We start from the raw sequence: 46,776 nt of genomic DNA, 5'->3' as shown, positions 1-46,776 counted from the left end.
CTCGAGAACGTCTCGCACCGCATAATCGTTCCCTCCAAGTTCTTTTTTACATTAAAAAAAGGAAGATCCAAGTAAATACATCACTTAGTTCTTCCTTTTACCCTCTATAAACTACCTCGACCTTATTAAAATGGTAGTTCTTCATCTGTAATCTCCGGTAACTCATCCATACCAGCAAATATATCATCCGGCTCTTGGGATGGCTTTCTTGTTTCCTGCTCTTTTGGATTATCTAATTCTGTCCAAGTGTTATCTTTTTTCATTTACATTTCCCTCTATCTCTCTTATTTTTCAGGTTCGTATACAACTTCTTCGTAATCAAAAAAATAATCTTTCAATTTACGTAGGATTGAACGAATCTTCGGTTCAGCTACGATCTTTGTACCATGGTAAAAACTTTGTTGCCCGACAAAGCGCCATAAGATTACATAGCCTTCTTTTGCTTCTTGTATGCCTTCAATATATAAAGCGATTTCTTGAATAGCAACCTTTTCATTAAGAGTATCTGGTTTAAAGTATTGAAATTTCCCATCTGGTAATATAATTTCAGCTTCAAAACATCCTCTCATTTGATTCACTCTTGCTCTTGATTCAGATGACATTGCTGGTGCAGCATATGATTTCTGATTTTTTTCCATTCGTGCTTTATGTTCCTCTACTGTTGGTACTGGTTGTAAGTGACTACAATCTTTTTTCATTTTATTATCTCCTCTACTGTTTAATTTGTTATTTTATGAATCATAAATAACCCCGCCTGCAAACTTGAAAACAACACAAAAAGGGCTTCTTCAAGTCGATTAAAAATGTGCATAGCAAAATAAGCTATATATACACTAATCGGCTCAAAGAAGCCCTTTCATAAATGAAACAAGACGCAACTTGCTTCTACAACTCAACCACAACACAAAAAAAAGGTGTGGGAATAAACGGAATCAAATAAACTAACAATATACCTATATATTACACAATTAGGATTATAGTAGCAAGGTGTTTTACAAGTTTTAATAACTTAAGTAAGTTATTAGTAATTTAAAGAAATAATAATTTATATTCAAAGTTAAAAATAACTTACTCATCAAATCTCTCCTTTTGTATAATTTGATTACCATCTAGCATAATGCTAATCTATGAAATAAGCAGTCTTTCACGGATAAACTTAGAAAAATCCGCTCTAAAAATTAAAACAGATTCTTCTAAGTTATAGACTTTTGCTTAGATTATTCTGAAATGAACTCTAAAAATCTTTTTCCAACCTCTGTAGTACCTGATTGCCACAATCCTGTTTCACTCATTGTATTATGAAGTGTGTCATAGGCAATTAAATCTCTATTTTTCAAATCTCTGACGATTTGGTCATAAAAGTCACGTCTGTCTCCTAATTCGGGGAATGCTGAAACTAAAATTGTAGATTTTCCTCCCGAGAAAAGGCTAGGTCTTGTTTCAGCTGTAAAATAAGATTCTGGAGAATTTAGGAATGATAATATTTTCAAATGCCATTCATTAAATTGGTCTATATAATTTAAAAACATTAACTTTTCATTTTCTTCTATCCCCAATTTAGGCGTATTGGAAATTGAATTCATTAATGCTACTCTTTTATCCTTTTGATGTGTTTTTAAAGCTATTGAATATGCTTGCATAGCAACTGTTAAGAACTCTTGATTATCAGCTAGTTCACTTATATTAAAACCTTTTTGCTCAAGAGCATGTAACCTACGATCCATTTCTTCCAAAATTTCAGTTCTTCTCTTACTTGCAGGATCTGCAAATGCAACTCCAAATAGTTCTGAAAGCATCGGTCCTGCTACCGGTACAGTACCTGCAGCCCCCTTAGCCATTGCATAAATAGTCTCTTTTGTTTTTTCATTCATTTTAATTACTCCCTACTTTAAATTTCCCCTTCTAGAGGTAAACCTTGCGTTATTGCAGATGATATATCATCATATTTTGAATTATATTTTATATTGGAATTTATATCCACTCGTATATACCTTCATAAAAAAGAATCTGATATCTTAATAGATACCAGATTCCTTTTTATACTAAGGGCTATATATTCTGTCTTAAATTATTAATATCTTTTCAATAATTGTTATATAGAAGTCTTTCTTTTCTTTTTATGACCTGGAATAATCAACTCTCTAATTCGCTCATTTATTTCATCTTGTAATATATTAAAGATTTTAATAAGTTCTGTACGCTCATTCTCCATCACTATATGTTTAGGGTTATTGTTAATAACTCGCATTATTTGTTTTTCTATATTGTCGATATCAAATTGTGGGAGTTCATTATTAGGATCTAACCCTATATTCATATATTTTTCAAAAGCTTTTTCAATAGGCAGTAAACACTCTGAGCGTTTAACAGGTATTTCACCAGCCTCTGGATCATATTCAATATGTTCAACCAAAATCTCACAATAAATTTCAGGTTTTACATGAGAACGTACTAGTAGATAATACAAATTATTGCTCATTAATACATCGTAAAGTTTTGAACCATTCATCTTAAATTCTATATTTCCTACTTCTTCCTCGTAATCAGTTTTTTCTATATATTTATTAATGACTTCACATATAGCATTAGATGCTATTCCATCTAAACTTTTTTTTATTTTATTTATATTATTTTCTTTTTCTAATATTTTATTTATTTTCTGTTTCCAATCTTCCTCAAGTGCATCAAATATATATCCATTTTTAACTGCCTTTATCCCACTAAAATCCAAAGGTTGAGAAGAAAATGGTTTTAGATTACGATAATTATTGATATCATTAATTATCGGTTTATAGCTCTCATTAACAATAAGTGACCTTTGACTATGTTCTAGTGCACCTTTAGCAAACTTTATTGATTTAACACCAATAAAAATCGCTACCACAATTGAGACTAAACCAATCCAATTGCTAACTCCTATATCCTTTATACTTTCTAGCATTTTCTTTGCACCTTTTATCCCTTCCCATTTATAGGCTTTTTATAATAAGTTCATTACCTCTTGTCTCTCTATCCACTTATCCAGTTTATTTTTCGTGTCATCATTTAATCGTTTTCTTTTACCTGATAGCATCCTTGAAAGCGTTGAATACGAAATATCAATTTCTTTCGCTAGCTCACGAATACTTTTATTATTCTTCTCTTTATACGTGTTCATTTTTTCAATATAGAACTCAATACTATTAGGTATTTCTTGATTTGGTATACTTATTGGCTTCTCTTCAATTACAGGTGGCTTTTCTTCAATCTCGATAATTAATGGTGACTGCTGCTTACTTTTCTTAGTAATCAACTCTTGTTGTAATTTAACAAGTTCATTTGTCGGAGAAATAATTACTTTTAATTTTAGCCAGTAATTCTCAAACCAGTTTTTCCCCTTGCATTTCTCTTCATCAATTTCAGGAGAGTACTTCCATTCCTTAATAACTTGGTCCCTCATAAGATCATCTAACGTCTTTTCAAAAACTTGTCTTGTAAGGCTTGGTTTTCTATTCATACTGATTTCCATTACTTGTAATAACCCTTTAGGACCACCAATACTATATGAATGTGTTAGATGTTGATATGATTGTTGAATACGCCAACGCCAACTTAGATATCTGGTTAATCGTTTGTGATATCTTTGTTGCTTGCTGTTATACTCCAATGCTTTCTTAGATAATAAACCTGTTAGTTTTTCAGAACCATATAGATATTTCGATAAAAAACTACCTGGTGTAACGTTCATACTCTCTATTCCCAATGTTTTATCCGTATCAATATCTTTTGCAATGATAATTTCATCCATTACAAATAACCTTCTAATTCTTTGCTTTTTATAAGCCAAGGTTTCATTTGGATCCTCTTCATTTAATATCACGATCTCATTATCTTCATTTACATAAATAAAAATACTAGCAAGAGCAGCTAAACGCTCCATAATCTTTAATCTGTCTTCTTTTCGATAATAAGCCTTACCATTTTTGATTTGTTTCATATTACACATATCTAATATTTGTTCATAATGTACAGGCGCAATAGTCTTATCATTTTCCGCACTCTTTACCCACAGTTCTGTTACAATATCAAGGCAATCTGCCGTCAAATCATCCATTACTCGTGTTAAAAAAGTAGAGTCAATCAAGGTATTCCATCTTTTTAACTCTTCCCTTTGTAACTTCATATCACCATCGTCATGTGACGATACTACGACTAGACTATTTTGTTTATCCTGCAATTGAGCAATACGTACATTCTTATCTTGGTCATCTGTAAACTTATTCTTAGCAATAGTGTCTGATAAATGGTACATAAACCCTGCATTACTTCGCTCTATGTAATCACTCTTAGCCTCTGTATCTAAAGGTAATTCTTTTGCGACAACAGGCAATTTAATCCCAAATTCCATATATAAATCATCTTTTAGACATTCAAAAATTTCTCCCTTATAATTATCTAATTTTGGAAGAATGTCTATCGCCGATAATCCTAAAGCTTCCTTTTTAGAAACCCATTTCACTAGTCTTTCGAAAGTCTGTGACGAATAAGTTGAGTTGTATATCCTCTGTAGATCTCTTTCTACATCTTGATAGAATTGTTGCCATTTATTTAACACTCTTTCACTTCCCTCAACTCCAGTTAGTAGAGGGTATGCTATATATAAGGTGTTTTGAAATAGTACTTTTAACTTTTCCACTAATAATCCTCCTAATTGCTTCTAATACAATTATATCAATTGCTACTTATCATTCATACCATTCTAATTAGAGTTTCGATAGGATATATTATTATTGAGCATTCCAATGAATATTCCTATTGTTTAGCTAACGAAAATATGATGAACAATTAATATCTTTTTGTAAACTGAAGTGCCCATGAGAAAGGTATCTATCCAGAAGCAGGAAACTTTTATGAACACTTATTAAAGAAAATTAAAATGCAATTGATTATGAGTAGTGGGAATAATATTTAACAAACCTTTTTATAAAGGTTTGCTTTGAGGGTTCAGTAGATTTGAAATAAATTCATTATTTAAGGTGGAATAAAAGTAAACAAATAAATATAAGTTCACATAAAAAAGAAGCATAGAAAAACATTCTATGCCTCTTTTTTTATAAACAACTCAATTCCCATTAATTATTAACTTAAAATCCATTACTAATAGTATAAAGTATTCTTTAAAACATTTATAACTGTGATGCTATAACAGCAATAGAGTTATGTAGTGAGTGAATCAAAACAACAATCCAAAAAGCAGATAATGTAACTTCTACTTTTTCATTCTTTTTTTGATATACCCAATAAGCATAGTTATATAATACTCCAATTATTGCTGTAGCGACTATATAAGTAATACCATCTGAATGAATTAATCCGAATATAATCGATGCTATTAAAATGATAAGAAAATCACGATCTTTAATAAGAGAAATACAACTTAATACCCAAAATAAAAACACCTGAAAAATTACTGTTTCATATACAGGTGCCGCAAATACTCCTACTAAAATCTGTATAATAGCGGGTTCTTCCTTTATTGGATGTTGTTTTATTGCCGGTAAAAATAAATCTAATGGCATCACAAGTAAAAATGATCCCAATACCATAAGTAATACAAACCAAATTATAGGTAAATCAAACATAAATCTATTCAATTTTTCCAGCATATATCTTTCTCCTATCACCTTTTTATATTCATAAAATTATATATTATATTTTCATTAATACAATAAGGTAATAGAATTAAATTAGTATAAATAGTACAAAATAATAAATTCTCTATCTTCTTCCCTTTCGTATTTGTAATAGCAACAATACATTTAATTTTTATAAGTTTACAAAATTCGTTTTACACTAATTATAAGTTAAACATGCGACATCTTTCTCAACTTGCGTACCTTTCCTGTAAAACATGCAACATCTTTCCCATCTTGCGTACTTTTAATATAAAATGAGCAACGCTTTTCCAATGTTACGTACTCTTTTACTAAAACAAGCAACATTCTTCCCATGTTGCGTACTTATTTTTCGCAACAAGCAACACCTAATATTTAAATTATTTAATTTCACATTAAAAATAAGCAACATTTTTCCCAAGTCGCGTACCTATACTACTAATAAAACCAGCTACAAATGCTGTTATATCAGGTGATTTAAAACATTTAATCTAAAACAAACTATATATTTCACAGAAATCCTTTCCCAAGTCGCGTACCCATTTTCGCGAAAAAGAAGCAACATCTTTCCCAAGTTGCGTACCAAAAATCAATTGGAATATCTATAGAGTATTGATATTAAAGGATTTCTCCTATTCTCAATAAATAGCATCATACAAGAAAAAAGCAACACTCCTTCCCAAGTTGCGTACCAAAAAAAAAATCAAACTTTTTTTCTATCCCTTGTGGCTCTAAGGCTCGTAAGGTGTTGCCTTTTTTAAAATTCTCTCTTAAAGGGCACATTTTTACAAAATTCGTTTTGCTATAATCAAAATTGGTATATTTTATAGTCTTTTGGCATATATTTCTGAATTTGTAGAACGGAGGTGAAAAAGATGGGGAAATCATTTGTAATACGAAATCAACGTAGCTTAAATGGGAAAACAACCAATGCCGTGTTAGTAACACTAAAGTCTTGGCAAAAACTTGTAGAAGCATTTGAAGATAAGTACTACAGCTATAAAGATACATATTTAGAAGATATTCTGCAGCACATGACATACGAAGAACGTATTGCTGACGAAGAAGGTTTTGTCGAAAAAGCCAAGCCATCTTTTTCACGTCGCGCATTGTCTGCACTTGCTGAAAAAACAGGAAGAAAACATAAATTATACGGCATTACGAATGCTGATCTTGAAGTTTTCTTATATCTACATAAGAAATGCTTTACTAATGGTGTCATTCCAAATGTAACAATAAATATGATGTGGGAAGATTACAAGCAATATAAAGAAGAATTTGCTTATATCCAACATTCTCAATTCTATATTGCATTAAAGAAATTAAACTTACATAACATTATCTCCATTGAAAACGGAGTAGATGGCCGATATACAATCAAGCTGACTCATTTTATGAATGAGGAAACAGAAAAAGCAAATCCATACGTATATATTAGTCCTGTTGTATTTACTAAGGCTTTCTTTAAGCTATCTGTAGCGGCTAAGAAACTATTCTTAGACATTGCCATGCAACAACATACAGAAACAACATTAAAGCGTTCATTGGACAAGCAGGATGAAAGAGGAAACAAAACTCACTTCGGTGGGATGTATCGTTTCTTACATAAAAAATATCCGCATCAAATCCGTTCCGTTATCGATGAATTAACAACGGCATTACCATGTACGGGGAATCCCCTATTCAAAATTTGCAAAATGCAAAAAGGGGTAAAGCATACAAAACGATATACAACCTTATATCTATCTATTCATTCAGACTTTTTATGTACAAAAGAATCTGGAGAAGAGCAACACAGGGATCCATTTACACCAAAAACCACCTATGCTCGCAAGGCAAAGTTTATAGAAGCAGTTCTACAGGAGATGAATATCGGTGAACTGTCTGCAGACATGAATAAGTTCATTCATGTATTAAAGCATACTTGTCATCGTCAAATCCGCAGTGTAATTCGCGGACTCCGTGACATGATTGATCGAAAAGAAGGATATCCAACGAAAATTGTATATACATTGAAAAAACTATTGCATCAAACATCTCAATATCAAATCCTTGATGCTGCAGCGAAAGAAGGTATCTACCCTCTTATTGCGCAACATATACCAAAAGAGAGAAATAGTGACCGTGAGCAAGCTGTCTTTAATTTCGGTTTACATTATTCTATGTACTCTCTTCACAACATTAAGAAGATGTTTAAGAATGTGCATACACTACTGAAGCAGAAATTTGCGGTACCTGTGACGGAAGAATCTTATCACCGTAATTATTTAAAATATCAGGAAGAAACGTTATTTAGAAAATATGCATATGATCAAGGTGTGAATCTCCATGCATATATTGCTTTAGAAATTGAAATGCGCGAAAAATTAAAAGTACGCGGCCATAAAGAACGCACAATTCCAAGTGATGTACGTGAATGGTTTATTGAAGAAATTGATAAGCTACCGCAAGAGCAGCTGCGTGTGATTGAGCTACCAAAACAGTTTAATTTACTAGAGTTTATGCGTACCTTTGAACGTTTAGTACGTGCTGGTGTAACAATAACCACTCCTGATCAGGTGCTAACCGCAATGAAAATAAAATAATAGCAACTAGCTCTCTATTTTTGAAAAAAACAAAAGTAGAGGGCTATTCGTGTTTATTTGAGTAGTAACACCTTCCTACTACTCTATTTATAAATACTAAATCGAAAGAACTTCATGTAAAATGGAGTCTTTTTTTATGCACTTCTATACAATTTTGATTCTATCAATGCATAACTCTCCACATAATACTAGAGTGTATTCCTCTACTGTATTAAAACCTATCCCATAATACCTACAAAAAATCAAAAGGAAAATTATAAAAATAGTGGATATGAGGACAAATATGATCCAATGTGGATATAATCCTTCTAAAATCATTGTTATTACTAATGTTGTTGTATTTATCTAATAAAAATCATCAACAAAAATGTGAGTTATGTGTAAATAGTGAGTTATGTTCAAAAATAGCAGCCTAATCTGAATAAAATGTGGATAATTAGACGGTTAGAATTAACCTGATTACTAAAATAAGTAAAAAAGTTCTTATTTACGGGGTTGAATATATATAATGCGATTAGTATCAAATTCTTTCTGATTTCATGTAGAAATATAGTAATTCCTTTCTGTTTTTTTGTAGAATTAAACGTCTAATAATCATTGAATTTACGAATACATTTTCTGCTATTTATGATTTTTTAGGTTCTAACATGAAATTTTCCCTTGTGGGAGTAGATATTTCCCCTGTTTTTGATAACCTATAATAGTTTTATCTTTATTTCTTTTTTTATATAAGGTATATATTTATAATAGATTTTTAATATAGCTAGTATAATTGTTAATAAGATGTCCGACCTAATTGAAAATATTTGTAAATTGCGTTATAATAATGGTAATTAAACAGATCATTACCCTCATACAAAAGGACAAACCTACGTATCCCTACCAGGACTAGGTTTGTCCTTTTTTCATTTTAATAAACAATTTATATTGGAGGATTACACATGGCTACACTAAAAGAAACAACTTACATAGAAATGAATACCTATAACGAGATTGGATTTTTTAAAGGGATTGTTTGGGGATTAGTTTTTGTAGTGCCTTTTTGGAGTATTATGATAACTCTATTTATCTGGCTTTATAACTAATAAACAACATATCCAAAAAGCAAAGGGTTGTTTGTCCGTTTGCTTTTTGGATATGCCAGCAACCGTGCGTAGCAAAGGGCGGTAGCAGGTCTTTCACTTGTTTTCTGTTATAATATATCCAAAGAAATTAGGTGATTATATTGAACAAGACAATTAGCTTAGAGAAAACTTTAGAAGATTTCTCTACATATTTAAGTAAAAAAGGCCGAAAACATTCTACAATCCAACGCTATGCATACGATATTAAAGATTTTTATAGATGGTTGAATGAAAATGAGTTACTTTTACATATCAAATCATGGAATGAAATATCCGTAGATGATTATCAAGCGTATTTCTCAGTGTTAGAAAATAAACGAGAATATTCGCTTAAAACAAGGCACAGGATATGGGTGGTTTTAAAGAAATTACACATGTTTTTAGGTATAGTTAGTCCATTAGATGATATTCATCTCTCTTTAATTCCGGATCAATCACTAAATGACAATGATTTTATTACCGAATCGGAAGAAGTACTTTTAAAACAAACCGTTCTATCAACTAAGGGATTAACAGAGAGACAAGCTAAATACCGTCCTCTAATCATGGATAGAAACGCTTGTATAATTAATTTAATAGTAAACTATGGTTTGTCTTTACAAGAGCTTGTATCGCTTAATATGAACCATATACAGTTTGCTAGGAACACTTTAATTGTTCCAGGAGAAAACGGAGTTACTAGATCCATCTTCTTAACAGCTGAAGATACACAACAGCTTTACAAATATTATTCGACTATCCCTGAACCTGTAAGACCTCGACAGCACACAGATAATCCCCTATTTGTGGCATTTGATTTTAATCGAGGTACATATCGATGGGTTTACGAAAATGATGCACCAAAGGCTTTGTCTGAGGTTGCTATACAAAAGATGATTCGACTGGAAGTGAAACGAGCAGAATTAGGTAGACGTATTTCTGCACAACAGATGAGGAATACGTTTATTCTTCGTCTAATTAAGCAAGGAATAAATGAAGATGAATTGGTAAATAAAATAGGTTTTAAAACAAAAATATCTTTAAAAAGATACTATCAATACTTGACGTTATCTAAAAAAACTCGATGAAAAAAACGTAACTCCTATTTCACCGAAAAAGACTTTTGAACTGTACAAAGTTCATCATTTGTTAATTGTTTCTTATTTTCGTTAGATGAATAAATTTGATAATGTACGTCATTTTCATTCCAGTATATATAATGTGATTCATTTTTTTGATGATTAAATGCTTGACGAGTTTTATCAAATGCATTGATCTTTTGTAAAGATTTTTGTGGGAAAACATCCTTTCCTCTTGTTATTTCAACAATTAAGTTTTGATTGTCTTTACTTGAATAAACAACGGTAACATGTTCTGCATTCTCATTTGTAACTGTTATTGAATCTACTTCGAAAGGTAATTTAGTAGGATAGGATATTGGAAATGGGAGTTCTTTTGGTGTAGTGGCCATGACCTCTTGTGATATCGGGTACCAATTTACATCTTTTACAGAACAACCTGTAAGCATGGTGATAAAAAACAAAATGACAAACCAAAGTCTTTTCATTCCGTTCCCTCCTTTTTTATAACGTATGTAGCTTTTTTACATACATTCTGAAAAAGAATGGAAGAAAACTCAAAAAAATGCCCAAGATAACTTCAGTCGAAATTACCAAGAGCATTCACTACATATTTAGTTGAATTGAGCGGTCAAATATTTCAACTTTAAATAGAATTATGTTTTTCACTTCTTGTTTTTGACCGTAGTAAGTCTTTAATATTCATGGTTCCTGAGATTAACAAACCACCAATTACTAAAATTGCACCAAACAGATGGTATATTGTAATACTTTCTTTAAGTATTAACCATGCTAGTAAATAACCAAAAATCGGTGTTAAGAATAGATAGTTGTTTGCTTTTATTGGATCTTTTTTTAATAAATAAAACCATAGTAACATGGATACTATCGAAGTCATAACAACCTGCCAAAATAGACCAATAGCAAAATTCATGTCTAAATTAATATATGGATTTGTATCTAATAAGAAACTTAAAGGAACTGCAAATAAACTACCAAAGATGATTTGCCAAGTATTAATGACTAGACGATCAATCTTCATATCGTATTTTGTGAAACATACACTCCCAATTCCCATAGACAACATGCCAATTGCAAGAATAATGATGCCTGATACAGTGGCTTGCGTATCCTTTAAATACGGATATACGGCAATAAATAAGCCAAATGCGGCAATACACATACCAGCCCATTCTTGTTTTGTTACTTTTCTACTTAAGAACATAGAAGATAACAAAGCAACAACAAATGGGTTTACTGTGATAAATAAGTTAAATAAACTAGATGATACCAACTTTAGTGACAAGAAACAGCAACCTACATACAAAGTGGTATTCAATATACCTAGTACAACTAACTGTTTCCACTCTACTCCTTTAGGCCATCTGTTAGATTTGATAAAATATGTAAAGATAAACATGATAAGACCGGCACTAATTAACCTTGTTGTTGCAAACATTAAAGGGGATGAAGATAAAAGACCAATTTTTGTGGCGATAGCACCTGATGCCCATAAAATACTAAACAATATACCGATTAAAATCTCCATATGAACCATTTTCCTTTCCTACATTACAAATAGTAAAACAACCGATTTTATTAAAATAAAATCGGTTGTTTATGTAAAGAACTTACTTTACTTGTTCTAAAATCAAACAGTAACTTCTTCTTTCCAGTTATCCATACTGAAGCGCTCACCTAAATTACGATGTTCAATAATATACTCACGTAAATGTTTTGCTTTCTGAATAATTGCCTGATCACCGCTTCTTTCTGCAATTTGATCTAGCCAATCATAGCATTTTGCAACAGGGATATCTTTTTCAAAATGAATTTTCGATAAGAAGAATACAACATCTCTAAAATTAATTCTTGAAATTACTTTAGATAGTGAAGTAATTAACTCTTCTTCAAATGTTTCATCTAATTTATCGCGTTTGACAATAAATCTTTCTAAATCACGATTATATGTCTTTTTATCTTTGAAGATATCAGATGGATCAAAATCACTATCAAATACATAGTCCAGGCAAAGGAAAACGCGGCTATCCTTAGAGAAATTAGCAGCTGCATGTCCAATTGCTGCATCTAAGAACCAAATTTCTCCTTTTCTGATACGGAATACTGCTTCCTCATCTGAATGGAAAGCCATTTTATTATCTTCTAAAGCTAAGAAGACACGGAAACGTTGCTTTGTACTATGAGAGAATTCAACGAAATCTCTATGTGGGATAACCATTGCATCCACTAAATTACGTGTACGAACCATTTTTAAATTATCAAAAGTGAAGTATTCTTCAAGAAGTGAGTTAATGTAAGGTAACTGCTTACCATACTCTGTTTGTTGTGCTGCATGATCAAAATCACGATACATTGTATCATTTTTATCATTTGAAGCATTCCATAAAGAGTTGTTCATCCAATAACCTGAACTAAATTCATCATACTCTTCTGGAATAACTGGAAAACTCGCGATTGTAGCTAAATCTTTCTTTAATAATTCCTCGTTTAAGTTTAATTTACCAATGATATAAGATGCCATATTCACTATTCTCCCCTTTAATTATAATGTGAACATTACTAAATCGCAATACAAGTGACCGAATCATCTGATTATGTATTATTTTCAGAATAAAAATCGGAAGATTATTTACATAGACCAATAATATATAGATTATTGGCAACTGATTATTCTTAATCTTTTTGAGATATTCCTGAAATCAAATATATACAATTCATATTGAGAAGCATGGTCACAATACCTACATTTTATATTTTTGTCTGTTTCACAAATATGCGGTACATTTAGATTTTGAATCACTTTTAATACATGTTCTTTGCAAACAAACAAAAGATCACCTTATTTCCATAAAATGATAATTGATTTTTGTAGTTTTTATTTTACCTAGTAAAAGATATTTTAAAACAATTCCTGGTTCGCGCGAATTTACAGAAAATTGAATATTGAAACTACAGATTGATTATAGGGAAAAAATAACAACAGGTCTATACGCGTTTTGCCGAAAATTCCGAATATAAAGAATTGAATTAACATTAAACTTCTATAGAATGCTATAGTGATGCGGTTTCGTAAGAAAAAACTGAAAATTTTGTAAAAAAATGAGAAATATTTATATTATTTATATAACTAATTATTTGGTGTAATACTCTAATTTTGTATCTTAGAAGTGGTATTCTGCCTTCCTTTCTACAAGTTCGAATTATAGTTTCAATTTATTACAGAAAAATAAAAGCCCAATTATTGATATTATCCCCTTTAGGTAGACAGTGTGAAAAAGACCATGTATACACATGGATGTTACACTATTACGTGGAGGGGATTTTTCATGGCGAAAAAAGGTACAACATTTAATACATACTCAAATGAGATAAAGTTATCAGCTGTTCAAAGTTATTTAAACGGTGAGGGAAGCTACGATATGGTAAGCCCGAACTATAAAAAATAAGCATACCTTAACCGTACGCATCATAAATCACCGTATATCATGATTTTTTTAATCAGATATACGGTGATTTCATTTTATCTGCCACATTCTGCTTGGATCATTTTTGACCAAGGCATATATTGATTTAAAATTTCCGAATGTGGATAGATATCAAGATTCGGAAAATCCGTCAGTAACTTCAAGAGATAACGATAGAAATCCACTCCGTTTGCTTTTGCCGTTTCTGCGATACTTAAACAGATGGCGTTGGCTTTTGCACCAGCTTCACTGACGGAAAAGAGCCAGTTTTTTCTTTTATGTGTTTAAGTCCTAAAAGGAAAAACTGGATTTTTGCAAACACTCCGAAAGGAGCGAAGGCTAGTGCTGTGACTTATAGTATTGTAGAAACAGCCAAAGAAAATGGGCTTAATCCTTATCAATACTTGATGTACATTTTCGAGAAGCTTCCCAATGTAGATGCGAGTAATGAGAACGCCATTGATCGGATTTTTAAAGCCTGATTTTCTACTTCTGTCAAAAATGTCTCGTCATATTCAAATTCCTGTACCTCCGATAAATATCTTATATTTTTTGCTGCTTCAATTCCTCGCCTACGCAAGGCTTTCGATTTTACCAAATCACAATAATAAATGGTATTCGCTGTAGTTGGTACTGAGCCAGCTAATTGAGTAAGATAGGTTACGCCGCCCACATCCTCCAGTATCCCTTTTTGATTTAGTTGTTCGGAAACAGTGACCACATCAATATCTTTATAGCCACCCTTTATACTCTTTAATTCTGGTTTTAATTCTTCCTCTGGAATAAGTAATGATAAGGTTTTGAATAGTTTGTCATCACCTTTGTTGCTTAACTCTGCTGCTAATTTATTTACATACCAATTAGGTGCTCCTGTCGCAATTAATCATATCGGCACATGTTTCAACAGATTTTTCAAAGCGATAAATAAATACAACTTCAATATATCTTTGTCCATCTTTCGAGTGCGGCTTAATGACTTCTAATTTTTGAAATAGGCCCGAGATTTACTGGTGTTCCATACAATTATAAATTGTTATACACAACTTCCAGTAGCTTGATAATATTGTCTTGACGTTGAAACAGTTCGTCCTGACGTTGAAATAGTTTGTCAAGAGTTTTCGTTATACTTTGAATGGCATTACCTGTGCCATAAAGTTTATTCTTGAACTCTACAAGCCCTTGCTTTATCTTTTCAATTTTATTGTCAATTACATCGGCGTATGCGAGCCATAGTATAAATTCGTACATAAAAGGATTAGATTAGTCATTCCTAGGTCCAGTTTAAAAAATTGGGTATTGCTAGGCCTAGTTTCGTATTGCAAAAAATGTGCTATTGCCGTTTATTATTTTCAGGATAGTATTTAACAACAAGAGTCAAATTGAACAGTTGTTTTTCAGTCTTTTTTCATATCGAGAAACATATACTCAGTAAGAATGACTTTAGAATAGGAGGATCTAAATGACAAACAACAACCTGTTAAGCTTTTATGATCCATATGTTTATCAGACATTAACAACCATTGTTGGTAAAATTGTTGCTGTTCAAACCATAAGAGGTAGCGTTCGTGGCTCCTTGAAAAATGTATTGCCAGATCACATTGTTGTCGAATCTAACGGAACTCCCTTTTTTATTCGTACCCAGCAAATTATTTGGGTTTTTCCTGGTTAACAAAAAGGAAGTGGAGGGGAAATAATGTTTAAAAGAATAAATAAATTGGCAATTGAACTTCCTATACCCGCACACGGCGATATGAATGCTGCAGCAGCAGTACAAGAACTCTTGGGTGGCAAGTTTGGGGAGATGTCTACCTTAAATAACTATATGTTTCAGTCTTTTAACTTCAGAAATAAAAAAAAGCTAAAACCATTCTATGAGTTAGTGGCAAGCATTACAGCAGAAGAATTTGGTCATGTAGAACTTGTTTCTAATACGATTAATTTGTTATCGGTAGGTAATACTTTTCCAGGGAATCCGGATATCACTCCACTTCAAAATGGGAAGGATGCGAGAAACACCCACCATTTTATTTCTACAGCTCAAACGGCTATACCAGGTGATTCAATGGGAAGACCTTGGACTGGTGATAATGTTTTTAATAGTGGAAATCTGGTTTTAGATTTAACACATAACTTTTTTCTAGAGATTGGTGCACGTACACATAAAATGAGAGTTTATGAGATGACTGATAACCCAGTTGCTAGAACCATGATTGGGTATTTACTTGTTCGTGGAGGAACACATATCCTCGCCTATGCGAAAGCAATCGAAATTGCTACAGGGGTAGACTTGACGAAAATGCTTCCAGTTCCAAATCTTGATAACTCAAAATTTGATTATGCCAGACCGTTCATAGAAAAAGGCTTAAGCAATGTGCTATTCACATGGAGCGAAACAGAATACAGGGATATCGGAATGATTTGGAAAGGAACAAATCCGGAAAATGGGCAACCGCTTGAAGTGAAAATTGGTACTCCTGAAGGCGGACCAATTCCAAACTTAGAGGAGTTACCTGAAGAATTTGCTCCTGGTATTACTAGGGACGATTATGAATTAATCAAAAAACGTCTAATGGAAAATTTATAATAGATTTTTTGTAGGAAAGTTTTTCAACGACCTGGAGGATTTGAAGCAACTATAAGAGGATATTTTTACCAAGCAGCTAGAGAAACAGAAATTAGGTTAGCAAGGAGACTAATTAAAGGAGAACGATTTCATCCATTACTTCCTTTGAGGTAATGCTTTTCTTTTGTAAGCCCGAACTATAAAAAATAAGCATACCTTAACCGTACGCATCATAAATCACCGTATATCATGATTTTTTTAATCAGATATACGGTGATTTCATTTTATCTGCCACATTCTGCTTGGATCATTTTTGACCAAGGCATATATTGATTTAAAATTTCCGAATGTTGATAGATATCAAGATTCGGAAAATCCGTCAGTAACTTCAAGAGATAACGATAGAAATCCACTCCGTTTGCTTTTGCCGTTTCTGCGATACTTAAACAGATGGCGTTGGCTTTTGCACCAGCTTCACTGACGGAAAAGAGCCAGTTTTTTCGACCCATCACATTTGGACGAATGGCATTTTCGGCTGGATTATTATCAATTTCGATACGGCCATCCTTCAAGAATGCTTTTAGTCCATTCGCTCTGTTCAGAGTATATTCAGCTGCTTTTGCAAGCGCATTTTTGCCGTAGAATGGTGATTTTTCAACCCAGTCAAGGAATTTCTTAACGATTGGCAACGCAAACTTTTGACGTTTCTTTCTTCGCTTACTGGGAGACAGATGCTTGAATTTCCTTTCAAGTCGATACAAAGCATCACAATAGCTGACACCGATTTGTCCGTTCTTGCTGTTCGCTTTCATCCAATAACGGCGAACATGCGCCCAACAATTTGCGAAGGTGACGCCTTCTATTTTGTCATAGGCCGAATAACCATCACAGACAATCGTTCCGGAATAATCTTCAATGAAGCTTTCGAGAACAGACCGAGCACGTGATAATGAACTTTGAAACAGGACAATCGTTGGACCTTGACTGGGCACACTTCGATAGACCCAATTGTAGGCGTTAGACTGACCAGATTTGCCATCGGAACGGTTGATAATTTGTGAATACGTTTCATCGACATGTAGAATGGTTTTAGCCATCATCAAAGACTTCATTCGTTCGTAAATAGGCAATAGCCAATCGTGTGAGGCACGAATGACCCAATTGGAAAGGTTCTTATCATTCGTGTTCAGGCCATAACGCTCCCATTCCTTTACCTGACGGTAAAGAGGTAAGTATTGTGAAAATTTATCATACATCACTTTGGCAAGTACGCTAGGACTTGCGATGCTACGTTGAATGGGAGGTTGTGGCGCTTTACCACGTTTAATCTGCCCTTTTTGTAATGAATCGCTTTTGCATTTTTTACATTCATAAGCGTGTTCAATATGTTGAACTTTCATCATTTTCGCAGGAATAAATTTCGCCTCTTCACGCACGATTGTACTGCCCATTTCTATCATTTGATCATGGCAACCGTCACAGATTGTATTTGCTGGATGATGGTGAATAGCTTCTATTTCAATATCTTCACGCAAGGAATCATTTCGTTTTTTTGGTTGAATTTTTCGTACAACAGTATAAGAAATGGTCTGTTGGCTTTGTTCTTCTGTGTGCTCAGGATCAGTAAAAGACGGGTCATCCTCAAATAAGGACACTTGCCCGTCGGGCGTATTGTATTTGGATTTTTCTGTTTTAGAGCCATATAAGAGCTTGGTTAAGTGTTGAAGTTGTTGCGTTAACGATTCAATCTGTTTCAACGATTGATCCAACTTTTTCGATAACTCTTTATTTTGTTGATTCGAATGAGCTAATTGATCTTCAAGCAATCGAATTAATTTCTCAGATTGATTTTCATTCGTAGAAGAAACGTTCGTCACATCATTCACCACTTTCGTTCAGTTTCGTTCAGTTTCGTTCCTCCTATTATAATCAGTTCGAACAGTGAAAATAAAGATAAAAATAACGACTTGAACGAATTTAGAACGCACCTTTTGGCGATGGTTGAATGGCTTTTGGCTGCTGAATGGATAACCCTTCAAGGAGCCAGCGAAGCTCCTGTTGTGAAAGATGGCGTACTTCATTTTCATCTTTTGGCCATTGAAGTTTTCCACTATCCAAACGCTTATACAGCATGGCGAAGCCATCACCATCAAAATACAGACATTTATAGCGGTCTTTACTCCACCCTGAAAATAAGAAAATGGAATCGCCATATGGATCAAGTTCGAAAGAATCTTGAATCAGTGTGGCAAGCCCATCAATTCCTTTTCTCATATCTGTCTTACCGCAAATGATATAAATGTTTTTAACACTTGTATAGTCGTGTTTCACCCATTTTTCAACTCCCTCATGACCGCTTGGATGATATGCTCATCTACACCGTTAAAGAAGGAAATTTCAGCGTTTGCTGTTTTAATCGTGCAAGTAGGATTGGAGGAAAGCACTGTTGGCTTTGTTGCAGAATTATTTTCGTTTTCGGTATGTAATGTAACGGGAACAATGGTTAGTTTTTGTTGTGGCATAGGAAAAGCACCTCCTTTTATTGATACATGTATCGTACCAGGAGGTGCTGCGTGTTTATATGCGTTGTTTGAATGGGGGCTTACACGATATGATAGCGAAAAAATATCAGATTAGAAGCTCTACACAACTTAAAAATTGGGTGAAAAAATATAAAGAACGTGGTGAAATTACAGATACTCGCGGGGAAAATAATAAAACGAAAGGTATACCGAACCCTTTAAAAGGCAAACGGATCCATTTTAAAACTGTTGAAGAAGAGCGTGATTACTATAAGGCTCAGGTTGAATATTTAAAAAAGCAGTATCCAAATCTGTAAATGGGGGCGTACTAAAATATAAAGAACGATATCATATCATTGAATTACTAAAGAGAAAATATCCTGTTATATGGCTTACTAAATTTGCGGGTGTACATCGCTCAAGTTACTATAAGTGGGTTCATACAAAAAGTATGAACAACATGCGACTAGAATCCGATAAACGATTAAAAAAGGTAATTCAATCTATTCACGTAAAGCACAAAGAATATGGATATCCACGTATGAAAATCGCTTTAGAAGAAGAGGGATATTTTATAAATCACAAAAAGGTATATCGATTAATGAGTGAGCTTAACATTCAGTCTATTATTCGAAAGAAGCGTCGCTTCTTTAAAGGGAATTATTCTAATACTTTTCCAAATGTTTTAAACCGTGAATTCAAAGATCGCCAACAAAATGAAGCGCTTGTTACAGACATTACCTACCTACGATTTCAAGAGGGCTTCCGCTATCTTTCTGTTGTACAAGATATTTATAATAACGAAGTTGTTTCTTGGAAAATTTCCAAGCGTAATGATAATGAACTTGTATTAGATACAATTGAAATGTTGGCACAAAAAAGAGATGTGCGTGGAACCATTCTCCATTCAGATCAGGGGTTCCAGTACACATCTCATGCCTACAACAAACGACTTTTAGATTTAGGTATCATTGGCAGCCACTCTCGCAAAGGAAACTGCCATGATAATGCCTGTATCGAGTCATTTTTCTCCCATTTTAAATCGGAGATGTTGTATTTGAATCATTTTAAAACAGAAGCGGATTTAATACAAGCAATTGAAGAATATATTTACTTTTATAACTATAAACGTTTCCAAAAACGACTCAACCATCGAGCTCCGATAGAATATCGAATCTCGATGGCTGCTTAGTCTTTTTAATGCTGTCTACTTGACAGGGATAAGACCATTATATATAAAATATAATTGGGCTTTTAAAAGGTACTAAAAAATATATGATTTCTTTACAATGAATTAATGACTACTTTTACGATATCTATAAATTGTCCTGACCCTAATATAAAGCCAATTGCAAGTAACCCGCAAAGTGTCTTTAGGGAGAACTCGACAGCATCTACATTAGGCTTAGTTAAATTAATAAGTCCGCCTATTCCCATAAACAGTGTAATCAACCCAAGTATAAACTTTGTAATAGGATTTACTCCAGGTATTTCATTTCCTACAAATAGCTGAAAGCAGTAGTACATGCTCCAAATAAAAAATACTATTGTTGGAATTGTGGCTAGAATTTGAATACATCTGTCTTTTAAACTAATTTCAGTCATAAGTATCCTCCTTGAATCCTATATTTATACGTTTCTAATAGTTCTTCGGTAAATATCATAACTATTTTTAAAAATCTGCTTTCTTCTCATTTTTTTTATCGATTTCTTTAATTGCGTTTTCATTTTCTTTAATTAATTCATCAAAGTGTTCTTCCTTATTCTCTTCTATATACTTCATAAGTTTTTTAAATTCCATTAAAATCTCCTCTTGCCTTTGTAATATAGAAAGCACCTATTGAATAGGTACTCTCTAAATATATCTATTATTTATATATCACGCTATAAGAAATGTTTCGTTAGCCATTTCTTTAAGTATTTTTGCAAAGAGGTGATTAGTCTCCTCGGATAGCAACTCCTCTGTTTCTAGCAATCGAGAGAGCCTACTTATAAACTCTGTAGTATATAGGATCTTCGTATTTTCTAATTCATCCGGATTAAATAATTGTTCATTCTTCATAGAATGAATGAACAGCTGTACAAGCATCTTTTTATGTTGTGCTTCTGCCTTTTCATGGTACATCGTCATACCTAACCATTGACGTATAATGCGTTCAGCATCTCTTGCTTCTGTTATATCAAATCTAGATACAACAAAGGTTAGTTTGTTCCATGTAAGCTTTGTAGAATCATTAGAATAATTTGAAGGGAAAAAGAAAAAACTCTGCTGCGTAACTTTCTGTCGTTCCTTCATCCAACGAAATATCTCCTGCTTCCCTAAATGAACATCAATTTCCACGAAAAACACAGGGAATGGAGACGTCGTTTTTTCTTCATTTATTGTACAATCAGGTTTGAACACCAATTCACCAAGACATGCGTGATGTATTGGCTCCAATTCATCTCGATATACGCGAATACCATCTGTGTCATACCAGCCTTGTAGTACTGCCTCAATTTCTTCTTCAGATATAAGACTCGTATTCATTTCTTGTTGAATATAAAGTAGATACTCTAAAAGCATTCTTCTACCTTCTACTGTTAGTCCTCCTGGTGCATAGTCTCCCTTTTCTGTACGATCAAACATAATATAATCATATTCAACATGATTACATATGGAAAACAAGTCTGAATCCCTTTTATTTTCGTTTCTAAGGAGCGTTTGCAGGCTTCGTCTATTCATTACATTCCGATACCGAATATCGTTTCTAATCGAACGTAAGAAGCTTTTCCAGGATTGTAGATAAGCATAGTCCGTATACCCCTCACTTATTAGCTGGGTCAACATTTTATCCTCACCATTCATCATTAGGCAAGTCCAACATCCACTACGTGAGTTTGCAGCTCCACAAGCATTTCCCTGCTGCTTCCCACCTGTTTTTATGCCACATTCAAACATAGCTTGTCCATACTGTATGCTCATTTCTTCCACATCCACACCAAAAGGCAGTATCCCTCTATCTAAAAGTAACATCCATACTTCATCACCGGTTAAAAATTTAACTGGATTAAAGCAGAGGATATTCTTCATATCATTATGACGTGAAAATAAGGAATCATTACTTATCTCATGCTTTTGAATACTATGTCTTCTTCGAGCGCTCTCTTCATTACGAACGGCCAGCATAAGTACACCATCATATTCATCAAAGCATTCTACTGCAGTAGTAGTTTGAGAAGCTATTAAGATTTCTTTCATCTTTCGCTGCATCGGTTTGACCTTGAGAGAGTCAGTACACCATCTCAATCTACTGTTTCCGCTCGGTGGTAAAACGCCTCTGCCTATTACCTTATACCAATATGATTCTTTCATAAGTGGTTTCACACCATGAACGACAAATGGTAGGTTTTGCTCATTTGCATTCTCCTGGATCTTTTGTAATGTCCTTGAGATATAAGCCGTCATAGCAGGTGTTTCTACTCCAACTTCGGAAGTTAAGATATGAATTGGATTTGTACGTTGCTCTAGTGGTAGCTCAGCAATTGCATCCCATAGTAACGTCAACATGGCAGAACTATCTTTCCCCCCACTGTAACCTACAAAACAACAATCGCGAGATAAATAGACTTTTTTCATTTCCTCTTTAATTTCTTTATATATATCCATCATTATATTGTTATCCCCATAGCAAAGTATCATTTCATACTACTATGGAGCATGCCTCCTCTGTTTTTAGATAGAAAAAGAGAGTCCCTATTTAATAGGCACTCTCTTTTGTGTATATCCTCTATTTTTAATCAACTGTGATTTCATGTATATTCAACTTGTTTAACTTTTCCATATAAAAGCTCATTACTTTTTGAGCATGTTGTATAGCGATTAATCCATCTTGAACAGTAAGTGCTTCAAAATACGGATAACGAATGTCTGTAGCATAACCATTTAGCTGCACGCACTGTTCTAAAATCAATGAGAACTCCTCATCTAATTTCCGACACAATTTGTGCAGCATTAAAAGGTTATGAGTTTTAGGGACTGGTCTACCGTTTAGTGCAAGAAACCCTTTTAGAAGTTTTTCCACACATTGTTGACTATGATAACAAATAATTGCAGTAGGGAAAGGTTTCATGTGAGTTAAGTAACCAGCAGAATCTAAATCAGATTTTGCAATAAATACCCACTCTTTTAGATCCTCAGTATTTATTGTCGATAGGTAAGTCTTTGAAGCTATCTCCAACTTTTCCCCCGATCCGCACGGTACGTGCCACTTTCACGGCATACCGCGGTCCATCTATATTGTAGTTTTCTTTTCATCAAAATAATGATAAGTTCTAAGCGAACAACGCTAGTTATTCATGTTTCATTTCCACTTCATTTTGTGATTAAATACAGATTTCCTCGTTTTTGACTAATTTTCGCAATTTATTGAGTTTGCCTAACTGTTCCTCATTGAATTTGTGTTCATTGAGTAGTTGGTTTATGGTTTCTATCTTGGTTGCGTGTATTAGTCTATGGACACTTGGTTTGATGATGGTAAGGTTCTTGTAGCTGTCGTCCTTTGTTTCACTCCATAATCGCTTATGGTGACAATGAATGTCCCAAGGTAAGAGTTTCTCACCTGTTACACTGCATTTGCCTTTTTGTGCGACATAAAGAGAAATTCGGTTGTCATTGTATTCTACGGTTGCCCGTTCATTTATAACTGGATTTTCTCTTAACCATTTCAGTTCCGCTTCGGTTATGTCTGCCAAGTTTTTATGTATCAGGGCTCGTCCTTCTGCGGTGTACTTGTTAATGACTTGCTTTTTCATCATCGGGTTTTTGTGTTGAATATAGGAGATTGGTAGGATGGGACGTTTCATGAGAAATCTCATCATTTTTGACTTTAGATATGGTTTAATACCTTTGTCTTTTCCTTTATATTCTCCTATATTCGTGTATCCATTTGTATTGCTTTTACCTCCAGTTGTTGACTTAGGGAATCTGTTATACATTATGTGGTCAAGATTATGGTTCATTTTACTGAAATCCTGGGAGGCATGCGTAGCTATTTTATAATAGTTGTGCTTACCAATGACCATGCTGTTGTATATGCTGATTCTCTTAATTGTTTCATTAGAGTTTGGGGTTTTCTGTATTCTTCTCACTTGTTTTGCTAAATCTTGTTTTGTTTTTTCCAGTGCTTTTGGGGAAACGTGTGTTACTGCAATGTATCGTGTGTCACCGTTCTTCTTTTTACCTTTCTTTACAGCTTTGAGGGTGAAACCTAAGAATTCACTTTGTTGCTTTTTCAGATTGGTTACTTTAGACTTTTCGGCTGAGATAGGCAGTTTTAGACGTTCTTCTAACCACATTTGAGTCGCTTTGAAAATTTTCTCCGCATTACTACGTGTGTTTGTGAAGATTTTAAAGTCATCTGCGTACCTTACGATGTACATTGGTTTCATCTTGGAAGTTTTGGTGAGTTGTGTCGTTACAACGTCATTGCACCAAATTCCCCTCATGCATCTCGGTTTTACCTTTTTAGCTTTGAATGTCTCCCATTGTCTACTTATCCACCAGTCGAATTCATTAAGATTGACGTTGGCAAGTATAGGACTAAGAATCCCGCCTTGTGGGGTGCCCTTGGTCGGGAACATTGTTGTGCCATCAGGCATTTGCACTGGGGCTTTCAGTATTTTTCGGATAATGACCAGAAGTTGTTTGTCACGGATACCCAATGTCCATAATAGACGCATGAGCTTGACGTGATTTACCTCGTCAAAAAAACCTTTAATGTCTACGTCTACTACATATGTAAGGTTTTGTTTATTTACTCGCACTGATGCATCTGCTAGGGCATGTTCAGCACTTCTGTTTGGGCGAAAACCATAACTTCGGTTACTGAAGTGCGCTTCGCAGATTGGCTCCATGACTTGTAAGATGCACTGTTGGATTATCCTATCCCACATAGCCGGTATTCCCAGGGGTCTGGTTTGTCCGTTGGGCTTCGAAATTTCTTTACGTCTTACTTTCTGCGGTTGGTAGTTTTGAAAGCGTCTTTTAACTTCATTCAAGAAATAGCTTTGTTCCATTCCCTCAATATTCTTTATATTTACATTATCACAAGCTGCAGTTCTACTTCCTTTATTCCCCTTAATATTGCGGTAGGCGAGAAGTATATTTTCGTCTGATATAATGATAGACATTAGGTTTTTGAAAGAATTTCCCTTTGTTGCTTTTTGGTATAGGTTATCTAGGACAGGTTGAATACCGTAGTATTCGTTGTGTCTTAGTTTATTCCCCTTTGGCGCGGACTTAGAATTGCCATTCATGGTCTATCACCTACTCTCAAATTGATTTTTGGTGACCTTTTGAGTCTTACCAGAATCCATGCAAGATTAGATGAAATTTCAGTTCCTACTATATAGACTTGTGGCTGTTCCTCCAGTTCCATTACAGAACCTTCAACGGTCGTGCCACTACTCTCACCACTATTAAGAATACTTCCCTTGGTTGTCCATTTCGTATTCAACTGTATCCGCCGATAGAGATTACTCTCAACGTTGGTGGCTTTCGACGTTCCATTCAGACTATCATTGTTTTAAAGGTCATTTTGACCTCCGATTTAGGTGCTTGCTATACCCCGTGTCTAGCTCCGTTGCCTATAACAACGTTAGGATTGTTAATTATGAGATATCCCCAATCCATTAGACAAGTCTTGTTTTCAGACTCCGAATCATTTCTGATCCGTGTCCTTTTCGAGGCGTACATTCGCAAGTTCGTCAATGGTTTACCACATTCTCACCATGTCGGTTGACAGCATACGGTACTTGGTTAGTTCCAACCGGTTTATTACTCCTGTTGGCTTTCGGTTATACAGTTGTGCACTACGAACCGTGACCGTATATTTTACCCTGCTCTCCACATCACGCTATGCCTAGTGTATGCAGTTGGGAATCTCACTGGGGTAGTTTCGGGGCGTTACTCCTTCATTCCTACCACTTATCTGAACAGTTATCCTGTTCTTTATTGCTTTGATTGTTTTTCCAATTAAGAACAGTCCTCGTTGTCGCTTATACTTCCGTATTGCTTACTCGAGAACGTCTCGCACCTCATATAGGACCTTCCCTTCTAGTGCAATTTTGTGCTCCATGGTTACATTGCGATTAGCACGTTCTTGAAACTCTTCTGGTCCATACACTAAAATATCAACTGGTGTTTCCATTATATCGTAAATACCCCAATTAATACGGTTAATGACTTCCCTTTTTCTTGCTCCTACACCATCCACAACAATACAAAGATCAAAATCGCTATCTTCATTTGGTGTGCCATAAGCATGAGAGCCAAAAAGGATTATTTTTTGGACAGAAGACACGGTTTCACAAATTTTTTGTACTAATAGGTTTAATTCCCTTTGTACTTCTTCGTTAATCCGAATCACCTCTTGGATAATTGAATTATATTGACGTTTGATTATATTATACATACATTTCACTTCTCCCTGCTATTACATATTTATTTTTATATTTTTCTCTTGTTTCCCAACGTTCTGCAATGATTGATAACATTCGTATATCTGCTTGAAATCTTGTAAAAATCCATCGTCAGAGATACTATGAAATCCTTTAAAGTTCTTTCTACACCAATATAAAATGCTAGATTCATCCTTCGCTAAAAAAGAATCCGGATTGAAATGAATCAAAGCCTCTGCTAAACAAGCCAGAAGCAATGGTATCATTTCGGAATCTTGCTTTGATAAATCAAGTACAGATACAACGGTATACTGTTTATATTGGTAGTATTGTAGAACACCATTACACATGTTTGTTGGTGTTAAACTGTGTTGCAATTGAGTGGAATCTAATTGATACACTCTCATCTTGTCCCCTCCTATATCATTACCCCTCAATTGGTGCAGCTTTCATAAAAGCCTTTTGAGCCTGGAAAATGATATAGTGATTCGATACAGTACCTTCATCAAAGAGTTCGTTGACGAATTGAGCAACAGTCATGGCAGCGAACTTATTAGTAATAACGCGCTGTGGTTCTGAAGCAGCTAATTCGGAACAACTTAATTGACTTGGAGCCGTTTCTTTTTTCGTAAAAGCATCCGCAAATAAATCACCAAGCGGTGAAAGAATGACCTCGCCATTCAATTTAACTCCACATACTGCTTGTCCGTTATAACCACTGTTTTTATAATCAGCTATTTGTTGAGGTGTCCAATGTCTTTTATTTACTTCTCTCCAATTATCAGGAACGGTTACAGCTGTATTCCCTACATCGATGTAAAGAAGATTATCCGATTGATGGAAGAATTGATGAAAGACTTCACGAGAAAACATATTATCTACTGCCCCAATTACAATTGGCAGATACAAGTAGTCGTCTTTATGTTGTTTTTTTAATAAATCATATTTATTACCAAACAACTGCTGCATTGTTTCTATGTCTTCTATGTACTGTGACGTAAAGGAAGAGATAGGAACGTTATAGCCAGCTTTATATCGACGAGCGAGTACTTCTGCTTTGTATTTACCAACATCAGGTCGAATAAAGAGTTGATTTCCAAGGTTGTAGAGTAGGAAGCGAGCGCCTTGTCATATTGCTATGATAGGTTTCTCAAAACCCCTCACCGAACCGTACGTACTCCTCTCAGAGTATACGGCTCTCCATCAATTGCTTGTCAAAGTTATTTTTTTCTGTTTTTCGCTATAAGTTCTACTCTCATATCATAGTGAATTTCATTATGGCAATCCTCACATACGGCTAATGTTTTGCGTCTACGGGCAATCATTAATTTTTGCCATTTGGCTTTGCCTTTCTCAACATCTTTCATTTTTCGGACATGGTGCATTACTAAGTTAGAATCGGTTTTACCACAATGTTCACATTTGTTGGCTGACAACCTATCCATAAGACTAGTTGTTGACATATGAACTCTTGAGGCTAACAAGTTGTCGATGTTATTTTCTTGTGTTTTCATCTTAGTTATATCAACCGTTCTAAATCCTTCCCTGTAGAAAGAATGAGAGTGTTGTTTGCCTTTTTTATCTTTGTAATTGACTATGAATACACCGTTTTTGCAATATTTCCCCTTAATTTTTCCGATTGAGCTTTTATATTTATTGGCGAATGTTTTATACATGCTGTATTCTAGAACGTAACTGAATTTTTGGAGTACCGTTGAATTAACTGCATATTTGTAGTAGTTGTACATCCCTCTGATCTGTAATACATAATTATGTAGTATTTCCAAATCATCTAGGTGTGCCATTTCCGGTCTATGCTTTGGTTTCCAAGTTTCTTTCCCATTCACATACTTCATTTCTAAAACATTCAGGGCAAGTAATTTATTTCGCCATGCTTCATGGGGGATTTCAAGTCTTACTTTTAGATTGTGATGTCTTCTTTTTGCACCTTTCACCGAGTATTTGGTAAATAACTCGTTTCTAGTGATATTGACGTTGTATCCAAGAAATGTTGCTTTCTTGCTAGAGTGGGTGATAAGTGTTTTTTCTTCTGATAAAGTTAATTTTAATTCTTCATTGAGAAATTGAGCTATATCAGATTTAATGGCTTTGGCATCATCTTTACTGCCGATTATCATTACAATAAAGTCATCAGCATATCTAACATATTTTAGTGACTTAAATTTATCCGACATTGGATTGTAGTAGGGACGTTGTCCCCTTTCCTTAACCCATTCGTTGACTTGCTCGATTAATTCCTGAGCTTCATTGTGTTTACCTTGTTCTCTTAGTAAGTCTGCTTTCTTACGCCCTCTTTTTATTTTGAGGTGTAAGTATTGATATCTTTTATCAACTTCTCTGTCTTTTGGTTGACCTTTTCCGAACTTTTCAGCGTATTTTTCCATGTATATATCTAGTTCGTTTAGATATATGTTGGCAAGAAGAGGACTGAGAATCCCTCCTTGTGGTGTTCCACTGAATGTTTTGTGGAATTGCCAATCCTCCATGTACCCAGCTCTTAGGAACTTCCATATTAATCCGATGAGTGTTTCGTCATTGATACGTTTTCTTAGTAGGTCAATTAGGATATGGTGGTCGATATTGTCAAAGAAACCTTGAATATCACCTTCAATAAACCATTTAGTTCCATTACCACTCTTTTTAATTTGTTTCAAAGCTGTATGACAACCCCTATTTTTCCTGAATCCATGTGAGTTCTCAGAGAAGTTTGGTTCATAAATTGCTTCTAAGATATACTTTATTACTAATTGGACAAGTTTATCGTCAAATGTCGGTACCCCAAGAGGACGTTTTTTCTTACTCCCTTTTTTATCAATATATACTCGCTTAACAGGAGTAGGTTTATAGTTACCATTTTTAATGTTGTTGATGATTTTAGATACTCTATTTTTTGAGAAGCCATCAACAGTGTTATTTATGGTTCCTCTGGTCATATTACCTGGATTGGCATATATTTCTTGATAACCTTTATAGTAGAATTCTGGATTATAAAGATTTCTATATAATCTTTTGAACTTATAGTTTTCTTTAATAGTATTCTTCGACAAGGTGTTCAATACATAAACTGGATTTCTCATCAGCATCTCGCTTCCTTCCTGTTTATTATCATCATGAACTAATTGACTACCTTCCTTCGCCATCCTGATTTCACAACCATGACCTAACGTAATTTGTCATACGTTAGTGTGATAGGCTTTCCCTATCTCTGACTACTACGAAGGCTCCGTTACCATATGGAATATTCAAGAGCCACATTTCTTGGTTTTTACCTTGAAATCATCCTCTATAGCCATAAATGGCGCTTCCACTTAGGTAATCCCCATTTAGTACCTTGTAAATAGTTTGTAGTAATGTCGGTTGGGACTTTCAATCTTTACTAATGTACTTTAGTTGGTTCTCTAGTGTGAAACACACCTCTCTCCACAAAAAATAGATGAGCTGAACTAGAGACATATCGTTTCAATGTCTATTTCGATATGGTCGTCGATAAGACCCCTTGATTTATCCTTCACGCAGTTTAGCATTCAACCTTGTTTACCACGGTACACCTAGAAATTCAGTCGCACTCATGACATTAGAGTGACTTATCCCGTTGCAGCCATGCTACACTCCCCGTTCACTTTCGATTACGGATAAGGCTACCGGTGTCGGGTTGTTATCTTGTTTCACTTCACCCGCTGATTTACTAAATCAGAGTTTACAAGGCCCTTATGGGCGCACTTTTTCTTCAACCGTGTCTGGATCTGCAACTACAATTTCACCATCCAATTGAAAAATACTCATCATTTGAGCAATATGTTGTAAAATTAATCCTCCGTTTCCTCCAGCACCTACTAATACAATATGTGGTACAATCTTCTTTCCTTCTGCAATATCAATAACAATACTCATTTTTATAGCCCCCTATTTTTCTTTTGATAGTGTATTCTCTAAATTTCGTAGAAATGGAATCGATAAATTTGTAAGCCTATGCACGGTATACAAGTCAAATGAATGCATCACTAGTATCGATGCAGCATAAATGACTCCTACCTCTTGCACAATGCCTACAACATATTGAAGTAAATTCAACTGCACAACAAGCGTGTCTACATATTCTTGATGTGTGTCTAAATCAATATGAGTATTCTTCCTCTGTCCTTCTAATGCTTCATATATGTGATTCATCTCTAACTTGCACATAAATTGAAATAGCTTATAGTCATCATGCGATTCCTCTATTGCTTGTTTATTCTTTGTAAGAACTAACATGTATTGCTTTATCTTTGTAAACATTGAAACGTGAATTGTTTTTAATGTTGTCATAATAAAGAAAGAGACATAAAAATATGTCTCTTTTACGCCCCCTTGTGTATTTATTTTAAAAGTGTGATCCTACTTAAATCGTAATCTTGGCTTATCCCTTTTGTTGCATATTCTCCTGCAAATATAAAGTTAGGATTAATAGAATGAAATTTTCCATCTATACAAGTGCGTACTCGTAGTTCAGGGAAAACATCCTCTATTCTGCCAACAATTGCATAAAGAATAGGAGCCCGTTCACTTTGATCATCTAAATCACTTGGTTCAGCAGAGAAACGATGATGACTGTGTATCTCCATAACTTTCATAGCGATAGACTGCATCTCTATATTCGTTTCTGGGATTACAATTTCAGTTGCTATCTGCTGGCGTGGAAAGTCCATAAAATAACCACGCTCTTTATTGAAATAGACATCGGCATGCACTTCGCAATCACATTTACGAGAAATGGCCTGTGCAATAATAATAAAGTCCATTAATAAAGTTCTTGGAATAAAATCCCCAGGTAAAAAGTGATTCAGCCAAGTACTAAGAAAAGAAAAAGGACAATCTGAAATGGATTGTCCTTCTACAATACTTGCTCCTTTTGCGCCGACAGTTAAAATCGGAAGTAGTGCATTTGTATCCTCATCAAATTTAATGACAGTTAAGCCTTTTACAAATGAGGGATAGCGTTGCTCTAATTTTACGCGAATGTCCTCTGCTTCTATTTTTCTTACATCTGTGGAATCTCCATTTTGAACAGCAATTCCATGTGTAATTTCTTCTTCTGTAAACCAATCTACTAACGGTATATCTCCAAATACTACATGACGAACAACCGTTGTTGTATTGATTTTATCTAGACAATCTGTAGATTTTGAACCAGTAGCTTTCTTACTAGCCTTTGTCTTATTCTTTGCTTTTTCCTTTTTTTCTTCTTTTTTAGCAGCAGCTTGCTCTGAAGCAGCTTTTTTCACTGGTACTGTTGTTTCCTCTACTTGTGTTTCCATATCAAAAAAATCGAATAAGTTTGTCATAATAAAAAATCCTCCTAGTATCTTTGCTTATATATAGTTCTGCTATTTTCAGAAATTCGATGTACTCAATTACTGTCTGCCAGTAACTTATTTTCCATTAAAGTTAATGGCCAAAGTGGTAAATCATTGACTCTTTTGCCATCTGAATTTTGTGTAATACCCTTCTCGTTTAAAAACTTAATAATTCGTTGTCTTTCTCTCTCAATTCTCATTCGTGTTTCATAATCTAAATACACCGTATTTCCTCCTAAGCATGTTGGATCCAATGTTTATAATCTAAACTCCAACAAAATTATTATTCTTAATAAATACTCCCCTGCTTCTAATAAACAATCACTCTAAAGAGCGTGTATTAAAAAGTCATTTCCGATTCCATTAAAATAGAATCATCAAAACTTTGGTTTTCAAATCGTTTAAATAGCTCTCCAACTGGTTCCGTATGAGTATGTGTAAGGTCGTGATTAAAAGAACTTGCAAAAAATAAAACATGAAATGTTTCTAAATCTTTTAAAGTCCGGAATTCAGGTATCACAACTCTACCTGTACATACAGATCCACTAGGATGAACATTAGAATATGGAAATTGATATAATTTCATTCCTTCTTCTAACTCCATATCTTCTTTTACAGCAAAGACAGAGATATTCGTAACTCGTTTTTGGTACACCGTATAACGAAATAATAGACGTGGAAATCCTACTTGTTGAAACGGTCGTTCAAAAAAATGAATATCCCACTGAGCCTTTGGTACTTCAATCCAAACAGCTTGTTTATCTCCACTCTTAGATAACACCTCGTGTTTTATACAACCTTTTGGGAGTACGCCACTAGAGTAATGAGTATTATCTTGTGTACCCTGCTCCATAACTTCTTTTAAAGCTAAATAAAAGTCCTTAAAAGTAACGGCAGTTTCTCCACGTGATAATTCGTTGTTAAATTGCTGAATGGTTACAATTCCTTTTGGCTCTAAAGCATCAAATATTGCTACTGTCTTCATTTGTTATGTCCCCCTGCGTATAGATTGTTTCCACTAAATCTAGTAACATCTCAAATTTATATGGTCCGTATAATGGTTCCTGGCCATAATAGAGATACAGAGATTCTTCATCAATTTGATAAGAATGCTGCACTGGATAACAATCTAGTAATTTAGAAATTTTTTCTTTATGCTTCGGTGATATGCCGTCTATTGTTTCAGCTATAGCACCCCATGTGTCCTCTGCTGCTTCCTTTATTTCCTTTAATGGTATGTCGAATAGTGTAGAGAGCTTTTCATACTCTTCTTCATCAATTGGAAAAGCTTCTAAGCCCATATCTTCGATCATGTCCGTACCCAATTCTATAAATCCTTCTTCATGGTCTAATTCATAGATATTCTCTCGGTCTAAATACGAGGGAGAATACTGTGTTACATCAATCGAAAGCTCATGCATGCTTTTAAAGTAACGTAAGATATGAAATTGACATGAATAAAATTTAGATAGATTTATGTTTAATAGGTTCATGGAAAGTAAGAAGATGACAATCGTATCTGTTGATTCTATGTCCTCCCACCTTATTGTTTGGTTTTCATCTAGAAAGTCCACACAAGTTTGGATTTTACTAATTGTTCCATGAGAGATTTTGTTGAAATCTATTTCTATATCTTTAGAAAGGCTTTCTAATATATATATTTCCTCTTGATATCTTTGTTTAATTTGTTCCCAACTAACGATGCTATAAGTTTTGTTTAACTTAAGTGATAGTAAGTAGTTTGACATCGCTACATTAGATGAATAGCTAAATAATTTCTTCATTTTTTGGCCCTCTGTACTAATTTGCTATATTTTTTGTTAACTGTATCTCTTCAAAGATACGAAGTAACATCTCAATTCGTTTAATTGCTGGAAAATATGTATCATCATCATAGAAAAGGTAAAGTTTTTCCTCATCAGCTTGGTAAAGCATACGTATATCAAACTGATTCTGGATTGACTGAAAGAAACTTTGATTCTCTATCTTGATATTAGAGAGCATTTCACCAATTGGACTCCATGCATTCTCAACAATAAGGTTTATCTCATCCATAGATATATGAAATAAATTCGAATATTGGATTAAGGTATCTTTATCGTCGCTATCTACCTCTTCGTGATGTAATTTCATATCTTGAAGTAAGTCATCACCCCAGCTTTTAAATGAATCCTCACAATCGTATTCTTCGAAATTATCTTGTTCTAAATAAGTTGGGTAATAATCTTTTACAGGAATCCCCAATTTATACATACGTATAAATATCTCCATAAGATAGAATTGCGATGTATAGAAGCAGGAAAGATCAGTATCTAAAGATGTTTCCGCAATCATAATTATTTCAAGTAAGGTTTTCGAATCAATTAAACCAATTGGGAAATTCGAGTCTTCCTCTAAATAAGAAACAGTAGCCATTACTTGTTGAATGGATCGTTCTGAAATCTTACTGAAGTCTATTTCTCTTGAGTGCTCTAAACAATCTAATATATAGATTTCTTCTTCATGCTTCTTATCTGCAAGTAATTCATGCAGTAAGTGAGCATTCTTTTGCATTTTTAACGAAAGTAGATACTTTCTTACTTTCTGGTGATTGTATGTAAATAATAATTTCATACCTGGTTCCCCTTCGTCTTTTCTCGAATCATTGCCGCAAGACGGATTATAATTTCATAATAAGAAAGTACCCATTCATCAAATGAGTACTGTTCATAACCATCCTCTAGAAATTCAATCAAAATATGACTGGGATACGCTTCACTTTGATAGGTGTTAAACGAAAATTCATGTAACACGAATTGAAAATCAGATTGTGTTATATGTTCCGAGCCTATACATAAATAGTAACCAGCTGTATCGAAGTAACATCCTTCCGCAGCCATAGAACTAATATCCGAAGCGAAATTCGAATACATGTCTTCTGAGCTAAATAACGTCCCATCTAACAGGTCTTCTTCAGTTCCAAAGGCAAAGTGACAAAATATACTTGTTTGCTCGTTAAAACGCGCAAACGACTCGAATAATAGTTCACTTGTGATATGCAACTTGTCCCTGTGAAAATCATTGATATTGATTAAGAATGGGATGTTATATTTACGAATTAATTTTTGTATGCGTAGTATCCGTATGTATACTTTCATCTCATTTCCTTGATTAAATAAATATCTCATCTTCTAGCCCCTGCTTTTCCACATCTTCTAGTTGTTCAGTGAAAAGATGTAAATGTAGCATTTCTTTTAATTCACAATCTGGACCATTTATACGAAATGAATTATCACTATAAAACGTGACATAATGTCGTAGCTGCTCAAATTGCTTTTCAAATTCATCTATATGTTCTAATGGTATGTTTTCTAAATCAGGCATTTCGTTCGCAATAAATCCATTTATAATCAATTCAAAGGATTGACGAAGTTCTTGATTATTAGGAAGGACTTCTTTTGACTGTAAAAAGTCAAAGAAGTCACTGTGATTCATACTCATTTGGATGCCCCCTTACACGCGAACCGGTAGAATTAACTGCAGATTAGAGTGAGTTGTATCCTCTGCTCCCACTACCACGATAGGTCTCTGATTACTAATCATTTTTATCGCGATTGTTTCAGAAGTTATCGTTTGTAGTGCTTGTAGCAGATATTCCACATTACAAGCCAATGTAAATGCTTCTACTTGATTACATGGAATTTCTACACTTGCAGTACCTACTTGAGAATTTTGTGGTTTAAGATGGATGCTTTCTTTTCCTTCTGACGTAAGTACGATTAAGGAAGAAAATGCTGAAAGCTGCTCCAACGTATTTTTAAATTCTTCACGTGATAGTTGTATTTCACTTTTAAATTCGTCGGGTACCATACGTGCCGTATCGGGATATGTACCAGCTAGTAATCTAGACTGATAGATAATACTTTCGCCACGGATCAACAGCTGTGTATCACTAATGAGCTTTAATTGTAAATTTGTTTCACGATTAAAGAGCTTAAGAGCTGTTTTAAGAGACTTAATTGGTAACACGACTTCACCATCTTTTGCGATAGTGATCTTTGTACAATCAAAATGTAAACGGGCTAAACGGTGAGCATCAGTTGCTATACTAAAGAACTTATCATCAACTGATTTTAAGTTCACACCTGTTAGAATCTTACGTGTATCCATTGCAGGAATAGCATGTAACGTTCCGTTGGCCATTGATACAAATTGTTCTTGTGAAAGTGAAATCCAATCTTCCCCTGCTTCGATTTTAATTTCAGGATATTCTTCGTGATCCATGGTACAAAAGCTAAATTGTTTCTTCTTACTTTCTACAATCTTTAGCTCATTGTTTTTATGTTCAAGACCGATGAATTCACTTTTGAATTTCTTAATCGTTTTAAGTACCGGAGCAGCTGCAAAAAGCACCTTCCCCGGTTCAGTACAATCCCCACTGTTTACATTAAAGCGAGTTACTAATGTTACTGTTTCTGTACCGTCTGAACCCATTAGAATCATTCCCTTTGAATTACAATCCAATAAAACACCTTGTAATGCCGGCATTGGGTTTTTAACGTCTACAGTAGCACTTGCTTTCTCTAATTTTTCAATAAATAATGTACGGTTAATAGTAAATTTCATAATAAATCCCTCCAAAAAGTAATAAAAAAAGAACAGACCTCATATCCTGTTCATTCGTTTTCCTGCTATAAAACAAAGCTTTACGCGCTTTGTTGTTTTTTTAACTGTTGTATGAGTTGATGAATGGCTTCTGTATGATCATGAAGTAACCATTCTCTAAAGGATGTAACATCACCAGGAATAAGAGCTGATAACCACCGGTTAAGCTGTTTCTCATTTCCAGGACGGATATTCTTCGCTTCGTGAATCAACTGTAAACTAGTTAGAATTCCTTCTAAACCACCAATCGTCGTATCCTCAAATGTTCTTGCTTGCGCATTATAATTGTGATTATAGGCAAGTAGAATTTCCTTGGATGTAATACTTAATGGTTTTGCAAGCTCTTGTATGTTTTGAATTAGTACACCTAGACTTACTTGGCCATTCGATGGTTCCTTCTTTGAACTTCCTTGTTTATGTTTTTGCTGTAACATAGTAGGTGGTATAAAATAATATCCTTTCTTTTGATAAGAAATATAGATACTATTTGGGCCATTACTACATGTAGAAAGTTCTACTTTAGTAGGTTTTACATTATAATACCGATAGGTAAGCCAATTCTTCAGCATTACCTGTTAAGAGTGGCTTTTCCCCCGGTCCACACCGTACGTGAGACTTTCACCTCATACGGCGCTCCATCTAATAATCAAATAGCATGAATTTTGTTCCTGAATCGTTTCAGTTTATTAATTTCCTTATTATTCAAGATGCTGCTCATATCAACTTCATTGTGTATTGCCTTGTGAATTTCCTTATCTACACAGGCTAGATTTGGCAGCTTATTGACTTCTTCTAACGGGAGATTAGGATTAATGTGATGAACATGCAGGTTGTGCTTCCCAAGTGGGACTCCTGTAATTCTACATTTTCCTCTATCTCTGTTGAACGCATATCCTCTATTCATAAAGTACTCAAAATTGTATCGGGGTGAATTCACAAGTTTTTTCCTGACTTTCTCAAGGAGAGAGAGGCTTGTAATTTCATCTAGTCTGACACTGAACTCCTTTGTTCCCTTTCTTCGCTCGATTAATTTACGTCCCGAAGGAGAGTATGGAGTTTCATTTTGAACCTTTTGTTTATATAGGTTTTCGTTCATCTTGGTTAGGTTTAAATGCATAATGCCAATGTAGCCAACTTCGGTTTTAATAGCTAAAGTCTTTTGTGTCCGTTTAGGGTATTTGTCCGCAAGGTTAATACACTTGTTGATAGGATGTAAGACCCCACCACGCCTAGATAGAAGATTAAAAGTCTTTTTTCTTAACTTATAACCTTCTCTATCCATTATGGGAGATTCGGTGGCATATGAATAATAATTTATTAATCCTCTAACCTTTGAGTTATAGGCTAAGATTAGCTGTGCATTACTCAGTTTATCGTGGCTTAATCTTTTGCCGAGAGAAGTGAGTGTGGCTCTGAGTTCTTTTACTTTTCTTTTAATCTTCTTATCAGAAGGAGTTATTTGGCTGATATATCTTGTCTTTTTATCCTTCTTCTTTTTTCCTTTTACACCTTTTAAGACTACCTTGTATTTGAAGCCAAGAAATTCTATTGGCTTATGCCTGATGTTGGTTATTCTTGTTTTCTCTTCGGATAGTTCAAGTTTAAGTTCTTTCTGAAGAAAATTCTTGATAACAGTCTTCCATCTATAAGCATGGGATTTGTTATTAGTGACTAGAACCCAGTCATCAGCATATCTGATTAGATAGCCTGGCTTAAGGTTAGAAGATTTTAAACCTCGTAATTTATGATCGTGTTTCGAATACTCATGTCTGGTTGTAAATTCTTCAAATTGCTTGGCAACCCATTTGTCGAAGGAATGTAAGTATACATTTGCTAAGAGGGGGCTTAATATGCCACCTTGGGGTGTACCATTGTCATTTCTAATGATATTTTTGAAGATTCCAGCTTTGAGGAATTCCGTTATTAGGCACAATATTCGTCTATCTTTGATTCCCATGCTCCATAGTTTTTTTATAAGAATCCTATGGTTTACTTTGTCGAAGAATTGACGAATATCACCTTCTACGATCCAGTGATACCCAGTGTTATGAACAAGGACTTTTACTCTTTCCAACGCATGATAGGTAGTTCTTTCTGGTCGAAACCCAAAGCTGTATTTGAAGAATTGTGCTTCGAGTACAGGCTCTAAGACTTGCTTCATCATTTGTTGAATTATCCGGTCTTCTATGGTTGGAATACCGAGAGGTCGTTGTCCGCCATTAGCCTTTGGAATAAACACACGTTTTATTAGGTGCGCCTTGAAATTTGTGAGTCTACCACGAATTAACTCGATAAGTTTTTCTTCGGATAGTCTGAGGTAGTCTTGGATTGTTTTTCCGTCTACCCCTGGAGTCATGGAGCCTTTATTGCTTTTTAGCGAGTGTATCGCAGTGACAATATTAGGTTTTGACATCGCAATTTCAAGGAGAGATGTGTGTTTGATTCTCGTCTTTTTTTCCATATGCTCTTTTGTTTTTGAGTACAGCTTGTCTAATGTTCTCTTTAATTCTGTTTCTGATTCAAGAGTATTTTCTAGTTTTCGCACCAAATTGCATCACCTCTTTTGCTGAGATTTTGCTCTAAGGTTTAGTCGGTTACTGTTACACATTCCTAGAATAATTTTGCCTTTGCATGATTATTAGACTTGGGCCCTTCCCTCTAGTTATATTACATAACCTTCTTTGGTACTATGACCCTACTGCCATTGGTGTTAAGGAACTTCAGTATTGTATGTGTAATACCTTATATCCACGAACCGATAATTAACCATCGTATGACGTTCTCACCAACTTCAACTGTTCCACATGTTTTAGCCTTACATATAGCCTTAGGACTCACCTTTATGCCGTCAGTTACTAATGAACTAATCGTAATTTGATTCATTAGATGAATAGGGTATAGTCCCTATCCGCAGATTTGATATACCTTATTATCATTTCCACAACTGAAAAGGTATGGTTTTACCTCCTCCATATTTCTAAGGAACGGATAGTATCGACACGTACATTCAGTGATTCGCCAGAATCTATGATTCATTCTATCCATAGCTATTTTATGGCGTCCCGATTACTTTTCTTACCATGTTCCCTGAGGAATTTAGGTTCGATTTTCACCGCCTTCAACGGGCTCATAACAATGATAGGGTTCTCTATTATTGCTATCCGTAGTATTAGACCTTTTCAAGAGTTTACGATGTTCTTGCAAGACTTACTTCCGAGTCTTGATAGTCAAACATGCAGTTAGAACATTTTATAGTTCCCTCGCTTTTATATAGTGTGTTTCCACAACTTTTTGTGCGAGAACAGTTCACACAAGGTATCTTCCTACGCCCCAAAGCACAGCAGCTCTTTTTAAACTATTTGAAAAGCCACCTTTTACAGAACTATAGTCAGATTCTTCACTTCCATCCTCTTTTGATATCCAACGTTCATTCAAAAACACTGATATGGTACATTTCGTTGCTTTCTCACCCCATTTTTCATACGACACCTGCCAGTTATCAATACCAAAGACTTCATCAAATCGGTCCTGAATGGCGCGTGCGTCAACAAATGGAGCTACAAACGCAAAAAAACGACCTTGGCTTTCAAATGTATTTATAATTTTCCATCCTAATTGTTCGACAGGAAATTCAGCTTGTAAACTTTCCATTATATTTGTCATAATAATCCTCCTGTATTACTTGTTATTTCGAATCTGGGTGTTTCCACTCTTTCTTTCGAAATTCATCAATCATTTCACATATAATTCCTCTGTTTTCATGAAGCAGCCAATCCTCATGGGAAGTAATATCTTTCCCTGATTGAATGGATAGACGCTTATTCAAATCCTCTATACTTTTACAACTGATATTCCTTGCTGCATAAATGAGACTTAAACTTACTTTTAAATCTCTTAAATAAGAAATGGTAATATCCTTAAATGTCGTAGCTTTCGTATTGAAGTTTTGATTGTGCGCTTGCAACATTGATACAGAACTGATCCATAAAGGATTAGCTAGTTCTTTAATTTCTTTAATAATGTCATGTAAATGAGCATCATTTTGTAATTTCCTTTGTGATTTTTCCATGACTAAATTCATGATGTTTCCCCCTAATTAATAAAATAATTGCCTAAAGTGCTGGCTATACAATAACTCCAAACTTGAAGACAACACAAAAAGGGCTTCTTCAAGTCGATTAAAAATGTGTATAGCAAAATAAGCTATATATACACTAATCGGCTCAAAGAAGCCCTTTCATAAATGAAACAAGACGCAACTTGCTTCTACAACTCAACCACAACACAAAAAAAGGTGTGGGAATAAACGGAATCAATTAAACAATAAATATATCTGTATATTAAACTATCTTTATTTTTAATGCAAGTAAAAAAGAGTGAAACAACCGTATCACTCTTTCATCCATAGTATATTATTTGCTCCAAAATTCATTATAATACCAAGCTCGATAAGAAATATGTTCTGATACATCCATTATTTTCATACGTCTTCTATGATTTTAGGGTGAACAGGTATACTATATATCTTCGCATCGTCTGGTTTCATCATATCTTCTACTTCAATTTTTACAACTTTTAGATGGTACGGCATACGACCATTACTAAAAATATCCCCTACACAAATTGTCCAAAGACTTGTTTCTATTTCAGTTACATTATTCATTTTATATTCTCCTCTATAAATTAATAAAAAAGACATTGAACAAATACGTCCAATGTCTTTTTCCCTCTTATATACTAGTTAACTCAAAGTATAATTTTTCTGGTTTTCCATACATGCTAATTTCATTTTGATATACGACAGCTAATGGCTGAGGCATCTCAATGCTTTCCATATAGGATAATGAAGCAGCTGCTTCTATTTTTTCTTTAATCTCATTAGGAATGGCTGAATAAGATAAGCTATTCATTTTACTTCCTAATTTAGTATCTGTAGCAGCTTCATAATAAATTTCGGTAATTATGACCTCATTATCATCTGGATCATACATATATCCTCGGTTAACTGTAATCATATTGTAGTGCTCCTCTCAGGTTTACATTTTCTAATTCCTTGTGCTTTTAGCATTGCAACAAGTACCTTACTTATATATAAATCCCATATTTTCTATAGTTGCATTCCATTCTATAACTACTGTACTATGTCTCTTTTATAAATTGTTCTTAAAAACGGAGAGTTCAGAAATTCTTAACAAAAGTAGGATATGATAAAGCCCTGGATTTGGTTATAATTTCTTACCGCTTTTAATATTTGAGATTCTTTAAATTTGCTTTTTTACAGTGTAATTGCATAGACCCAGGAGCCTTTTTCAAGCCTGAATGTATCAAGATCTTTATCTATACGATAGAAAACATTCAGTTCATACTCTGAAACTACTGCAAAATACATATAAACTGTCCCTTTACCTAAATATTCAATTCTCTCAATTGACAAAGAGAACATATCCCTCATAAGTTGTTTACAATGTAAAATCTCTTTTAATTCTTTTTCAACATTCATATATATACACCTACTTTATTAAATTTTTGGTAGTAAATTTGCTATAACACATGGTAAATCTACAATCTTTTGACGATGATAAATTTCTTCTACTGTGTCATAGATTGCTATATGCCCATAATCTACCTTTACTCGCTCACGCAAACCTAATCGATTAATATTAACGTACTCCACTTCTCCATAATCACTCTGCGCTTCCATTAAATAAAACCCTACTGCCTCATATGGACTATTGGCTGCAATAATTTTTATAGCAAGTTCTTCTCCATAACTAACCTTATAAAATTTCATTTGTACTTCCCCCTTGAAATAGAAAAAAGCACCTTAAAATTGTGCTTTAATCACTTTTATTATTCGTTTAGCCTAAATGGTCTAATACATGTATTTCCTAACTTAAAGACAACACAAAAAGGGCTTCTTTAAGTCGATTAAAAATGTGTATAGCAAAATAAGCTATATATACACTAATCGGCTCAAAGAAGCCCTTTCACAAATGAAACAAGACGCAACTTGCTTCTACAACTCAACCACAACACAAAAAAGGTGTGGGAATAAACGGAATCAATTAAACAATAAATATAGTTATATATTAATCTATTTTTATATCATATTCAATTGTTTTAAGGAAACAAAAATAAGAAGGGAATTTATATATAGTTGTTTTATGTACCATATAATAATGCCCCTGTTTCAACGTTTATAAATCCCCTCTTATTTCAGTTCTTGTTGTTACACCATGTACTGCATTTCAAAATAAAGTTTTTCTGGTTTTTGATTTTGGTCTAAATGACATAGTATTTCTGGAATGGTTTGTTCTTCTACTTCCATACTTTCCATATAAGACATACTTTCGTTTTCTTGAACTTTTTTAAAAATGGAAGTAGGTAGTTTGTCTGCAGAAAACACACCCATTTTGCTTCCTAACTTTTGTTCGGATGCAGCGTTGTAGAAAATTTCGTTCACAATGACCTCATTATCATCTGGATCATACATGTACCCTCGTTGTATACGTAGCAATTTGTTACTCCTTTCAAATATATTCCTTTACACGAATGTTTATATTTGTATATATTGTTTTTCTGTATAAAGGTGTCAAAGAATATTATTTCGTAAAATCCGTAATTTGTATAGAGGGAGATACAGGATAATTCGTTTTCTTAAATTTTTTTTAAATATTCCACGCTTTTTTATATAACAAACAAGCCACCCTTTAAAATGAATCAATAGCTTGTAAGGGCGGCTTAGTTTGTTGCGAATAGCTTTGTATTTAATTGTTTAATCTCTCCTTCTGCAAGGGGCTGGTAAAATGCATGTTGTAATCCTTGTATATGCAAGGTTTCTCCTATACATAACAATACTTTACCAGGGAGCAGGTCGAGTAATAGTTCATTATTAATTTGCTTTGCTTGGTTTTCAGTAGAAACATAGATAACTAACACTGTAGGATTGTTTCCTAAATCTTGCATAATAACATCTTTTCCTGATTCTACGAAATCTTTCCATCGAGCAATAATTCGTTTTAAACGATCCTTTTTATCTGTTAGTAGAGTGGAGTATACAACGAAATTAAATATGTGATTTACTCCGCCTTGCACTGCAAAACTTAAAGGAGGGGTAAAAACCCCTTTACTAATAGATGGATGCATAATATGACCTAAAAACGATGGAGCATAACGCAGGTGGCAGATTAATTCTATATCGTGCCAATAACGTAAGTGAACATATTTACCGTGATTATCAATTCGTTCTGGGGCAAAGAAGAACATATTTCCTTGCCAGTATTTTAAAAATTTGTAACCATTGTCGGATAACGTATATGTTTCTTCAAAGATCTCCATTTCAAAACTCTCCACTTGCCATTTTTCAATTAGACGGTAGTAAAGTAATCCTTGAAGTGCATCATTTATTTTCTTACGAGAATATTTATCCTTAAATAAATATAATAAATGATTAAATCGAACAGATGTATGAACACCAATGAAAGCAAGTAAGGTATACTGTTCTTCTGTTAAACGCTGCTTAAACTTAACCAATTCGTCAAAAGAATGGAATACATAGGTTTTATCCAGTTCATGTATCCGATATATTTGAAGTCCCTGTACATCCTCACTTGATAAATGAGGAATAGAAGGGACATAAGTGGGCAATTGTTTCTCTATTGTACGCATAGTCATCCATTAAAATTGGAAAATTGACGAATTAGTTTTTTTACTTTGTCCCTGCGGATAATTTAGGATACGCACTGTACCTTTTCTATTTTTCGCGTCGATATTAAGCAGCTCACATGTAACAATCGTTTGATTTTTCGCATCTTCTACAGTTGGATTAGCAAGATTACGGCTCTTAAGTCCTTTAAACTGAATTCCTGGTGCAACCTCTACGAAAATACCCGCAATAGCGTCTACCCCTACAATTTTACCTACAAATCGGTCACGGCGTTTCTTTAGTTCTAACAACTTTTCAATTGGATCTGTTTCTAGTTTCTTTTTATTTCCTCTAAATTCATAACGGCCATTCTTTTCCCCTACTTTATCGATGATAAGTTCTACAACATCACCAATGACAATATCCTCCGGACGGACGAATGTATAGGACCAGTGTGAGTACCGTACACCTATTGTTACACCGTGTACTTCAACTAAGACTGTTTGTGCAGATGGGATATGTCCTGAAACGGTTCCTGTGTATACCTTGTTGCCCTCTTGCGCTGTCACTTCTTCATATAATCTTTTTTGAAGTGCCAATTCTCCTGCAGTGATAGATACAACAGCAAAGTTGCCTTCCTCCGTTTTTTGGAAGTGTTCAATGATTAAAGGCTTGGTTCTACCAACTAGCCATTGAGGATTTTTAGGAACATTTATACCTGCCTCTGTAATGGGGCAATATGCTGTTGTATGAGTACCAATTTGCATTGTAAGTACTTGTATACGCTCAGACTTTCCGTTTTTAGTTGGGAATAGCTTTTCAGATACGACTGTAATCAAGCCTTTTCCTACAGTACGCTCACGTTTCATACGGGCTAATTCCTCTAGTTCATGATCACGTACTCGCTCAAATTGATTAAAGTTTGTTTCTAGCACTGTGTCACCTTGTAGGTTCTCTGCTTCAAAAGCCATTCCAAGTTCTTCTACAGTTTGAGTGTTTGTCTTATCTTCTGCCATTATATTTTCCTCCTAGAACGTAAAAAAGGACACACCTGTACCGTTGGGATGGTACGTAAGGTGTGTCCTTCACGTAAATTATGGTTTATTTATATAGTTGTTAATACAAATATAATGGTATTTCTACTCAAATGCAAGAATAATTTTAAAATCATAAGTTTGCTATAGGTTAAATCAAAATCTAGAATGCAGCCTTACTAGGGGGACCGCTAGTATTTCGGAAAAAACACGCTAAGAGTATGCATAATTTTATACAATTTTTCGAGTAATTCAGTAACAAACGAGAACCCTAAAACCGCGCCAAGATAGGAATGTATAAAAAATTGAATAGATCCATAGAACAAAAAAAAGCGGACTCCCTGTGAGAGTAAGGGCCCGCTTTTTTCCTCTCTACCAATAATGATGCGTTATGTTAACTGTACTTGTATACAATATACAAAACAAAAATACTTTTTTAGATGCAAACACATATAAGATATCTAAAGTTATAGATGAACAAAATGTACTATTGAAGAATATATAAAATATATATCAAATATATATCAAATATAGTACAAGCCTATTCATTACATCCTTAGTAAAAATAAAATTTTATGGCTTTTGGAGGAAAACATATGCCCAAAAAAGTTCTCTTGTTTACAGATTTGGGAATTGATGATGTGTTTGCTATTCTGTACACCTTTTTTCGTAAGGATATCCAACTTGTGGGGATTGTAGCGGATTATGGAAATGTATCGAGAGAGAATGTTATAAAAAATATTAACTATTTGAAGTATATTTCGGGAAGAAAAGAGATACCCGTATTTCTCGGTGCTTCTGTACCTTTAACAGGTATATTGGTTCAATATTTTCCTGAAGTACATGGAAAAGTAGGACTAGGACCTATCATTCCACCTGAAATCCCTTATCCAATTTATCCCATAAATGATATTTACAAAATTATAAACTCAAATTTAGACGATCTTACAATTATCAATTTGGGAAGACTTTCATCATTGGCTACGTCATTTATTTTGAATTTAGAAGCAATGCGGAATGTGAAAGAATACATTTGCATGGGTGGAGCCTTTTTTTACCCCGGAAACGTGACTGCTGTGGCTGAAGCTAACTTTTACGCAGACCCTTATGCAGCAAACTTAATTCTGCAGCATGCGAAGAATTTGACAATTATTCCATTAAACGTCACCCAACACGCGATTGTTACACCTGAAATGGTTCAACAAATTGATGCATTTCACCGGAATACACAAGACCTTGCAGGACTCATCATCAAACCTATGTTAGACTACTACTATAATTTCTACTCTAAATCGAATCCTGGCATAGGAGGAAGCCCTATGCATGATTTTGTAACAATATGGTATTTGTTGAATCCAGATGCAGTTCGTCTGTCAAAAGTGCCCATCAAAGTAATTCCCGATCAAGGAGAAGGATTTGGTCAAAGTATCGCAGACTTTCGTTTTGTGACAAATCCAGGTTATAAAACACATAATATCGCTTTTCAGTTCAATTATGAAAGATTTAAGAGAGATATTATGGAAACATTTTTAAGGAAAAGACTATAGCATATCCTAAGTAAAGATAAAAATACATATTTAAAAAAGAATTATTTATAGTTGGATGTATTGTAGTTGCTATGAGTTTACTAAAATAGAACTTCCTATATCGAGAATTATGGTGCGACAA

48 protein-coding genes and 6 pseudogenes are annotated in these 46,776 nt (G+C 34.3%); 10 read left to right on the top strand and 44 right to left on the bottom strand.

Going from position 1 to position 46,776, the window contains the following annotated elements; all coding sequences use genetic code 11:
• Window positions 1-125: 125 nt before the first annotated feature.
• The 6 genes from K5S59_RS13845 to K5S59_RS13820 all read right to left on the bottom strand — a co-directional run bounded on the left by K5S59_RS13845 (window position 126) and on the right by K5S59_RS13820 (window position 5,645).
• Entirely contained in the window at window positions 126-263 is a 138-nt protein-coding gene (locus tag K5S59_RS13845; RefSeq protein ID WP_000711015.1) for a hypothetical protein, read from the bottom strand.
• Between the two features lie 21 nt (window positions 264-284).
• Window positions 285-698 (bottom strand): DUF6018 family natural product bioysynthesis protein, encoded by a 414-nt coding sequence (locus K5S59_RS13840; RefSeq protein WP_000710699.1) that lies wholly within the window; start codon window positions 696-698, stop codon window positions 285-287.
• A gap of 519 nt (window positions 699-1,217) precedes the next feature.
• A complete protein-coding gene (locus tag K5S59_RS13835) occupies window positions 1,218-1,871 on the bottom strand; it encodes a hypothetical protein (protein WP_001003375.1) in 654 nt (217 codons plus the stop codon).
• Between the two features lie 221 nt (window positions 1,872-2,092).
• Window positions 2,093-2,941 carry a hypothetical protein gene (locus K5S59_RS13830; RefSeq protein ID WP_048568096.1) on the bottom strand — a complete coding sequence of 283 codons (849 nt, stop codon included), beginning with the start codon at window positions 2,939-2,941 and terminating at the stop codon, window positions 2,093-2,095.
• A gap of 39 nt (window positions 2,942-2,980) precedes the next feature.
• Complete coding sequence (locus tag K5S59_RS13825; RefSeq protein ID WP_220784057.1) at window positions 2,981-4,675, bottom strand: helix-turn-helix domain-containing protein; 1,695 nt, start codon at window positions 4,673-4,675, stop codon at window positions 2,981-2,983.
• A gap of 490 nt (window positions 4,676-5,165) precedes the next feature.
• The gene (locus K5S59_RS13820; protein WP_000890576.1) at window positions 5,166-5,645 is read right to left on the bottom strand and encodes a CPBP family intramembrane glutamic endopeptidase; all 480 of its coding nucleotides are present in this window, start codon (window positions 5,643-5,645) and stop codon (window positions 5,166-5,168) included.
• A gap of 884 nt (window positions 5,646-6,529) precedes the next feature.
• On the opposite strand from K5S59_RS13820, the gene K5S59_RS13815 reads away from it, so the two are divergent.
• The 3 genes from K5S59_RS13815 (at window position 6,530) to K5S59_RS13805 (ending at window position 10,430) form a co-directional block, all read left to right on the top strand.
• Window positions 6,530-8,239 (top strand): hypothetical protein, encoded by a 1,710-nt coding sequence (locus tag K5S59_RS13815; RefSeq protein ID WP_212956304.1) that lies wholly within the window; start codon window positions 6,530-6,532, stop codon window positions 8,237-8,239.
• Window positions 8,240-9,180: 941 nt separating this feature from the next.
• Window positions 9,181-9,324 (top strand): hypothetical protein, encoded by a 144-nt coding sequence (locus tag K5S59_RS13810; RefSeq protein ID WP_000212568.1) that lies wholly within the window; start codon window positions 9,181-9,183, stop codon window positions 9,322-9,324.
• Window positions 9,325-9,455: 131 nt separating this feature from the next.
• Window positions 9,456-10,430: a tyrosine-type recombinase/integrase gene (locus K5S59_RS13805; protein ID WP_002074054.1), complete on the top strand. Its 975-nt coding sequence runs from the start codon at window positions 9,456-9,458 to the stop codon at window positions 10,428-10,430.
• A 14-nt stretch (window positions 10,431-10,444) separates the two neighbouring features.
• Here the strand turns inward: K5S59_RS13805 and K5S59_RS13800 are convergent, their stop codons facing one another.
• The 4 genes and pseudogenes from K5S59_RS13800 to K5S59_RS13785 all read right to left on the bottom strand — a co-directional run.
• Window positions 10,445-10,909: a hypothetical protein gene (locus tag K5S59_RS13800; protein ID WP_000827039.1), complete on the bottom strand. Its 465-nt coding sequence runs from the start codon at window positions 10,907-10,909 to the stop codon at window positions 10,445-10,447.
• Between the two features lie 158 nt (window positions 10,910-11,067).
• A complete protein-coding gene (locus tag K5S59_RS13795) occupies window positions 11,068-11,979 on the bottom strand; it encodes a DMT family transporter (RefSeq protein WP_000233488.1) in 912 nt (303 codons plus the stop codon).
• 93 nt (window positions 11,980-12,072) lie between these two features.
• Entirely contained in the window at window positions 12,073-12,963 is an 891-nt protein-coding gene (locus K5S59_RS13790) for an aspartyl/asparaginyl beta-hydroxylase domain-containing protein (protein WP_000179385.1), read from the bottom strand.
• 999 nt (window positions 12,964-13,962) lie between these two features.
• Window positions 13,963-14,181: pseudogene (locus K5S59_RS13785) on the bottom strand (IS66 family transposase); the annotation flags it as partial.
• Window positions 14,182-14,202: 21 nt separating this feature from the next.
• Between K5S59_RS13785 and K5S59_RS13780 the strand changes: the two are divergent.
• Window positions 14,203-14,388: pseudogene (locus K5S59_RS13780) on the top strand (transposase domain-containing protein); the annotation flags it as partial.
• Here the strand turns inward: K5S59_RS13780 and K5S59_RS13775 are convergent.
• Entirely contained in the window at window positions 14,304-14,627 is a 324-nt protein-coding gene (locus K5S59_RS13775; protein WP_076315514.1) for a DnaB-like helicase N-terminal domain-containing protein, read from the bottom strand. The pseudogene K5S59_RS13780 and the gene K5S59_RS13775 overlap by 85 nt on opposite strands.
• Before the next feature lie 738 nt (window positions 14,628-15,365).
• On the opposite strand from K5S59_RS13775, the gene K5S59_RS13770 reads away from it, so the two are divergent.
• The 3 genes and pseudogenes from K5S59_RS13770 to K5S59_RS30170 form a co-directional block, all read left to right on the top strand.
• Window positions 15,366-15,575, top strand: coding sequence for a YuzF family protein (locus K5S59_RS13770; protein WP_212981764.1), 210 nt, complete (start codon window positions 15,366-15,368; stop codon window positions 15,573-15,575).
• A gap of 24 nt (window positions 15,576-15,599) precedes the next feature.
• The gene (locus tag K5S59_RS13765; protein ID WP_031538344.1) at window positions 15,600-16,490 is read left to right on the top strand and encodes a manganese catalase family protein; all 891 of its coding nucleotides are present in this window, start codon (window positions 15,600-15,602) and stop codon (window positions 16,488-16,490) included.
• An 18-nt stretch (window positions 16,491-16,508) separates the two neighbouring features.
• Window positions 16,509-16,625: pseudogene (locus tag K5S59_RS30170) on the top strand (cell wall hydrolase); the annotation flags it as partial.
• A 128-nt stretch (window positions 16,626-16,753) separates the two neighbouring features.
• Here the strand turns inward: K5S59_RS30170 and tnpC are convergent.
• The 3 genes from tnpC to K5S59_RS13750 form a co-directional block, all read right to left on the bottom strand.
• Window positions 16,754-18,346, bottom strand: coding sequence for an IS66 family transposase (gene tnpC / locus K5S59_RS13760; protein WP_088029994.1), 1,593 nt, complete (start codon window positions 18,344-18,346; stop codon window positions 16,754-16,756).
• Window positions 18,347-18,446: 100 nt separating this feature from the next.
• The gene (gene tnpB / locus K5S59_RS13755; RefSeq protein WP_140384346.1) at window positions 18,447-18,800 is read right to left on the bottom strand and encodes an IS66 family insertion sequence element accessory protein TnpB; all 354 of its coding nucleotides are present in this window, start codon (window positions 18,798-18,800) and stop codon (window positions 18,447-18,449) included.
• Window positions 18,797-18,991: a hypothetical protein gene (locus tag K5S59_RS13750; protein ID WP_039238838.1), complete on the bottom strand. Its 195-nt coding sequence runs from the start codon at window positions 18,989-18,991 to the stop codon at window positions 18,797-18,799. Before K5S59_RS13750 ends, tnpB begins: the two co-directional genes overlap by 4 nt.
• A gap of 89 nt (window positions 18,992-19,080) precedes the next feature.
• Between K5S59_RS13750 and K5S59_RS13745 the strand changes: the two genes are divergently transcribed.
• A complete protein-coding gene (locus K5S59_RS13745) occupies window positions 19,081-19,308 on the top strand; it encodes a hypothetical protein (RefSeq protein WP_098639484.1) in 228 nt (75 codons plus the stop codon).
• Window positions 19,278-20,183: an IS3 family transposase gene (locus tag K5S59_RS13740; protein WP_113712782.1), complete on the top strand. Its 906-nt coding sequence runs from the start codon at window positions 19,278-19,280 to the stop codon at window positions 20,181-20,183. The genes K5S59_RS13745 and K5S59_RS13740 overlap by 31 nt, the downstream gene beginning before the upstream one ends.
• A gap of 92 nt (window positions 20,184-20,275) precedes the next feature.
• Here the strand turns inward: K5S59_RS13740 and K5S59_RS13735 are convergent, their stop codons facing one another.
• From K5S59_RS13735 to K5S59_RS13595, 30 genes and pseudogenes are all read right to left on the bottom strand, one after another.
• Window positions 20,276-20,596 (bottom strand): hypothetical protein, encoded by a 321-nt coding sequence (locus tag K5S59_RS13735; RefSeq protein WP_061531286.1) that lies wholly within the window; start codon window positions 20,594-20,596, stop codon window positions 20,276-20,278.
• A 67-nt stretch (window positions 20,597-20,663) separates the two neighbouring features.
• Window positions 20,664-20,792: a hypothetical protein gene (locus K5S59_RS30165; RefSeq protein WP_256943800.1), complete on the bottom strand. Its 129-nt coding sequence runs from the start codon at window positions 20,790-20,792 to the stop codon at window positions 20,664-20,666.
• Between the two features lie 78 nt (window positions 20,793-20,870).
• A complete protein-coding gene (locus K5S59_RS13730) occupies window positions 20,871-22,643 on the bottom strand; it encodes a phosphoadenosine phosphosulfate reductase domain-containing protein (protein ID WP_061531290.1) in 1,773 nt (590 codons plus the stop codon).
• 124 nt (window positions 22,644-22,767) lie between these two features.
• Window positions 22,768-23,211, bottom strand: a complete 444-nt coding sequence (locus K5S59_RS13725) for a HEPN domain-containing protein (RefSeq protein ID WP_061531287.1) — start codon at window positions 23,209-23,211, stop codon at window positions 22,768-22,770.
• A gap of 145 nt (window positions 23,212-23,356) precedes the next feature.
• The gene (ltrA, locus tag K5S59_RS13720; protein ID WP_202338138.1) at window positions 23,357-25,288 is read right to left on the bottom strand and encodes a group II intron reverse transcriptase/maturase; all 1,932 of its coding nucleotides are present in this window, start codon (window positions 25,286-25,288) and stop codon (window positions 23,357-23,359) included.
• A gap of 758 nt (window positions 25,289-26,046) precedes the next feature.
• The gene (locus K5S59_RS13715) at window positions 26,047-26,445 is read right to left on the bottom strand and encodes a nucleotidyltransferase domain-containing protein (RefSeq protein WP_061531288.1); all 399 of its coding nucleotides are present in this window, start codon (window positions 26,443-26,445) and stop codon (window positions 26,047-26,049) included.
• 21 nt (window positions 26,446-26,466) lie between these two features.
• On the bottom strand, window positions 26,467-26,838 hold the full coding sequence (locus tag K5S59_RS13710) for a hypothetical protein (protein WP_001267127.1): 372 nt from the start codon (window positions 26,836-26,838) through the stop codon (window positions 26,467-26,469).
• Between the two features lie 19 nt (window positions 26,839-26,857).
• Window positions 26,858-27,535 (bottom strand): annotated as a pseudogene (locus K5S59_RS13705) (ubiquitin-activating E1 family protein); the annotation flags it as partial.
• Between the two features lie 116 nt (window positions 27,536-27,651).
• On the bottom strand, window positions 27,652-29,529 hold the full coding sequence (locus tag K5S59_RS13700; protein WP_033656444.1) for a reverse transcriptase domain-containing protein: 1,878 nt from the start codon (window positions 29,527-29,529) through the stop codon (window positions 27,652-27,654).
• 631 nt (window positions 29,530-30,160) lie between these two features.
• Window positions 30,161-30,343 (bottom strand): ubiquitin-activating E1 family protein, encoded by a 183-nt coding sequence (locus K5S59_RS13695; protein WP_000029266.1) that lies wholly within the window; start codon window positions 30,341-30,343, stop codon window positions 30,161-30,163.
• A 12-nt stretch (window positions 30,344-30,355) separates the two neighbouring features.
• Window positions 30,356-30,757 carry a hypothetical protein gene (locus K5S59_RS13690; RefSeq protein ID WP_061531289.1) on the bottom strand — a complete coding sequence of 134 codons (402 nt, stop codon included), beginning with the start codon at window positions 30,755-30,757 and terminating at the stop codon, window positions 30,356-30,358.
• 50 nt (window positions 30,758-30,807) lie between these two features.
• A complete protein-coding gene (locus K5S59_RS13685) occupies window positions 30,808-31,773 on the bottom strand; it encodes an MPN domain-containing protein (RefSeq protein WP_046199363.1) in 966 nt (321 codons plus the stop codon).
• 65 nt (window positions 31,774-31,838) lie between these two features.
• Window positions 31,839-32,009, bottom strand: coding sequence for a hypothetical protein (locus K5S59_RS13680; protein WP_000280379.1), 171 nt, complete (start codon window positions 32,007-32,009; stop codon window positions 31,839-31,841).
• Window positions 32,010-32,125: 116 nt separating this feature from the next.
• Window positions 32,126-32,770 (bottom strand): hypothetical protein, encoded by a 645-nt coding sequence (locus K5S59_RS13675; RefSeq protein ID WP_000859312.1) that lies wholly within the window; start codon window positions 32,768-32,770, stop codon window positions 32,126-32,128.
• On the bottom strand, window positions 32,748-33,569 hold the full coding sequence (locus K5S59_RS13670) for a hypothetical protein (RefSeq protein ID WP_000732880.1): 822 nt from the start codon (window positions 33,567-33,569) through the stop codon (window positions 32,748-32,750). Before K5S59_RS13670 ends, K5S59_RS13675 begins: the two co-directional genes overlap by 23 nt.
• Before the next feature lie 16 nt (window positions 33,570-33,585).
• Window positions 33,586-34,398 carry a hypothetical protein gene (locus K5S59_RS13665; protein ID WP_000770659.1) on the bottom strand — a complete coding sequence of 271 codons (813 nt, stop codon included), beginning with the start codon at window positions 34,396-34,398 and terminating at the stop codon, window positions 33,586-33,588.
• The gene (locus K5S59_RS13660; protein ID WP_001269722.1) at window positions 34,395-34,952 is read right to left on the bottom strand and encodes a hypothetical protein; all 558 of its coding nucleotides are present in this window, start codon (window positions 34,950-34,952) and stop codon (window positions 34,395-34,397) included. The genes K5S59_RS13665 and K5S59_RS13660 overlap by 4 nt, the downstream gene beginning before the upstream one ends.
• Window positions 34,936-35,265 carry a hypothetical protein gene (locus tag K5S59_RS13655; protein WP_000062335.1) on the bottom strand — a complete coding sequence of 110 codons (330 nt, stop codon included), beginning with the start codon at window positions 35,263-35,265 and terminating at the stop codon, window positions 34,936-34,938. Before K5S59_RS13655 ends, K5S59_RS13660 begins: the two co-directional genes overlap by 17 nt.
• A gap of 12 nt (window positions 35,266-35,277) precedes the next feature.
• Window positions 35,278-36,390 (bottom strand): DNA polymerase III subunit beta, encoded by a 1,113-nt coding sequence (gene dnaN / locus K5S59_RS13650; RefSeq protein WP_000673198.1) that lies wholly within the window; start codon window positions 36,388-36,390, stop codon window positions 35,278-35,280.
• An 80-nt stretch (window positions 36,391-36,470) separates the two neighbouring features.
• Complete coding sequence (locus tag K5S59_RS13645) at window positions 36,471-36,998, bottom strand: hypothetical protein (RefSeq protein ID WP_000917103.1); 528 nt, start codon at window positions 36,996-36,998, stop codon at window positions 36,471-36,473.
• 77 nt (window positions 36,999-37,075) lie between these two features.
• Entirely contained in the window at window positions 37,076-38,974 is a 1,899-nt protein-coding gene (gene ltrA, locus K5S59_RS13640; protein WP_002019929.1) for a group II intron reverse transcriptase/maturase, read from the bottom strand.
• Between the two features lie 767 nt (window positions 38,975-39,741).
• Window positions 39,742-40,092: pseudogene (locus K5S59_RS13635) on the bottom strand (Rad52/Rad22 family DNA repair protein); the annotation flags it as partial.
• A 22-nt stretch (window positions 40,093-40,114) separates the two neighbouring features.
• A complete protein-coding gene (locus tag K5S59_RS13630; protein WP_001055070.1) occupies window positions 40,115-40,510 on the bottom strand; it encodes a hypothetical protein in 396 nt (131 codons plus the stop codon).
• Window positions 40,511-40,841: 331 nt separating this feature from the next.
• Window positions 40,842-41,092, bottom strand: a pseudogene (locus tag K5S59_RS13625) (hypothetical protein).
• 67 nt (window positions 41,093-41,159) lie between these two features.
• Complete coding sequence (locus K5S59_RS13620) at window positions 41,160-41,444, bottom strand: hypothetical protein (RefSeq protein ID WP_000633806.1); 285 nt, start codon at window positions 41,442-41,444, stop codon at window positions 41,160-41,162.
• Window positions 41,445-41,704: 260 nt separating this feature from the next.
• Window positions 41,705-41,929, bottom strand: coding sequence for a hypothetical protein (locus K5S59_RS13615; RefSeq protein ID WP_001100171.1), 225 nt, complete (start codon window positions 41,927-41,929; stop codon window positions 41,705-41,707).
• 18 nt (window positions 41,930-41,947) lie between these two features.
• Window positions 41,948-42,220, bottom strand: a complete 273-nt coding sequence (locus K5S59_RS13610; RefSeq protein ID WP_000675279.1) for a hypothetical protein — start codon at window positions 42,218-42,220, stop codon at window positions 41,948-41,950.
• A gap of 438 nt (window positions 42,221-42,658) precedes the next feature.
• On the bottom strand, window positions 42,659-42,922 hold the full coding sequence (locus K5S59_RS13605; protein ID WP_002020034.1) for a hypothetical protein: 264 nt from the start codon (window positions 42,920-42,922) through the stop codon (window positions 42,659-42,661).
• Window positions 42,923-43,170: 248 nt separating this feature from the next.
• The gene (locus K5S59_RS13600; RefSeq protein WP_001259102.1) at window positions 43,171-44,097 is read right to left on the bottom strand and encodes a hypothetical protein; all 927 of its coding nucleotides are present in this window, start codon (window positions 44,095-44,097) and stop codon (window positions 43,171-43,173) included.
• A 9-nt stretch (window positions 44,098-44,106) separates the two neighbouring features.
• Entirely contained in the window at window positions 44,107-45,090 is a 984-nt protein-coding gene (locus tag K5S59_RS13595) for a hypothetical protein (RefSeq protein ID WP_000796697.1), read from the bottom strand.
• 614 nt (window positions 45,091-45,704) lie between these two features.
• Here K5S59_RS13595 and K5S59_RS13590 point away from each other — a divergent pair.
• Window positions 45,705-46,655, top strand: a complete 951-nt coding sequence (locus tag K5S59_RS13590) for a nucleoside hydrolase (protein ID WP_057525835.1) — start codon at window positions 45,705-45,707, stop codon at window positions 46,653-46,655.
• The last annotated feature ends 121 nt before the right edge of the window (window positions 46,656-46,776 follow it).

Origin of the sequence: Bacillus sp. BML-BC051, from assembly GCF_019656175.1 — a bacterium.
Lineage (GTDB): Bacteria > Bacillota > Bacilli > Bacillales > Bacillaceae_G > Bacillus_A > Bacillus_A mobilis.
This window is presented reverse-complemented; position numbering and strand designations above follow the sequence as displayed.

Coding starts and splice junctions, on each gene's coding strand:
- K5S59_RS13845 (WP_000711015.1), bottom strand. CDS start 263: ATGAAAAAAGATAACACTTGGACAGAATTAGATAATCCAAAAGAGCAG.
- K5S59_RS13840 (WP_000710699.1), bottom strand. CDS start 698: ATGAAAAAAGATTGTAGTCACTTACAACCAGTACCAACAGTAGAGGAA.
- K5S59_RS13835 (WP_001003375.1), bottom strand. CDS start 1,871: ATGAATGAAAAAACAAAAGAGACTATTTATGCAATGGCTAAGGGGGCT.
- K5S59_RS13830 (WP_048568096.1), bottom strand. CDS start 2,941: ATGCTAGAAAGTATAAAGGATATAGGAGTTAGCAATTGGATTGGTTTA.
- K5S59_RS13820 (WP_000890576.1), bottom strand. CDS start 5,645: ATGCTGGAAAAATTGAATAGATTTATGTTTGATTTACCTATAATTTGG.
- K5S59_RS13815 (WP_212956304.1), top strand. CDS start 6,530: ATGGGGAAATCATTTGTAATACGAAATCAACGTAGCTTAAATGGGAAA.
- K5S59_RS13810 (WP_000212568.1), top strand. CDS start 9,181: ATGGCTACACTAAAAGAAACAACTTACATAGAAATGAATACCTATAAC.
- K5S59_RS13800 (WP_000827039.1), bottom strand. CDS start 10,909: ATGAAAAGACTTTGGTTTGTCATTTTGTTTTTTATCACCATGCTTACA.
- K5S59_RS13795 (WP_000233488.1), bottom strand. CDS start 11,979: ATGGTTCATATGGAGATTTTAATCGGTATATTGTTTAGTATTTTATGG.
- K5S59_RS13790 (WP_000179385.1), bottom strand. CDS start 12,963: ATGGCATCTTATATCATTGGTAAATTAAACTTAAACGAGGAATTATTA.
- K5S59_RS13770 (WP_212981764.1), top strand. CDS start 15,366: ATGACAAACAACAACCTGTTAAGCTTTTATGATCCATATGTTTATCAG.
- K5S59_RS13765 (WP_031538344.1), top strand. CDS start 15,600: ATGTTTAAAAGAATAAATAAATTGGCAATTGAACTTCCTATACCCGCA.
- K5S59_RS13750 (WP_039238838.1), bottom strand. CDS start 18,991: ATGCCACAACAAAAACTAACCATTGTTCCCGTTACATTACATACCGAA.
- K5S59_RS13745 (WP_098639484.1), top strand. CDS start 19,081: ATGATAGCGAAAAAATATCAGATTAGAAGCTCTACACAACTTAAAAAT.
- K5S59_RS13735 (WP_061531286.1), bottom strand. CDS start 20,596: ATGACTGAAATTAGTTTAAAAGACAGATGTATTCAAATTCTAGCCACA.
- K5S59_RS30165 (WP_256943800.1), bottom strand. CDS start 20,792: ATGGAATTTAAAAAACTTATGAAGTATATAGAAGAGAATAAGGAAGAA.
- K5S59_RS13730 (WP_061531290.1), bottom strand. CDS start 22,643: ATGATGGATATATATAAAGAAATTAAAGAGGAAATGAAAAAAGTCTAT.
- ltrA (WP_202338138.1), bottom strand. CDS start 25,288: ATGAATGGCAATTCTAAGTCCGCGCCAAAGGGGAATAAACTAAGACAC.
- K5S59_RS13715 (WP_061531288.1), bottom strand. CDS start 26,445: ATGTATAATATAATCAAACGTCAATATAATTCAATTATCCAAGAGGTG.
- K5S59_RS13710 (WP_001267127.1), bottom strand. CDS start 26,838: ATGAGAGTGTATCAATTAGATTCCACTCAATTGCAACACAGTTTAACA.
- K5S59_RS13700 (WP_033656444.1), bottom strand. CDS start 29,529: ATGAGAAATCCAGTTTATGTATTGAACACCTTGTCGAAGAATACTATT.
- K5S59_RS13695 (WP_000029266.1), bottom strand. CDS start 30,343: ATGAGTATTGTTATTGATATTGCAGAAGGAAAGAAGATTGTACCACAT.
- K5S59_RS13690 (WP_061531289.1), bottom strand. CDS start 30,757: ATGACAACATTAAAAACAATTCACGTTTCAATGTTTACAAAGATAAAG.
- K5S59_RS13685 (WP_046199363.1), bottom strand. CDS start 31,773: ATGACAAACTTATTCGATTTTTTTGATATGGAAACACAAGTAGAGGAA.
- K5S59_RS13675 (WP_000859312.1), bottom strand. CDS start 32,770: ATGAAGACAGTAGCAATATTTGATGCTTTAGAGCCAAAAGGAATTGTA.
- K5S59_RS13670 (WP_000732880.1), bottom strand. CDS start 33,569: ATGAAGAAATTATTTAGCTATTCATCTAATGTAGCGATGTCAAACTAC.
- K5S59_RS13665 (WP_000770659.1), bottom strand. CDS start 34,398: ATGAAATTATTATTTACATACAATCACCAGAAAGTAAGAAAGTATCTA.
- K5S59_RS13660 (WP_001269722.1), bottom strand. CDS start 34,952: ATGAGATATTTATTTAATCAAGGAAATGAGATGAAAGTATACATACGG.
- K5S59_RS13655 (WP_000062335.1), bottom strand. CDS start 35,265: ATGAGTATGAATCACAGTGACTTCTTTGACTTTTTACAGTCAAAAGAA.
- dnaN (WP_000673198.1), bottom strand. CDS start 36,390: ATGAAATTTACTATTAACCGTACATTATTTATTGAAAAATTAGAGAAA.
- K5S59_RS13645 (WP_000917103.1), bottom strand. CDS start 36,998: ATGCTGAAGAATTGGCTTACCTATCGGTATTATAATGTAAAACCTACT.
- K5S59_RS13630 (WP_001055070.1), bottom strand. CDS start 40,510: ATGAATTTAGTCATGGAAAAATCACAAAGGAAATTACAAAATGATGCT.
- K5S59_RS13620 (WP_000633806.1), bottom strand. CDS start 41,444: ATGATTACAGTTAACCGAGGATATATGTATGATCCAGATGATAATGAG.
- K5S59_RS13615 (WP_001100171.1), bottom strand. CDS start 41,929: ATGAATGTTGAAAAAGAATTAAAAGAGATTTTACATTGTAAACAACTT.
- K5S59_RS13610 (WP_000675279.1), bottom strand. CDS start 42,220: ATGAAATTTTATAAGGTTAGTTATGGAGAAGAACTTGCTATAAAAATT.
- K5S59_RS13605 (WP_002020034.1), bottom strand. CDS start 42,922: ATGTATGATCCAGATGATAATGAGGTCATTGTGAACGAAATTTTCTAC.
- K5S59_RS13600 (WP_001259102.1), bottom strand. CDS start 44,097: ATGCGTACAATAGAGAAACAATTGCCCACTTATGTCCCTTCTATTCCT.
- K5S59_RS13595 (WP_000796697.1), bottom strand. CDS start 45,090: ATGGCAGAAGATAAGACAAACACTCAAACTGTAGAAGAACTTGGAATG.
- K5S59_RS13590 (WP_057525835.1), top strand. CDS start 45,705: ATGCCCAAAAAAGTTCTCTTGTTTACAGATTTGGGAATTGATGATGTG.